Here is a 40,829-nt window from a genome sequence, read left to right on the forward strand (position 1 = left end):
GCATGTCATCGACGTCAATGTGGTCACGCGCGAGGGCGACCGCGACCATATTCGCGTCCAGCCGCATACCTTCGTCAGCGCGACGCTTGCGACCCGCAAGGACCCTGAGCTGGCCGAGCGCATTCCGCCATTCAATCCGCTGAACATGTTCGCCGACAACAACGATGACGACGGCGGCACCAACATTGCGGAGACCGGCACCCCGCTTCCGGCCGATTCCATTTATGGCGCGAAACTGGAAAGCGAAGTCAGCATTTCGCTGGCCCCCTTCCCGTCCTCCAGCGCGGATATCGATCTGGACCGGACCCCGTCCGAGACCGAGGTCGAGCTTGCCGTTCGCGAAACCGCGCGCACGCTTTCCATTGACGCTGTCGAAATGGCGGCAAAGTCGCTTGTCGATCCGGGGCGCTTCGATTTCAATCTTGCCCTTCAGCCGGACCTGGAACGCTACGCCGTGCGTATCACGCCGGAAAACGTATCCTTCGTTTCCAAGCAGGACGAGGAGATCCGCTTTGCCGGCATGGACGAGAGCATCGTTCCCGTGACGAAGGATCAGGATCTGGTCGACGTCATGATGGACTACGATGCGACCGAGTACGAAGCCGTTGCCATTTCGGCCGCCTTCTCGAACCTGTTCGGCATAACCGATCTGACAGAAGGTCAAAGGTTGCGGATCGCCTACGCCCCGTCACCGGACGATCTGGAGCGGATGCGTCCTGAACGCGTGAGCCTTTACGAAAACACCGAACACCGGGCCACTGTCGCCCGCTCGGACAGCGGCGCTTATATCGAAGCGAAGGAACCAAGCACTTTCCTTGCAGATGCCTTCGAAGAAGCCGACCGCGTTTCCTATGGCGGCCCGACGCCCGCCATCTACGACAGCCTTTATCAAACCGCGCTTGAACAGGACATGCCGGAAGAGATCATCAATGATCTCGTGCGCATGTTCTCCTTCGATGTCGATTTCAACGCGCGCGTCCAGCCGGGTGATGCTCTTGAGCTGTTCTTCACCGACGGCGACGACAACACCCCGCCGAAGATCCTGTATGCCGCACTCAACACCGGCAACACCACGCGGGAGTTCTACCGGTTCCGCACGCCTGACGATGGCGTGACCGATTTCTACGACGAGACCGGCCAGAGCGCTAAGAAGTTTCTTATCCGCAAGCCGCTCAACGGCGGCAAGTTCCGGTCCGGCTTCGGCATGCGCCGTCACCCGATTCACGGCTATACCAAGATGCACCGCGGTGTGGATTGGTCCGCATCTCGCGGAACGCCGATCATGGCGGCCGGCAATGGTACGATCGTGAAGGCAGGCTGGAGTTCCGGCTATGGCCGTCGTATCGAGCTGCAGCACACCAACGGTTATACCACCACGTATAACCACATGAGCGGCTTCGGCAGCGGCATCCGTGAAGGGGTCAAGGTCAGCCAGGGCCAGATCATCGGATACGTCGGCTCCACCGGCCTGTCGACCGGACCGCACCTGCACTACGAAGTGCTGGTGAACGGCCGCTACATGGATCCTATGCGGATCAAGCTGCCCAAGGGCCGGACGCTGGATGGTGAAATGCGCACCGTGTTCGAAGCCGAACGCTATCGCGTCGACACCTTGCTGGACCGCGTCCGCAAGCCGTCCCGGATCGCGGCCGTCAACTGACGGGCAAGGTAACCTCTCGGCCCGGGTGCTTCGGCACCACGGCCGAAGGTGGCGATGTCAGATCTCCTGAAGAGCACCCATTAACGCAACGAGCAAAGCCGGCACGGAACCGTCCTCTGGCCACCGTTCAGTCACGAGTGGTGGTCGGAAGCAGAACAAGGTCTAACCGACCAGCCTGCTGCCGCCTGACAGATCCCCCTCAGCCGCCGCCGATTAAGGCGGCAGCCTATCAACCTGCCGCTTGATCCACGTCGGAAGTCGCCGCCTTTGGTGCCTGCCCATGACGCAGGGCCATAAAGATGGCGGGGATCACCAGAACCGTCAGGATCGTCGACGACGCCAGGCCGAACAGCAACGAGATCGCCAGCCCCTGGAAGATCGGATCGCTCAGGATCACCGCAGCGCCGATCATGGCGGCAAGCGCCGTCAACAGGATCGGCTTGAAGCGGATTGCTCCAGCTTCCAGCAAAACGTCCAGCAGCGGCTTGTCCGGTGTGCGCGAATGCTGGATGAAATCGACCAGCAGAATGGAATTGCGCACGATGATGCCGGCAAGCGCAATGAAGCCGATCATCGATGTTGCCGTGAACGGCGCCGCAAACAGCCAGTGCCCCAGCATGATGCCGATCAGCGTGAGCGGAATAGGCGTCAGGATGACGAGGGGCAGCTTGAAGGAACCGAATTGCGCGACCACCAGGAAGTAGATGCCCAGGATGGCCACCATGAAGGCGCCTCCCATGTCGCGGAAAGTGACCCAGGTGACCTCCCATTCGCCATCCCAGAGCAGGGTCGGCCGGGTTTCATCCTCAGGCTGTCCGTGAAGGGCGATCACCGGCGCGCCGTCTGGGCCCCAGTCCATATCGCGGAGCCGCTGACCAACCGCCATCATTCCATAGACGGGTGCCTCGAACGCACCGGCCAGTTCGCCGGTCACCATTTCGACCGCACGCCCGTTGTGACGGAAGACGGGATAGGTCGTCTTTTCCCGGCGAACCGTTACCACATCGCCAAGTTCGATCACGCCTCGGCCACCGGGCAGGGCGTTGGCCGGCACCGGCGTTGAAAGAACAGCCTCTCCCATCACCATATCGCCCTTGGCAAGATGGATCCGGATCGGAATAGGATAACGCGCGCGTCCCCGGTGCGAATAGCCAACGTCTGTGCCGCCATAAAGGCGCCGGATCGTATCAAACACATCGCCCTGTTCGACCCGGTGATATTCCAGCCGGTCTTGATCGATGGCGATGCGCACCCGGTCGGCCTGTGCACCGAAGCTATCATCGACATCGACGATGAACGGCACATCCTCGAAAGCCTGGCGAACCTTGCGCGCTACATCCCGTCTGCTATCGGCATCCGGACCGTAGATCTCTGCAAGCAGTGTCGCCAGAACCGGCGGCCCGGGCGGTGGCTCCACCACTTTCAGGACGGTACCATCAGGAAGATCGAGGCCTTCAAGAATTGAACGAATATCCAACGCGATCTCATGGCTGGTCCGGTCCCGCTCGCCCTTTTCGCTGAGATTGATCTGAACGTCGCCCTGCTCGGGCAACGCGCGCAGATAATAATGGCGCACCAGCCCGTTGAAATTGAAAGGTGATGCAGTTCCGGCATAGGTCTGGAACGACAGGATTTCCGGAACGTCCTCCAGACGGGCAACGATCTCCTGCAGAACCCTGTCGGTGTCTTCGACCGAAGCCCCTTCAGGCAGATCGGCAAGCACCTGCAGCTCCGCCTTGTTGTCGAACGGAAGCAGCTTCACGGTGACATCGGTAGTGTAGAACAGCGCCAGGGAACCGATGGTGCAGATCCCGACGAGCAGCAGAAAGATCCAGGACCGCAGGCGCGATCCGATCAGCGGCCTGGCTGCCAGGACGTAAAGCCGTCCGAGAGCACCGCCATGCGCTGCTGGAATGTGGGAATGCCCGCCGCCCCGCCCGGCAAATTTCATCATCAGCCAGGGCGTCAGCATCACCGCGACAAAGAAGGAAAACAGCATCGCCGCCGAGGCGTTGGCCGGGATCGGCGCCATATAGGGGCCCATCAGGCCTGAAACGAACAGCATCGGCAGAAGCGCGACGATCACCGTCAGCGTTGCGATGATGGTCGGATTGCCGACTTCCGCCACAGCCTCCACAGCCGCTTGCGTGCGGCTGCGGCCGTCGGCCATGCCCCAGTGCCGGGCGATGTTCTCGATCACCACAATGGCGTCGTCCACCAGGATGCCGATGGAAAAGATCAGGGCAAACAGGCTGACCCGGTTGATGGTGTAGCCCATCAGATAGGCCGCAAAGAGCGTGAGCAGGATCGTGGTCGGTATCACCACCAGCGTGACCAGCGCTTCACGCCAGCCGATGGCAAGCGCGATGAGGACAACGATGGAGACTGTTGCAAGAGCAAGGTGAAACAGCAGTTCGTTGGCCTTTTCGTTGGCTGTCTCGCCGTAATTCCGGGTGATCTCCATGTCCACGTCTTCGGGAAACAGATCTCCGCGGATCGCTTCCAGCCGGGAGACGATTTCATCGGAAATCACCACCGCATTTGTGCCCGGGCGCTTGGCGATGGCCAGCGACACGGCCGGGGCCAGGCTCAGCTTACCGCCCTCTTTCAGGATGTTGGCAACCCTGTGCTCCGCCGCGTGGGTGGCGAGATCAATGCGGGCGACATCGCGCACATAAACAGGCCGGGCATCGCGGGCTGTCAGGAACAGATTGCCGATCTCTTCGGCCGATTGCAGCGTCTCGCCGGCCACAAGCACGCGCTGCTCGCCGGCTTCGCGCACATAGCCTGTCCGGAAGGACTTGTTCGCGCCTTCGATCTTGGCAGCCAGTTGCTGCAGCGTGATGCCATAGAGAGACAGCTTCTCAGGATCCGGCTCCACCTGGATGGCTTCCGGCTGCTCGCCGACAATGAACGTCAGGCCGATGTCAGGCAGCTTGGCGATTTCGGTCTGAAGTTCCCGCGCAATCCGGGTCAAACCGTTCGCAGTCCATAGATCCGCAGCTTCCGGAGTGGGGGTCAGCGTGACGACGACAATGGCGACATCATCGATACCCCGGCCGACAATCAGCGGCTCGGGAATACCAACGGGAATGCGGTCCATGTTGGCGCGGATCTTTTCGTGCACCCGCAAGATGGCTGCATCCGCATCGGTCCCGACGAGAAACCGGGCCATCACCAGCACACGGTCGTCCTGTGTCTGGGAATAGATATGCTCGACACCGTCGATTGCCTTGACGATTGTCTCCAGCGGCTCCGTCACCAGTTTGACCGCATCTTCCGCATTCAACCCGTTGGCCTCCACGTGAATGTCGACCATCGGCACGGAGATTTGCGGTTCTTCTTCGCGCGGCAGGGCAACGAGAGCAATCAGCCCCAGCGCAAGGGAGGCCATCAGAAACAGCGGCGTAAGCGGAGACCCGATGAAAGAGCGGGTCAGCCATCCGGCAAGTCCAAGCTTCATGGAACCACCACCCGGTCGCCTGCGCGCAGCCCGGTCAGGATCTCGACCAGAAGCGTATCGCCGTGAAGAACTTGGGCGCCGGGAACCACTGCGACATCCTGCGCTCCGCTGTCTCCGGCAACCTGCACATAATCGACACCGTGCCGGATCGAAAGGGCCGCCTCCGGCACGGCAATGACCTCCCGCTCGCCAACGGGAACATGAACAAGCGTGCGTTCGTTGACGAAATAATTTCCCAGCCCCTCGACCTCGACATCCGCCGTCACGCGGCCTTCGGAGATTTCAGGGTAGACCTTGACGATGGTTCCGAAGGTTTGCTGGTTCCCTCCAGCCTTCTGCGTCGGGCCCAGGCCGCGCCCGCCCAGCAGAACTTTCGCACCTGAGGTGATTTGGGCGGCATGACGCTCGGGAATGGACAGGCGCAGGAAGTAGCGGCCACTCGCTATTGTGGCAACTTCTTCTCCCGACAGAATAACCGACCCTTCCGTGACCGGTACCGTCAGAACGCGTCCGGCATTCGGCGCCAGTATGTTCCCTTCACTCGCGCGCTGGCGGACAACCGCCATGTCCGCCTCCGCCGCCACGGTCTGGTTGGTGACTACATCGAATTGCGTGCGCACCTGATCAAGCCGGCTCTGCGCCGCACTGCCCCGCGCAACCAGTTGCTCGACGCGTTCAAGCTCGGTGCGGGCATTTTGAAGCTGGGAGCGCAGAACCTCGATCCGGGCCTCGGCGGCCTCCAGTTCGAGCGCGATCTTTTCGTCGACGACCACAGCAACGACCTGATCTGCCGTTACCATGTCACCCTCGCGCACGGAAATGGTCTTGATGGTTCCGCCAATCCGGGCGCGGGCGGGCACGACCGTTCGGCTTTTGACCTGGGCAAACACCGCCTTGGTTTCCGGCACGGTGACCGGTTCGGCCAGAAATTCGCCGGCACGAGCCACCGACGCGGCACTGGATGCTGCCGCCAGTGTCAGCAGCAAGAAAAGGGAGATACCGCGTCTCATTCTGTGCTCCACCTTACGAGAAGGCCACTCCCGCCTTCACTCCAAGCTTCTTGAAGATGATCGCCGCCGGGCAAAAGCCGGTGACGGATGCCTGCATCAGGTTCAAGCCGACAAAGGCGTTGAGAAGGTACCAGTAGGGCGAAACGTAAAATCCCAGCGCCAGGGACAAGAGTACCATAGCACCCGCGAACATCATTACCGCACGGTCGACTGTCATTTGAGCCTCCTAAACCGGATTGGCCACCCTCGGGCTTTCGCCGAGGCACGGCATTTGTTTCACATTTATGAATATATGGATAGCACACCTTTTCCCGGAGACATTTGACAAAACGCAAATGCCGGAAGCCGCCGAGGGTGTGGACCCATAAACGAAGACGAAATGAAAAACCCGCGGAAGTTTCCTTCCGCGGGTTTTCTGTTCACGCGTCGCGACTGGCGCCGATTAAGCGGCCGCGCTTTCCGATCCTTCCACCTGGAACATCAGGCGGTCCGATCCGGCCGAGACTTCGATCGTCTGGCCGTCGAGGATTTCGCCGGCGAGCAGTTTCTCGGCGAGCGGATCCTGAACCTCCTTCTGGATCACCCGCTTCAGCGGCCGGGCGCCATAGGCAGGGTCGTAACCCTTCTGGGCCAGCCAGCCGAGCGCGCCGTCGTCCAGCTTCAGCGTGATCTTGCGATCGCTGAGGAGAGCCCGCAGGCGCTCCAGCTGGATCTTGACGATATCGGCCATCTGGGACCGCTGCAGGCGGTGGAACAGCACGATCTCGTCGAGACGGTTCAGGAACTCGGGCCGGAAATGGCCCCTCACGGCGCTCATGACCTCGTCGCGAACCGCATCCGTATCCTGACCTTCCGCCTGGTTGACCAGATATTCGGCCCCCAGGTTCGAGGTCATGATGATCAAGGTGTTGCGGAAGTCGACAGTCCGGCCCTGACCATCGGTCAGGCGGCCATCGTCCAGAACCTGCAACAGCACGTTGAACACGTCGCTATGCGCTTTTTCGATCTCGTCGAACAGCACGACCTGATACGGCCGCCGCCGGACGGCTTCCGTCAACGCCCCGCCTTCCTCATAGCCGACATAGCCCGGAGGTGCGCCGATCAGCCGGGAAACGGAGTGTTTCTCCATATATTCCGACATGTCGATCCGCACCATTGCGCTGTCGTCGTCGAAGAGAAACGACGCAAGTGCCTTGGTCAACTCGGTCTTGCCGACACCGGTCGGTCCCAGGAACATGAACGAGCCGATCGGCCGGTTCGGATCCTGCAGACCGGCACGCGCCCGGCGCACCGCAGTGGAAACCGCATGAATGGCTTCTGCCTGGCCAATGACCCGGTTCGCCAGCATGTCCTCCATCTGAAGCAGCTTTTCGCGCTCGCCTTCCAGCATCTTGTCGACCGGAATTCCGGTCCACTTCGAAACAACCTGGGCAATGTGAGCCGGCGTTACGGCTTCATCGACCATGGCATCGGCATCTTCGGAAGCTTCCGCTTCCGCGAGTTTGCGCTCCAGCTCCGGAACCACGCCATAGGCGAGCTCACCGGCCTTGGCCAGATCGCCGCGCCGCTGCGCGATTTCCAGATCGATACGGGCCTGTTCGAGCTGTTCCTTGATCTTCTGTTCAAGGTGCAGCTTTTCCTTTTCGCCCTGCCAGCGGTTGCTGAGTGCCTGCGACTTCTCTTCCAGATCCGACAGTTCTTTCTCGAGCCTGGACAGACGGTCCTTCGACGCGTCGTCGCTTTCGGCCTTCAGGGCCTCGCGCTCGATCTTGAGCTGGATGATCCGGCGATCCAGTTCGTCCAGTTCTTCCGGCTTGCTGTCGACCTGTATCCGCAGCCGGCTGGCGGCTTCGTCCACAAGGTCGATTGCCTTGTCCGGCAGGAACCTGTCGGTGATGTACCTGTTCGAGAGAGACGCTGCCGAGACGATGGCACTGTCAGTGATGCGGACCCCGTGATGGAGCTCGTATTTCTCCTTGATGCCACGCAGGATCGATACAGTGTCTTCGACCGTCGGCTCGCTCACGAACACCGGCTGGAACCGGCGGGCCAGAGCGGCATCCTTTTCGACGTGCTTGCGGTACTCGTCGAGCGTGGTTGCGCCGACACAGTGCAGCTCGCCGCGCGCCAGCGCAGGCTTCAGCAGATTGGAGGCATCCATGGCCCCGTCCGCCTTGCCGGCTCCCACCAGCGTGTGCATTTCGTCGATGAACAGGATCACCTTGCCCGCGGCCGCCTGGACCTCGGACAGAACACCCTTGAGGCGCTCCTCGAACTCACCCCGGTATTTCGCACCGGCAATCAGCGAGCCCATATCAAGCGCCAGAAGCTGCTTGTCCTTGAGCGATTCCGGCACGTCGCCGTTGACGATCCGCAAAGCGAGACCTTCGGCGATCGCGGTTTTACCGACGCCGGGTTCACCGATCAGAACCGGATTGTTCTTGGTACGGCGCGACAGCACCTGAATGGTCCGGCGGATTTCCTCGTCACGGCCGATCACCGGGTCGAGCTTGCCTTCCCGGGCGACCTGGGTCAGATCCCGCGCAAATTTCTTCAGCGCGTCATACTGGTTTTCAGCAGTCGCGGTATCGGCCGTCCGGCCCTGACGAAGCTGGTTGATGGCCTCGTTCAGTGCATTGGGGGTGATGCCGTGCCGCTTCATCAGCTTGCCGGTTTCACCGTCGGTGTCCATGGCAAGCGCAAGCAGAAGCCGCTCGACGGTGACGAAACTGTCTCCCGCCTTGTCGGCAATCTTCTCAGCCTGTTCGAACAGCCGGGCGGTTGCCTGGCCCATGTAGAGCTGTCCGGAACCGCCGGACACTTTCGGCATCTTGTCCAGAAGGCCTTCAAGATCGCCCTTCAGCGCCTTGGCGTTGCCGCCGGCACGGTCGATCAGGCCGCTGGCCATGCCTTCCTGATCATCCAGAAGCACTTTCAGGATGTGCTCAGGTGCGAATTGCTGATGGCCCCGCCCCAAGGCAAAGGTCTGAGCGGACTGGACAAAACCGCGCGCACGCTCAGTGTATTTTTCAAAGTTCATAAGCTACCTCCTACCCGTCCGCACCACCCGAAGCGTGGGGAACGATCTGGAATACGGACCCCTGATACGGGCATCCGCGCAGCCTGTTTCCGTGCTGCTCCTCTTATATAGTGTTGCATATTCACCACAAAAGCCCCTGCGGCATCTTATTCTGCGTTGCTAACACAGATCGCAAAAAGCCAAACAAAAACGGCGCCCATCATGGACGCCGTCTTATCTGTTTCAGCTTATTCGAGGCTGACGCTTTACCGGATCATTCTCCGGCAGGTGCCTCGACAGGAGCTTCTTCAGCCGCCTTGGCACGGCGCGGGCGTGCAACCCGGCGGCGTGGCTTCGGCTGTTCCTCTTCGTCGGAACCACCGGCAGCTTCTGAGCTTTCCGTGGCTTCGCTAGCGGCTTGACCGGCCTCCGGCTGATCACCGGAAGCCCGGCGCGGCGTGCGTGCACGAGGAGTCCGGGCGCGGCGGCGCGGCTTTTCATCCGCTTCGTCGTCACCGGCTTCGGCCTTTTCCGCCTTCTTGGAAGCGCCGTTGACCTTGCCTTCCTGATCGATGACAGGCATGTCGTCGATAAAGGGCTGCGGGCTGTCGGCATCCATCAGGTCGCCGTCCGAAGAGGACACGTCCTGGGAAGGTCGTTCTGCGCCATTGGAATGGCCAGAGCCGTTCTGTGCCGCGGCTTCGAAACCGTCTTCGGTTTCGTTGCGGGAAGAGGCATGCGCCATCGGCTGCTGTTGCGGCTGCGCAGCAGCCACAATGCGCAGATAATGCTCCGCATGCTGGTTGTAATTCTCGGACATAACCCGGTCGCCAGATGCCTGGGCATCGCGTGCAAGCTGCTGGTACTTCTCTGCAATATGCATCGCAGTACCGCGGATTTTCACATCAGGACCGTTGGATTCGTAAGTCCGGGTTAACGGATTAGGGCCCTTGCGGCCCCGTCCGCGCATACGCTTATTGCTTTGATTTCCTGGTCTCATCCTGCCGTTTTCTCTTGCGGAACGGCGGTCAGCTTCACGCTGACCCAACATCGGAATTGCCTAAAACCGACACGAAATACCTGCCGAAACCAACAATGCTGGTTAGCGGCTGTCATTGAAAACATACGCAGCGCGCTAATGGCCGCTGGCCAACGCGATTGTCTTTTTCTTCGACAGTCCGAAACACCGGATAGTCCGATATACAACGGTTTCCAAAACGCTGAAGTGGCGCCGGTTCCCTGCTGCCGGATGCGCATGCCCCGCTAAACGCTGATAACATCTCCGGTCTCGGCAAAAGGAACGTACCCGTTTCCGTTACGATTTCCAAGTGCTTTTTCGGCTTTTGATCAAATCCGCGAAATTAAGGTCTGCGGGCCGCCACAACGCGGTCATTGCCGGAAAGATCTTTAATGATTTCAATCTCTACAAAGCCATGATGACGCAGCTGTTTTTTTAGATCCGCCCCTTGATCGAAACCGATTTCAAGCGCGATCCGTCCTCCCGGGCGAAGCAGTTTTTCCGCATCCGTGAGAATACGGACATAAGCCGTCAGGCCGTCTTCACCGCCATCAAGGGCAAGCTTAGGGTCATGCTGAATCACTTCGCGCGACAGCTCCGCAAGCACGGCAGTGCGGATATAGGGCGGGTTGCTGACCACCCAGTCGAAACCACCCTCAGGCCTGAGAGCGGACGTATAGTCGGCCCGCACAGTCAGAAGCCGGTCGCCAACGCCATGAAGAGCCGCATTGCTGGCAGCGCACTCCAGCGCCTGTTCCGAAAGATCCACCGCGATCATCCGGCTTCGGGGAAGCTCGGCCAGCAAGGTGACGGCGATGGCGCCCGTACCCGTGCCGATATCGCACATGACCGGCGCCTCATCCGCAGTGCATCTTTCCAGCACGGCATCAATCAGGGTTTCGGTGTCCGGACGGGGTTCCAGCGTGGCCGGGTTCAACAGAAACCGGCGGCCGTAGAACTCCCGCTCCCCGAGTATCCGGCCGACAGGCATGCCTTCCAGGCGTTTCTGAGCATAGGCTTCGGCAAGCCCGGCCGCTTCGGGCGCGGCTTCCTCGTGTTCGCGAAAGACAAGATCCGACAGGGGCAGGCCGAGTGCCGCACTGACCAGCAGCCTGGCATCCAGGTCCGGCGTCGGCAATCCGGCCAACCGGAACCGGTCACGCACGGACCGGTAAAGCTGGCCGATGGTCACCCTCAGGCCTCTTCTGTTGCCAGAAGGCTGGCCTGGTGATCTAGGATCAACGGTTCGATGACTTCGCCGAGCGCTTCGCCGGACAGGATCTGTTCCAGCTTGTAGAGCGTCAGACCGATACGGTGGTCGGTCACGCGGCCCTGCGGATAGTTGTAGGTGCGGATGCGCTCCGACCTGTCGCCGGAACCGACCTGCAGCCGGCGTGCTTCGGTCCGTTCGCTCGCTGCCCGCTCACGCTCCTCGTCGTAGATGCGAGCGCGCAGGAGCTGCATGGCCCGCGCCTTGTTCTTGTGCTGCGAGCGCTCATCCTGAACCGCAACGACGATACCTGTCGGCAGATGCGTGATGCGCACCGCGGAATCGGTGGTGTTGACGTGCTGACCACCCGCTCCGGACGCCCGATAGGTGTCGATCCTCAGGTCGCTTTCCTGAACGTCGATATCGACATCCTCGGCCTGCGGCAGCACGGCGACCGTGGCCGCGGATGTGTGAATACGGCCGCCCGATTCGGTCGCGGGAACGCGTTGCACCCGGTGAACACCGGACTCGAATTTCAATTTGGCAAAGACGTTTTCGCCCGAAACGGATGCGATCACTTCCTTGTAGCCGCCAACTTCGCCTTCGCTGGCGGACAGGATTTCAACCTTCCAGCCCTGCAACTCGGCATAGCGCTGATACATGCGGAAGAGATCACCGGCAAAGAGAGCTGCCTCGTCGCCTCCGGTCCCGGCCCGCACTTCCAGAATGGCATCGTTGGAATCTGCCTCGTCTTTCGGCAGCAGCCCGATGCGCACATCCTGGGCCAGTTCCTCGACGCGCTCTTCCAGTTCGTCGCGCTCCATTTCGGCAAGCTCGCGCATTTCCGCGTCGGAAGACGGATCCTGCAGCAGCGCCTTCGCGCCGGCCAGATCCTGTTCCGCCTTGATCAACGCGCGGATCTTGCCGACAAGCGGTTCCAGTCCGGCGTATTCCCGCGACAGCTTGACGTAAGCGCCCGGATCCGGATTGGCGGACATCATGTGTTCGAGTTCCGCGAACCGGTCCAGCAGGGTATCGAGTTTGTGACGCGCCAGCATAAGCGCTGATTCTCCAGAAATAATCGCTTTTACGGTGAGTTACGCCCGTTAGCGCTAAAGGGCAACATCGGTTTCGGCGGCGAACCGCTTCAACACGTCCCGGATGTTGCTGTCATCGTGACCCGGCTCCAGCCGCGGCAGCAACCGGGCCGACAGGCGGCCGGCGTCGAGGGTCCGCAGCATGGCCTTTACCGGACCCAGAGATGCGGGCGACATCGACAGGTCCCGGAAGCCGAGACCGATCAGCGCCATGCCTTCCAGCGGCCGGCCAGCCAGTTCCCCGCACAAGGTCACGGGCACATGAGCCTTATTTGCGGCATCGACGATGGATTTCAAGGCCCGCAGGAAGCCGACCCCCAATGTGTCGAACCGGTCGGCGACACGTGTATTGCCCCGGTCAACCGCACAGAAAAACTGGAACAGGTCGTTGGAACCGACCGACACGAAGTCGACCTGGGCCATCAGTTCCTCGAGCTGGAACAGCAGCGAGGGCACTTCCACCATCACACCCAGACGGATGTTTTCCGGCGTGGCGTGGCCATGGCGGCGCAGGTGCTTGACTTCCTTGTCCACCAGAGACTTGGCCTGCAGGAACTCATCGACCACCGCCACCATCGGGAACATCAGCTTCAGATCCCGTCCGGCAGCCGCATGCAGCAGCGCCCGGATCTGGGTTCTGAGCAGGCCCGGCCGGTCGAGCCCCAGGCGCAGCGCGCGCCAGCCCATGGCCGGGTTTTCCTCCTGGATCGAACGCAGATACGGCAACACCTTGTCACCGCCGATATCCAGCGAGCGGAAGGTGACCGGACGCCCCCTGGCCGCATCCAGCACCTGGCTGTACTGCGACTGCTGTTCGCGCATGCGCGGGAACGAGGACGCCACCATGAACTGCAGTTCGGTGCGGAACAGACCGACCCCGGCCGCGCCGGCCTCGTCCAGATGCGGCAGGTCGACCAGAAGGCCGGCGTTCATCTGCAGCGAGATGTCGATACCGTCCCGGGTGACGGACGGTTTGTTGCGCAAGCGCCGGTACTGGGCTTGCCGCCGCGCCCGGAAGCGGACTTTTTCCGCATAGGCGTTTTCCAGATCGACCGCCGGGCGCAGATGCACTTCGCCGGTATCGCCGTCGACAATGATCGCGTCGCCGCCATCGGCCAGGCTGACGATATCCTCAACGAGACCGACCGTCGGAATGCCGAGCGCGCGGGCAACGATGGTCACGTGGCTGGTCGGCCCGCCTTCTTCCAGAACCAGGCCGCGAATGCGGTCCCGGCCGTAGTCCAGCAGTTCTGCCGCCCCCATGTTGCGGCCGACGACAATCGCGTCCTGAGGCAGTTCATCGAGCCCGGGACCGTGCTCGCGGCCCATGAGTTCGCGGATCAGCCGGTGGGCAAGGTCGTCAAGGTCGTGCAGCCGCTCGCGCAGGTAAGGATCGGTCTGGCGCAGCATGCGGGCGCGCGTGTCGCTCTGCACCTTCTCGACGGCCGCTTCGGCGGTCAGGCCGTTGCGGATCGCTTCTTCGATCTTCCGGATCCAGCCGCGGTCGTAAGCGAACATGCGGTAGGCTTCCAGCACCTCGCGATGTTCGCCAATGGCTGCAATTTCGCCGCTCGCCAGGAGATCGTCGATGGAAAGCCGCAACCGGTTGATGGCCGCATCCAGACGGCTTTTTTCCCGGTCCGTGTCTTCCGCAATCAGGTTGGTGACGACGACACGCGGTTCGTGCAGAACCACATGGCCAAGACCAACGCCTTCGGCAAGACCGACCCCGGTTGAGGTGATCGGCCGGGACAGGTCCAGGCCGGTGGCCTTCTGGGAAATGGCTTCCAGCTCACCGGCGGCCACCATTTCGGCAATCACCATGGCGGTCGTCTGCAACGCTTCGACTTCGTCTTCCAGGTAGGTCCGGTGAGACTTGTTCTGGACGACAAGAACGCCGAGCGTGCGGCCCGCCCTCAGGATCGGCACACCGAGGAAGGAGTTATAGGCCTCTTCGCCTGTTTCCGGCAGATAGGCAAAGCCCGGGTGGGCGCTGGCGTTGGGCAGGTTGAGCGGCCGGGCTTCGGCCGCGATCAGGCCGACAAGACCCTGGCCGACGCGCAGCGAGGCGTTGTGAACCGCTTCGCTCTTCAGACCCTCGGTCGCATAGAGCTCAAGAACGCCGTCGGCGCGCAGGATATAAACGGAACAGACTTCGGCGACCACGTTCGAGGCGATCAACACCACGATCTTGTCGAGTCGCTCCTGCGCCGTGATCGGCTCCGCCATGACTTCGCGAAGCCTGCGGAGCAGAAGGCGCGGTCCGGCTAGGTTGCTGCGCATTGCGCCCCCGTTGATCCCGCTTTAAACAGGCCCCTTGCTTTAAGGGGCCTGCCTTCCGGATGAACTATCCGTCCAACCCGTATAGCGAATGCAGAGTCCGCACCGCAAGTTCCGCATATGCTGAATCAATAAGCACGGAGATCTTGATCTCGGAAGTGGTGATGGCGCGGATGTTGATACCCTTGGAGGCAAGGCCCCGGAAACACTGGGCCGCGATGCCTGCATGCGAGCGCATGCCGATGCCGATGACGGAGACTTTCACCACGTCCCGGGCACCTTCAAGGTTCTGGAAACCGATGACGCCGCGATTGTCTTCCAGCACCTTGTTGGCCCGTTCGAAGTCGCCTTCGGGAACGGTGAAGGTGATGTCGGTGGTCTTGCCATCGGGCGAAATGTTCTGGACGATCATGTCGACGTTGATGTTGGCGTCCGCCAGCGGACCGAACACGGATTCGGCGACACCCGGCTTGTCGGCAACGTCACGGAGAGAGATCTGGGCTTCGTCCTTGGCATAGGCAATGCCGGTGACAACCTGCTGTTCCACGAGTTCTTCCTCGTCGCAAATAAGAGTTCCAATCGGAAGGCCGTTCTCGCCGACCTGGGGCGCGTCCGGATCGTCAAAGCTGGAGCGCACGAAAGTTCTGACGCCATGGATCATGGCCATTTCCACCGAGCGCACCTGAAGAACCTTTGCGCCGAGCGAAGCCATTTCGAGCATTTCCTCGAAAGACACCCGGTCAAGCCGCTGCGCCTTGGGCACGATGCGCGGGTCGGTCGTGTAGACGCCATCGACATCGGTATAGATATCACAGCGGTCGGCCTTGATGGCAGCGGCAATGGCGACGGCACTGGTGTCGGACCCGCCACGGCCCAGCGTCGCGATCCGGTTGTCCGGCGCCACGCCCTGGAAACCGGCAAGCACGGCCACCTGGCCCTGCTCGAGCCGTTCGCTCAGGAAGCTGCCGTCGATGTCGCGGATACGGGCCGCGCCATGGTTCTCGTCGGTCTTGATCGGCACCTGCCACCCCTGCCACGACCGGGCGTTGACGCCCATGTCCTGCAGCACGATGGCCAGAAGGCCGGACGTCACCTGTTCGCCGGAAGCGACAACGGCATCATATTCGCGGGCATCGTGGAGCGGTGATGCCTCACGGCAAAACTCCACCAGCTTGTTGGTCTGCCCGGCCATGGCCGAAACTACCACCGCGACCTGATGGCCGGCGTCCACTTCCCGTTTGACATGGCGGGCGACGTTCCGGATGCGATCGAGATCGGCAACCGAAGTCCCGCCAAATTTTAAAACCAGTCGGGCCATACCACTCGTATTCTTTATAGTCGTGTCTGGAAGCGCCTGCTGCGCCTCTGGGATCGGCGCACATGCATACAGGCTGCGTTCCTTTGCTGCAACTGGGTCTCTTGACAAATAGTCCCAGACCTTGGAACGACTTCGAACCATTGAATGATCAGGCGAAGCGCGACACCGCTTCACGCTCTTGAAAGGACCGTCCGATGACTGGCAGGGCTCAGGAAACCAAAAGCACGATCGACAGCGAGGAAGTCGCGCGCTTTTCCGCCATGGCAGAAGAATGGTGGGACCCGACGGGCAAATTCAAACCATTGCACAAGTTCAGTCCGGTACGGCTGGAATACATCAAGGATCATGTCAGCCGGCATTTCGGCCGCGATCCGAAGGCGTCCGATGCGTTCAAGGGGCTGCGCTTCGTCGACATCGGCTGCGGCGGCGGCCTCCTGAGCGAACCGATGGCAAGGCTGGGTGCCGACGTCGTCGGGGCGGATCCCTCTGAAACCAACATCAAGATCGCCCGCCTTCACATGAAGACCTCCGGCCTTGAGATCGACTACCGGGCCGAAACGGCGGAAGCCCTGGCAGCGGCGGGCGAGACCTTCGACGTCGTGTTCAGCATGGAAGTGATCGAGCATGTGGCCGACGTGCCGCTGTTTCTGGAAGCCACCGCGCAAATGGTCCGTCCGGGCGGTCTGATGTTCGTTGCGACCATCAACCGCACACTGAAAGCCTATGCGCTTGCGATCGTCGGCGCCGAGTATGTTCTGCGCTGGTTGCCCAAGGGCACGCATTCCTATGAAAAGCTGGTCCGCCCCTCTGAAATCGAAGGTCCGCTCCAGTCTGCCGGACTGACCATGATCGACCGCTGTGGCGTCACCTACAATCCGCTGACCGACACCTGGGCCAGATCGCGGGATATGGACGTCAACTACATGATGCTGGCGGAACGGGCGAAAGAAAACTGATGAGCGACCCGATCCTGTTCATTCCGGGCCTCCTGTGCACCGAAGCCCTCTATGCACCGCAGATCGTTGCCTTTGCCGACCGGCCAATCATGGTGGCGAACCACCGCGAACATGACAGCATCACTGCCATTGCCGCCAGCATCCTGGAAAAGGCGCCCGAGCGATTTTCCCTGATCACCCTGTCGATGGGCGGTTACATCGCCATGGAAATCATGCGCGAAGCCCCCGAGCGGGTCGCCAGGCTCGCCCTTCTGGACACCAACGCCCGGGCAGACACACCTGAACAGTCCGAGCGCCGACAGTTCCTGATCGACCTGACCCGCAAGAAGGGCTTTTCCAAGGTTCCTCATCTGCTTTACCCAGGCTTCGTTCATGAAAACCGCGAGGACGACGAGGAGCTGAAGGCAATCGTCGTCGAGATGGCCCAGGACACTGGCCCGGAAGCGTTCATCCGCCAGCAGACCGCCCTGATCCAGCGTATCGACGCCCGGCCCCGGCTTGGCGAGATAGCGTGCCCGACACTGGTTCTGGTAGGTGAAGGCGACCGTCTGACACCGGTTGAAATCTCACAAGAGATCCATAGCCACATTCCCCGGAGCGAACTGGCCGTGATCGAAGGCTGCGGCCACCTGTCCACGCTGGAAGCTCCTGAAAAGGTAACGGCGGTCCTGCGCGATTTTCTCAATCGCTCCTGAAGCAGCGAAACGCCGGGACCTGCCTGTGGCACCATCCCCCCCTTACGCCAAGAATCGGCAGGCGATTTGATCCGTGTCAAAGCTTGGCCTTGATGCGAAGGTACAGTAACGTCACCTTTGGAGCGGGGCCCTGCACGAGTTGCGAAACCGTTTGCAGGTCAGGGGACGGCAAGCCGGCGGAAACCGTTGTGGCCAGCCGCAGCATGTCATACGAACAACCGGAGGATCTTTCATGCCGACGAAAAGCAATACGGGTGCCTTCGATCTCAGCGCCATGATGGCCGAATGGCCGAAACTACCTGAATGGCCAGCACCGACCGAGTGGCCAATGCCCAGCTTTTCCAATTGGGCATTCGCCGAACGGGAAGACCGGATCGAAGCCAAGGCAATCGCAAGTTTCCAGAAAATGGGACAGACCATGTGGTCCCATGCCGAAAAGGCATTTGACGATCACATGAATTTCGTCAGCCACCGGCTGCACGAAGATTTCGAATGCGCCAAATCCCTCAGTCAGTGCGCCGCGCCGGAAGAAACGATGGCGACGCTCCAGGAATTCTATTCCAGGATGGCGAGCGAATACCAAACCCATTTCGAAAAGCAGGCAGCGCTGTTCCGCGACAGCTTTTCCGAAAACGCAGCCGCCGTTGAGGAACTCAACGAGACTGCGATGGAAAGCGTCAACGAATTGAGCCGTGCAGCGGAAGAAAGCCTCAACGAAGTGAAGGCGGCAGGGACAAAGCCGAAAACGTCCCCACGGACGACGACCAAAGTGAAGTCCTGACGCTGACTTCGCAGCAGGCTTCAGCCTGAAGCCCGTCCCCGGCACCTGCCCGGTGGGCTGGCTTCAGGCGCCTCTGGCCTCGGTTGAACGATCATGGTTCCACCGGACGTCGTTGCGACGCTTTCGCGGTCCGGCAACGGCGCCGTGAAAGAGGCCTTTGTTCGTCAGCCTTCGCGTACCTGAGAGAACAGGGACGATAGCACGTCCTTGTCGTAAGGCTTGCCGATCCTCAACGCGTCCGTGAGTTCCTCCGGTGCATCGACGTCTTCGCCATAACCGGATGCGAAGACGAACGGCACCGCCATCTCCTTGAGACGGCGAGCCACGTCATAGCTCGTGTCCGACCCGAGATTGACATCAAGAAGTGCAAACTGGAACGGAGATGTCCGGCCTTCGATCTCCGTGAAGGCGGCTTCGACTGTTGCCACGACGCTGATTTCATCAGCACCCAGGCTCCGGAAGATATCCTCCGCATCCATGGCGATGATCAGATTGTCCTCAACGATGAGTATCGATTGCGGAACATCGATCGGGTGAATGTTTTTCGCACTTTTCTTGACGGTCGAGGCAATGTCTGAACGGCCCGGGATCACATGGTTCGCCGGGATCTTGAAAGACGCGGTCACGCCTTCAACTGGATAGTCGATTTCGGCCTCGCCCTTCAGTTCGAAGGGAACGGTGCGTTCGATGATGGTGGAGCCGAAACCGCGGCGCTCCGGCGTCTTGACCGGCGGTCCACCCACGTCTTTCCAGGACACCTGCAGGGCCCCTCCGTCATCGACTTCCAGATCGATCTCAACACTGCCGTGCTGATCCGATATTGCCCCGTATTTCGCGGAATTGGTGATCATCTCGTGCATGACGAGCGCCATGGCGGAGAAGGCAGGCGGCGTCAGCAACACTTGCGGGCCGGTCACGATCACCCGGTCCTTCTTGTCGAGCAGATAGCTTTCCGCTTCCGTATTGATCAGTTCCCGGAAGGAGGCCGGCGACCAGTTATGCCGCGTGATCTGGTCATGCGCACGTGCCAGCGACTGAACCCGGCTGTCGAGTTTCTTCACGAAGTCCGCCGTCGAATCGGTGCCGGAATTCGTTTGCGAAATAAGTCCCCGCACAAGACCGAGAATATTGCGAACGCGGTGATTGAGTTCAGCAATCAGCAGTTCCTGCTTTTCGTTGGCCACCTTCCGTTGGCGCCCGGCTTCATCGGTCATCCGAAGCACGACCTCAAGCAGCATGATCCGCAGTTGCGATGCCACCCTCAGGTCGGAGGAATTCCAGTCTTCGCTCTGTCCATGAATCGTCTGCTGCCAGGTCTCGAAGCTCTTGCGCGGTGTCAGGCGCGCACCATTCGGGCCCAGGGTTACAGGTTTTTCCGGATTGCCCGCCCAATTGACCTTCCGGACGAGCTCCTCGCGGAAAAACAGGATGTAGTCGCGTGGCGAACGGGAAATCGGGATCGCCAGAACACCGGCGACCGACGCACCGCCACCATTCCAGCCTTCGATGATCGACGCGATGCTGTTGGTCGCAAACACCTCGTTTCCCGGAAAGGCGTTCAGGACGTCGCACACTCTGCGCACGTCATTGTCTTCGGGCGTCAGCCCGGAGTGCAGCATGGTGTCTTCCTGAATGACACAGAAACCGTCTGCCTGCAGAATATCGCCGAAAGCCTCCGCGGAGGACCTCAGGAGTTCCGGCGAAGACACCTCGGTGGACAAGGCCCGGGAGACTTCCGTGGTCAGTTCGGCGACGCGCGCGTCCTTCGACTTTTCTTCCGCCGCAAACCGGCTCTGCAAGACCAGGGACAGCATCTGGCCGAACAGGAGCGCGCAGTTGCGGTAACGCATGCTCGGCACGAGAGCAGTATTGTGATGGCAGGCGATCAGACCCCACAATTCACCATTGACGATCACAGAGATCGACATGGACGCGCCCACACCCATGTTGCGCAGATATTCCAGATGGATGGGAGACACCGAGCGCAAGCGGCTGCCGGAGAGGTCTATCGGCACACCGGTTTCCGACCGCCGGTGCTCGACCACCACGACGCCGTCGTCGGCCACGTCCGCGATCAGCCGTATCGGATTCTCCAAGTATAGGGCACGAGCCTGCCGCGGTATATCCGTTGCCGGATAGCGCAGGTTGAGAAACGGTGCCATGCCGTATTTCTTCGCTTCGGCAACGACTTCGCCGCTGCCATCCGTCGCAAACTTGTAAAGCATGACGCGGTCGAATCCGGTCACCATCTTGATGAAGCGAACCGCCTGTGAATAGATCGCCTCGACCTGGGGAAGGTCGGCCATCCGGTCGATGGCGTTCCGCACATTGGCGGTATCGTTGCTCTCGCCTTCGAGTGTCCCGGCAGGCTCGAACTCCATCACGATGTTGGATTCAAGCGCATGAATCGAAACGTCGAAAGGACAGTCCGTTCCCTCCAGCTTCAGATTGTAGACAACCTCCACGCCGCGGCGCGGATGGATGAACTGCAGGCGATTGCGGATCGCATGAATGCTCTCGGCCGGAATGAGGTCGAGCGCCCGCTTGCCGAGCATATCCTCTGGCGAAAAGGGCACATACTGTGAAACATTTCTGGATACGTGCGAAATAATCCAGTCCGGGGTCGTCGCGATCAGGAAACCGAAGGACTGGACCTTGCCAAGCAGATGAATCGGCTCACGGTCACAGTTTGTGAGATCAACTTGTTCCAAACACTCGCATCCTGTTGTTGTCCTGTTCGAGCAGCGCCTTGAGATAGCTGTCGAACACCTGTCGCGCAGAAATAACGGCCCGTTCGATCGCGGACCCTGAACAATCCTGCTCTGTCAACCATCCCAAAAAGGTCTTCCAGTGGCTGTGCCCGGTGCCGTGACGCAGAAACGCCGTCGGCAAGGACGCGTCCTATTTGCCAAGCAAGGAGCACAGATAGGCGGCACCCAGCCGGGACCCTTCGAGGACGTAACAAATACCTGCCACGGAGGACTCGTCATTTAAAAAAGACATATCTCGCGTCGCTGGGATGGGCAGCTTCAGGTCACTCAGATCGCGCCTCAGCGCATCTGTCCGCAATCGCTCCCGGGAGTCGGGCACGGTCGCAAAATCGCGGGAAAACAGCAGCCATCCCTCGACAGCCGGCAGGATCTCTGCGTGCATCGACAGAAACCTCGCGTAGCCCGAAGGACTTTCGACCGGTTGCTCAGAGACCGCATCGTCGAGACGGCGGTGGAGAGGCCCTGTGGCCTCCCGTAAAGCTTGGAGGAGTTGCAAAACGTAACCGGAGAGCAGATAACTACGCTCTGAGGCGGCTACAGGCGTCTTCAACAACGCTTTGAAGCAGGGTCACGTTCGAGGGTTTCAGCACCACGCGGGAACCGTCATAACGCCCCTTCAGATCGACACGGTCCGTATTCGCCGTGTGAAAGATGAGAGGAACGTTCTTCTTGTGAAGCGCATCAGCAAGCGGGTAAACCGCACCGTCAGCAAGGTCGACGTCCAGAACGGCCAGTTGCGGATCCTCGCTGAGGACACAAGTGCTTGCTTCGGCGACCGTCGCGAACGGACCGACCACCACAAGCCCCATTCCCGAAAGGGCATCTTCCAGCATCCAGGCGATAAGAGGCTCGTCCTCGGCCACTATAACCTTTATGCAATCGGAATTGTTCAGCAAGGACAATGACATACTGGGGCCTCGGCACAGATCAGGTCTGTTTTTCTAGTTTGTTCTTCGAAATGTCAACGCCTGAAGTCTATCTCGGTTCCCTTATAAGCAAAAGATTTTCATAAAAAGCAACACTTTAACGGGTGTTAACATTACCTGATAGATTAATAAAACTCAGTGACCATCTACTCAATCTGCAATTCTTGCTATGTCAAGCTGAAGTATTCGCGTCAGCGCATATAGAAATCTTCCGATATCGCATACATCACAGAAACGGTCGGCTGACCGGCGTAACATTGCTCCAGCCGGCGATTTTGCACAGACCGTCGATGTCCAGCACTTCGCAGCGGCTGTCCATCCAGCGGATCAGCCCGCCTTGCGCCAGCTTACGCAGAGTCTTGTTCGTGTGAACCAGCGACAGGCCGAGCGTGTCGGCCACATGGGTCTGCGTGAGCGGAAGCGCCTTGTCAGCCTTGGCGAGGTTATGGAGCTTGTCGAGACGCTGCTGCAGATAGGCCAGAAGATAGGCCGCGCGTTCCGAGGCCGAACGCCGCCCGATGCTCAGAAGATGTTCGTCCAGAATGCGCTCCTCGCGCGCCGACATCCAGGTGATGTCGAACGCGAGCGAGCCGAACCGCTCCCAGATCTCCCCAAGCCGGTTCCGGTCGAACACACAGACCGTCAGTGGCGTCAGCGCTTCGACCGTGTGCTGCATTTCGCCGAGCAATGATCCCTGCAAGCCGAGCAGATCTCCCGGCAGGGCATAGTTCAGGATCTGGCGCCGTCCGTCTTCCAGCACCTTTGACCGGAAGGCCCATCCGGACAGGATCGTGTAGAGATGCGTCGAGCGCGTCCCCTCCATCAACAGGGTCGCCCCCTGGTTGACGGTCAATTCACCCATCTTGAAACTGCTGATGAACGCCAGTTCCTCCGAGGTGAATTCCCGGAAGTGGCTGTTCGAACGCAAAGGGCAGTTGCTGCAGGCTACCTTTCCGCTCTTCGCAGCAATTTGCATTTCCATATGAGTGCCCCCGATCGGTCTCCTGAACGGCGAAACCGGCTCAGGGACAGAAATGTCTTCTGTTGCCGGCCCGCGCCCTGTTCGGCAAGTCCGGAAGTTCAACGAGCCGGCGTCTACCGGCTCAGTTCTTGTCTTCCGGAAGACTTGGCAGCGGCACGACCGCAATACCTTCTTCCATCAATTCCTGCGCATCTGCCGGTGTCGTTTGTCCGTAGATACTGCGTTGTTCCGCTTCACCATAATGGATCTTGCGCGCCTCGTCCGCAAATCCCGAACCGACGTTTTCAGACGTCTCCAGAATGTGGCTCCGGATAAGCCGTAACGCCTCCAGAACTTCCTTCTGGCGCAAGTCGTTGGGAATGAGCGCGGCAGATTGGGCACCGGCATCGGACACTGGCACTTGCCCGGAAGCAGATACGGTGGCGGACGGCGCTTCGGCCGCAGGAAGCTGTTCCGGTGGCCGGTTGTCCTTCTTTCTAGATGTCGCAACCGCCGGTGCCATCAATGCCTTGCGAACCTCTGCGCTGCCGCAGGCCGGACAGGTCACGAGCCTGCGGGCGCACTGGCCCTCGAAATCCTCGGAATTGCGGAACCAGCCTTCAAAGCTATGCGCTGCCTCACAGACGAGCGTGTATCTGATCACGCGGGCATCTCCCCGGCGGGTTCTCTCAGCGTGCAGGAAAAGCCGCGTTCGTTCGCAATCGCGGGAATGCGTTGACGGGCCTTGGCGACAGCTTCCGTGTCGATTTCCGCGAGCACGTAACCCGGCTCGTCGTGATCGAGTTCTGCGATCACCGATCCCCACGGATCAACGATCAGGCTGTGGCCGTAGGTTTCCCTGCCGTCTTCGTGGGTACCGCCCTGGGCAGCGGAAATCACGAACGCACCGTTTTCAATTGCGCGGGCGCGTTGAAGCACGTGCCAGTGCGCCTCGCCCGTCTGCCGGGTGAAAGCCGCCGGCGCGGTCAGAACCTGCGCCCCCACACGGGCCTGGGTACGGAAAATCGCCGGGAAACGGATATCGTAGCAGACGGCCATGCCGACCTTCGCAAACGGCAGATCGGCGATCACCGTCTGCGTTCCCGGTTCATAGGTTGCCGACTCACGCCAGCTTTCGCCATTCGGCAGATCGACATCGAACATGTGGATCTTGTCATAGACTGCGAGAATATTGCCATCCGGCTCGATCAGAAAGGCACGGTTGGCGATCTTGCCGTTGCCGGCAAGCACGGCCAGCGATCCGAGATGCAGATAGATCCCCAGGTCGGCAGCAAGCGCGCGCGCTCTTTTCAGGAACAGGTCGTCTTCGGCATCGGAGATCCGTTCCTGCAATTCCTGCCGGCTGCGCACCAGAACGTTGGACATTTCGGGTGTTTGAACAAACTGCGCGCCATCCTTCGTCGCCGCCCGGATCAGGCTTTCCGCAGCATCCGCGTTGTCCGAAATTGTCTTGCCGCTGCGCAGCTGAATGCATGCTGCCGTGAATGAAGTCATCCCACCCCTGTCTCCGTCCTGGTAGGTAAGGTTATGCGGTCAGTAAATCAGGACGCAAGCAGGGCGTCCAGTTTGCCCGCACGTTCCAGATCGTGCAGATCGTCGCAACCGCCCACGTGTGTCTTGCCGACAAAGACCTGCGGAAACGTGGAATGTCCGTTGGCTTTCTGCACCATTTCCTTGCGCAGGCCCGGATCGAACGTGGCATCGTGTTCCGTGTAGGCAACGCCTTTTTTGTCCAGCAGCCGCTTGGCCGCCGTACAGAAGCCGCAGAGCTGGCGCGTATAGATCACCACTTCAGCCATCAGATCTTTTCCTTATTTTTGGCAGCCGCACGCATTTCCGCACCGCCGCACACCAAATCCGGGCGTTATATGCGGGTGCGCAGAAAAAACTCAAGAGGACGCGTATCGAGATCAGGTCGCCTTGCCTGTCCGCGAAGCAGGGTCGACCTGCGCGAATGTGAGCACATCGACAGAAGCTGCGCCTGAAGAAAGCAGGCATTTGCAACAGGCGGACACCGTGGAGCCGGTCGTCAGCACATCATCGATCAACACAACGTGACGCCCCTGAACCAGATCAGCCCGAGCGCTGTCGACCTTGAAGGCGGACCGGACATTCCTGTGGCGGTCCCTGGCCGACAGACCAACCTGCCTGCGGGTTCGTTTCTGCCGTCTGAGCACCTGCGGCTCGAACTGTCCGCCACATTCGCGGGCGACTTCCCTTGCCAGATCTGCCGCCTGGTTGAACCGGCGGGACAGCAACCGCAACCAGTGAAGCGGCACCGGCACCACCAGGCTGTCCTTGCTGAGAAGCTCGCTGCCGGAGCGAACCATCCAGCGCGCCATCGGACGGGCCAGGTCGCGCCTGCCGGAAAATTTCAGCGCATGAACCATCTGCCGGGCGGGACCGTCATAAAAGGCAACCGCCCGCAACCTGTTGAACACCGGCGGCGCAGTTATCGCCTGCGGGCTCCAGGCGCCCTCACCGACATCATAGGCGAACGGAATACCGAGCCGCTCACACCAGGGCTTTTCCAGAAATGGCACCTGCGACCAGCACTGCGCGCACAGCCCGGTCTGCTCGGACACCCGCGCATCGCAACTGAAGCAGCGTTGCGGCAGCACGAAATCGAGCGCAAACCGTGCCGCGATTTCCGGAAAACCGGCTATGTTCATCGCAAGATGTCGCAAAACCGCTCCCGCTTTACGCCTGCAAAAAATGCACCTTCACTCCAGCGGCCACCTTGGCATCGAAACCGCAATCGATACCAGCCCAAACAGACGACACCTGCTCCGATCGCGCCGGAAGACTGATGTACAGGCAGCCAGCGCGACCTTGCACCTTTGACCTTGGCGGGCGGATACCATATGTGACCGCGATACTCAGACGACAGCCGGGATTGCCGTGACCGCACAACCAGATCTCTTCGACCGCCCCTTTTTTCGCGCCTGCCGCCTGCGGGCGCTGAAGGCTGCCAAACCGGGTGCGGATTTTCTGCTGAAAACCGTCAGCGAAGATCTGCAGGACCGCCTGATGCTGGTCAACCGACAGTTCCCGGTTGCCGTCGATCTCGGTGGTCACCGGGCGCACGTGGGTGAGGCAATCCGGCGGTCCAGCAAGGCTGATCTTGTCCTGAGGGCTGATCTCTTTGTCGCCGACCCCGGCCTTCCCGCGCCAGACCTCGTCTTCGACGACGCCCTGATCCCCTTTGGCGACCAGACGGTGGACCTGTTCGTCTCCGCGCTCAACCTGCAATTCGTCAACGATCTGCCCGGCACGCTCGTGCAGATCCGCCGCGCTCTCAAGCCGGACGGCCTGTTTCTGGCCACCTTGCCGGGCGCTGGCACCTTGAGCGAACTGCGCGACAGCCTCACGCGGGCCGAACTGGAAATCAAGGGCGGCGCAGCCGCGCGCGTTCTGCCCTTTGCCGACACGCGTGACCTGGGCAGCCTGCTTCAGAGAGCGGGCTTTGCCCTGCCGGTCACCGATCTGGACAACCTGACTGTGCGCTACGACAGCATGTTCGCGCTCCTGGCGGATCTCAGGTCCATGGGCGCACCGTCCGTCTTGAAAGACCGCAGCAGACTGCCGCTTTCCCGTCAGGTTCTCTTGCGGGCAGCCCAGCTTTATGCCGAAAACCATGCCGATGCGGACGGACGGATCCGGGCGACATTTTCGCTGGTGACCCTGTCGGGATGGGCGCCGCATGAAAGCCAGCAAAAACCGCTGCGGCCAGGCTCCGCCAGGACACGGCTGGCCGACGCCCTCGGCGTCGAGGAACGCAAAATCGAAGATTAGGGCGTGGACCCGTAAAGCACGGCTCAGGTGGAGCCGAGCACGCCTTGCAGGGTGGTCGAAATCTTACCGAAGATATCGTCGCGCATGGTGGTGCCGATAGCAGTCATCGTGATCAGGATAATGATGCTGATGAAGCCGACGATCAGACCATATTCGATCATGGTAGCGCCGCGCTCGTCGCGCACGAACTCTTTCCGCCGGAAAAAAGCCGGTGAAATGCGGTCTGCAATGGTTTGAAATCGAAACGGCATGCGACCCCCGAAGAACTGAACAAACGGCCTTAAACAGCGTCCTGCAGATGCGGTATCAGAGGTTCGTCCGCGGCCGGCATCGGATAGTCCCTCAACCTGGCAGCGCGCACCCATTTCAACGCCTGGTTTTCCTTGCCGTGTGGCGTTCCATTCCACCTGCGGCAAATGAACAATGGCATGAGTAGGTGAAAATCCTGGTAAGAGTGGCTGGCGAAGGTCAAGGGCGCCAGACACGCTTCGTTAACCTCTATGCCGAGCTCTTCGTTCAGCTCCCGGATCAGCGTTTCTTCAGGACGCTCGCCTTCCTCGACCTTTCCGCCGGGGAATTCCCACAATCCGGCCATGGATTTTCCTTCGGGCCGCTGCGCCAGAAGGATGCGGCCATCCACATCCACAAGGGCACAGGCGGCAACGAGCACGATCTTGGTCATTGGCAGGTGTCCAATCCTGAAACGCTGGTTTAAGGCGCGGTTAAGCACGTTGGCGGGCAGCACCGTCAGAACTGCGAAGGATGGTCAGCTCCGGTAGTCGCCGTTGATGGCGACATATTCCTTGGTGAGGTCGCAGGTCCAGACCGAAGCCTGGCCGCTGCCCAGCCCAAGGTCCACGCGGATGACAATGTCTTCCTGCTCCATCACCGCAGAGGCGGCCGCTTCGCTGTAGTCGGGATCGCGCTCGCCGTCGACCGCCACCCGCACATCGCCGAACCAGATGGCCAGCTTGTCGCGATCAGCCGGCTCGCCGGCCTTGCCGACGGCCATGACGACGCGGCCCCAGTTGGCGTCTTCGCCGGCGATTGCCGTCTTGACCAGCGGCGAATTGGCAATCGACAGTGCAATCCGCTTGGCGGACGCATCGCTTTCAGCGCCTTCCACCCGCACTTCGACGAATTTGCGTGCGCCTTCGCCGTCGCGGACGATCTGGTGGGACAGGTCCAGCATGACGTCCCCGAGGGCAGCCCGCAGGACATCGACACGCGGGTCTTCGAGGGAGGCAACACTCTCCACGCCCTTTTTCGCGGCCGCACCGGTCGCAAACAGGAGCACCGTATCGGAGGTGGACGTGTCGCTGTCGACGGTGACCGCATTGAAGCTGCCATCAACCTCGCCACTGATCAGTGCCTGCAGAACGTCCGCAGCGATCGGCGCGTCGGTGTAGATGAAGGACAGCATGGTCGCCATGTCCGGAGCAATCATGCCGGCACCCTTGGCGATGCCGTTGATGGTCACGGTGACGCCATCCAGTTCGACGCTTGCCGTGGAGACCTTGGGATAGGTATCCGTGGTCATGATGGCCTTGGCGGCGTCCAGCCAGCTTGCGCTGCCCTGATTGGCCTTCAGCTCGTCGATGACGTCGGAAAACTTGTCCGCTGGCAGCGGCTCGCCGATCACGCCGGTCGATGCCAGGAAAATCTCGCCTTCGCTGCATCCGAGCGCCTTGGAAACGATTTCCGCGGACAGCTCGACCGCCGCCTTGCCCTTCTTGCCGGTGAAGGCGTTTGCGTTGCCGGAATTGACCAGTAGCGCGCGTGCCTTGCCGCCGCCGACGCGTGCCTTGCACCAGTCAACCGGCGCGGACGAGCAATTGGAGCGGGTGAAGACACCGGCCACCGCCGTTCCTTCCGAGACCGTCGCCAGCAGAACGTCGGTCCGGCCCTTGTACTTGATCCCGGCGGAGGCGGTCGCGAACTGGACGCCTTCGATCTCCGGCATCTCGGGATAGGACTTGGGCGCAAGGGGAGATACGGTGGTCGACATCGTGGCGGTCCCGGTCAGATGATACAAAGCTCAGGACCAACCAGCGCTCAGTCGAGATCGTTTGACCGCCCGCAAATTGATCCGTTCAAATGGCTGCGAGCACCTTGTCCGCGCTCGCCTGAACACACGATGCTCTTGCCGTAAGCATGTGGCAAACGCAAGCCTTTTCAAGCCATTTCGGGCGTGGTGCACAAGCACTGCAAAAAAGCCCGGCAGCCTAGCTGCCGGGCTCATCATTCATTTCAGGCAAAGCGTGCCTTATTCGGTTTTTGCCGCACCGTCTTCGGTCGCAGCGCCTTCCTCTTCAGCAGCAGCACCGCCCTCTTCGGTCTTGGCAAGGCTCTCGTCGACAATCTCGACGGCAACCTGGTCCTTGAGCTCGGCCATGCGGGCGTCATAACGCTCGCGCATCAACTGTTGGCGCAGACCGTTGGCAACTTCCTCAAACGCCGGCTTTTCCTGGCGGCGCTTGTCTTCGAGCTTGATCACGTGCCAGCCGAACTGGGTTTCCACCGGCTCCTTGGTGTAGGTGCCAGGCTCCAGCGCGAAGGCAGCAGCTTCGAACGGCGGAACCATCTGGCCCTTGGCGAAGTACCCGAGGCTGCCGCCGTTCGGACCGGACGGGCCAGTGGATTTTTCGCGGGCCAGTTCGGCAAAATCCGCTCCGCCGTCCAGTTCGGCGATGATGGCTTCTGCCTCAGCCTTGTCCTTCACCAGGATGTGACGGGCGTTGATTTCTTCCGCACCTTCAAAATCGGCGAATTCCTTGTCGTAGGCTGCCTGCACTTCTTCGTCGGTCACTTCGCCGTCGATTTTCTGGGCGAGGTAAGCGTTGCGAAGGGCGCGCAGCTTCAGGAAGTCGAGCTGACGCTGGAAGTCCGGATCCTTGTCCAGGCCTTCCTCACGGGCGGCATGCGCCATCAGTTCCATGTCGACCATGACGTCCAGAAGAAGCTTGCGCCATTGTGCCGGCGGGAACCGCTGCAATTCCTTGCCCAGGTCCTGCGCGGCAAAGGCGAGATCGGCTTCGGTGATTTCCGTGTCGCCAACTTTCGCGACCACATCGTCCGGCTCTGCGGCGGACAGGACGGTGGATCCGAGCGACAGCGCCAGGAGAGAAACGGCAAGCGCCTGAGCCGGCCTGCGCATCGAAATTCGGAACATGAGTAGTCCTTTACCTATCGGAACAGTAATCTTTCTTACCCCTGTATTGCAGGAGCGAGGGTACATTGCGCATTCCTGCGGCGTTGACAAGCATTCAGCCCCCTCTTATCTGTCGGGCGTCCTGGCCGTAGCGCCGGGAAGGCATCTTTTCGGCCGCGTTTGCCGGCCAGCGCTCTGCGCCAGGCGGCAACGTGGACAGCAATTGAGACGATTTCATGGGCAGGCGCCTCTTTGCCAGTTGGCGCCGCCTTGTAGGGAAGGACCGCCACATGGCTGGCCTTGGCGCTTTAGCACGTAAGATTTTCGGTTCGGCGAACGACCGTAAAGTGAAGGCATTTCGGGCAAGGGTCGATCAGATCAACGCCCTGGAGCCGGAAATCCAGGCTCTTTCGGACGAGGCTCTCAGGGCCAGAACCGACGAGTTCCGAAACCAGCTGAAAAACGGCGCAAGCGTCGACGATCTTCTGGTTCCCGCCTTCGCCACTGTTCGCGAAGCGGCCCGCAGGGCGCTCGGCCAGCGTCATTATGACGTTCAGTTGATCGGCGGCATGGTGCTCAATTCCGGTCAGATCGCCGAAATGCGCACCGGTGAGGGCAAGACCCTCGTCGCCACCGCGCCGGTCTATCTGAACGCCTTGACCGGAAACGGCGTTCACGTCGTCACCGTCAACGACTACCTGGCACAGCGCGACAGCGACTGGATGGGCCAGGTCTACAGATTTCTGGGCCTCAGCGTCGGCTGTATTACCCACGGCCTGAGCGACGAGGAACGTCGGGCGGCCTATGCTGCCGACGTCACCTACGGCACCAACAACGAATTCGGCTTCGATTATCTCCGCGACAACATGAAGCATGACCGCCAGTCCATGGTTCAGCGCGGACATGCCTATGCCATCGTCGACGAAGTGGATTCGATCCTGATCGATGAAGCGCGTACGCCTCTGATCATTTCCGGTCCGCTGGAAGACCGCTCCGAATTCTACAATTCTGTCGATGCCTTCATTCCGCATCTGACCGAAGAAGACTACGAACTCGACGAAAAGCAGCGGTCGACCTCCTTCACCGAAGCCGGCAACGAAAAACTGGAAAAGCTGCTCGGCGAAGCCGGTCTATTGAAAGGCGAGTCGCTTTACGACGTCGAGAACGTCGCCGTCGTGCACCACCTGCAGCAGGCGCTGAAGGCGCACAAGCTGTTCCAGCGCGACAAGGACTACATCGTCCGCAACGACGAAGTGGTCATCATCGATGAGTTCACCGGCCGCATGATGCCGGGCCGCCGTTTCTCGGAAGGCCTGCACCAGGCGCTGGAAGCCCGCGAGAAAGTGCGCATCCAGCCGGAAAACCAGACGCTGGCGTCCATCACGTTCCAGAATTACTTCCGCATGTACGGCAAGCTGGCCGGCATGACCGGCACAGCGTCGACGGAAGCCGACGAATTCGCCGACATCTACAAGCTGGAAGTTGTCGAGATCCCGACCAACGTCGCCGTCAAGCGTATCGATGACGATGACGAGGTCTACCGGACCGTTCAGGAAAAATTCCAGGCCATCGTCAAGCTGATCGACGACTGCAAGCAGCGTGCGCAGCCGATCCTGGTCGGCACCACGTCCATCGAGAAGTCCGAGTATCTCGCCGAGATGCTCAAGAAGCACGGCTACAAGCAGATCGATCTCAGCGATCCGGCGGCCTTTGCCGCCGCTCAGAAGAGTGAAGGCGGCAAGACCAAGGTCTTCGCGGTTCTGAATGCGCGCTACCACGAACAGGAAGCCTTCATCGTCGCACAGGCCGGTCTGCCGGGCGCCGTCACCATCGCCACCAACATGGCAGGCCGCGGTACCGACATTCAGCTCGGCGGCAACGCCGACATGCAGATCGCCATGGAACTGGGCGACATGCCGGAAGGTGAAGAACGCACCGCACGCGAAACGCAGATCCGCGCCGAAGTCGAAGACATGAAGCAGAAGGCGCTGGCCGCCGGCGGTCTTTACGTCATCGGCACGGAGCGTCACGAAAGCCGCCGCATCGACAACCAGTTGCGTGGCCGCTCCGGCCGTCAGGGCGACCCCGGCCATTCCAAGTTCTTCCTGTCGCTGCAGGACGACCTGATGCGCATCTTCGGGTCCGAGCGCATGGACTCCATGCTGCAGAAGCTCGGCCTGGAAGAAGGCGAAGCCATTATCCACCCGTGGATCAACAAGGCACTTGAAAAGGCGCAGCAGAAGGTCGAGGCGCGCAACTTCGACATTCGTAAGAACCTGCTGAAATTCGATGACGTGATGAACGACCAGCGCAAGGTGGTCTTCGATCAGCGTATCGAACTGATGGACAGCGAGGCGATCCAGGACGCGGTTGCCGAGATGCGCCACGATGTGATCGACGATCTCGTTTCCGGGCACATCCCCGAGCGCGCCTATCCCGAACAGTGGGATACGGAAGGTCTGCAGGAAGAAACGCGCAAGTATCTCAACCTGGATCTGCCGATCAAGGATTGGGCGGCCGAGGAAGGCATCGCCGACGAAGAGGTCAAGGACCGTCTGCGCAAGGCAGCAGATGCCGCAATGGCCCAGAAGGTCGCCAAATACAGCCCGGACATCATGCGCCAGGTGGAAAAGGCCGTGCTGCTGCAGACGCTCGACAATCTGTGGCGCGAGCACCTGGCCAATCTCGATCACCTGCGCTCCGTTGTCGGTTTCCGCGGCTACGCCCAGCGCGATCCGCTGCAGGAATACAAGACCGAGGCTTTCACGCTGTTTGAGTCCATGCTCACCCAGCTTCGCCAGATAACCACCGCGCAGTTGATGCGGGTCGAACTGGTGACGGAGCAGCCACCGCAGATGCCTGCCGAGCCGGAAATGCACCCGCACCACATCAACCCCACCACCGGGGAAGACGAGATGGCACTGGCTGACGCCCAGACGCCGGTGCCCCCGGCGCAGCGCGATCCGAACAACCCGTCGACTTGGGGCAAGGTTGGCCGCAACGAGGCCTGCCCTTGCGGCTCCGGCAAGAAGTTCAAGCATTGCCACGGCGTGCTTGCCTGACGGCAATCGAAGCAATTGACCATGACGAAGGCCAGCCTGTTCAAAGGGCTGGCCTTTTTCGTGAAATTCCGGCAGGTTGCCGCCGACTTCAACCGGCGAACGAATGTTCATGCACACCACAGCGGCTAACACAGTCTACGTCACCCGGCGGGAAAGCGCCCGCCCGCAGGCACCGCTGCTGAGTGTCATCGTACCAGTTTACAACGAAGAAGAGGTCATACTCCACTTCCTGCAGGCAACCCGGCCGGTGCTCGATCGGACCGGCCTTCGTTACGAATATGTCTTCATCGACGACGGTAGCCGCGACAGGACGGCCGATCTCCTTTCCGAACAGCTCGCCAACGGCTTGCCTGGACGGCTTCTGGGCCTCTCCCGCAATTTCGGCAAGGAAGCAGCCCTTTCGGCCGGGCTGGAGGCCGCGAAGGGAGACATCGGCATCATCATCGACGCCGACCTGCAGGATCCGCCGGAGCTCATCCTGCAGATGCTGGACGGATGGCGCGCGGGCTATGACGTCGTCTATGGTCTGAGGGTCGACCGCTCTTCCGACACGCTCATGAAGCGGTCCACGGCAGGCATGTTCTACCGCCTGTTCAACCGGCTGGCCAATATCGACATGCCGGCCAATGCCGGCGACTTCCGCCTGATCGACCGCTGCGTCATTGACGCTCTGCTACGTCTTCCCGAACGCAACCGGTTCATGAAGGGGCTGTTCGCCTGGGTCGGCTTTCCGGCCATGGCGCTGCCCTATGAGCGTCCGGCACGCCTCGCCGGCACGGGTAAGTTCAATTACTGGAAGCTCTGGAACTTTGCACTCGACGGCCTGACAGGCTTCACCACTCTGCCGCTGCGGGTCTGGTTCTATGGCGGCGCGCTGATCTCTGTTGGCGCCTTTGCCTATGCGCTCTACCTGACCTTGCGCGTTCTTATCGAAGGTATCGACCTTCCGGGTTATGCCTCGCTTATGGTCGCGATCCTGTTCTTTTCAGGCGTGCAACTGCTGTCGATCGGGATGATTGGGGAATATGTCGCAAGGCTTTTCAACGAAGCAAAACAGCGGCCGGTGTTCATCGTTCAGGATGTGATCGAAGGCAGCCCTGCGCCCCAACCCGTCAAACAACCCGCCAGTCAACCAAACGACGCCGCCAATGGTGCCTGAGGCCCGTCACGGCAAGCTGAAGACGGAGACCGCCGCTGCCGGAAAGTTTGCGGTCATCGGCGTGCTGGCGACACTTACCCATGCCACGGTGGCCGGCAGCCTGCTGCAATCAGGATTGCTATCGCCCTATCCAGCCAATATCTGCGGCTTCCTGGTGGCCTTCTGCGTTTCCTTTACCGGTCACTATTTCTGGAGTTTTTCGCATTTGCGCCGCGAGGGAACCGCGATCAGAAGCATGGTCCGCTTCCTGGTGATCGCCGTCTGCGGCTTTCTGCTGAACACCACCGTTCTGGCTCTGTGGCTGACACTGACCCCCTGGCCGGATCTCATCGGCCTCCTGTTTTCCATCGCGATCGTGCCTGCCCTTTCCTTCGCCGGTGCCCGGCTCTGGGCCTTCTCGCACCACCCAGCCGGAACCTGACCCCTGATGCGCCTGATCGATACCACGCCTGCACGGACCGCCGTCTATTATGCTGCGGGTCTCTGCCTGCTCTATACCCTGGTGCCGGCCCTGACCTTTCCCAATCCGCCGCTTGATGTGGTGGAAGGCTTTGCCTGGGGCCGTGAACTTCAGCTCGGCTACACCAAGCATCCGCCGATGCAGGCCTGGCTTCTGGAGCTGACCTATCGCCTCACCGGGGGCACGAGCGGTGGCTATTGGCTGAGTGCGGTATCGGTCGCCCTCGGCTATCTGTTCATCTGGCGGCTCGCTCGCCGCCTCGGTCTTTCCGGCCAGCAGGCGTTCTGGTCTCTCGTACTGACCAGCGTCACCTTCTACTTCACGCTGCCGCTGCCTGAATTCAACCCGAACATCCTGCAGATCCCGGTCTGGGCCGGCATGATGCTGCTGTTTCACCGGGTATTGGACAAAGGCCGGCTGCTCGACTGGGTCCTGCTTGGTGCTCTGGCCGCCTTCGGTCTCTACACGAAATATTTCGTGCTTCTCCTGATCGGTGCGATCGGACTTTACGCCCTGGTCTTCGCCGATGCCCGGCGGCATGTCCTGCGCCCTGGTCCCTGGGTCGCGATTGCCGTCTGTCTCGGCCTGCTGCTCCCGCACACCGCATGGCTTCTGGAAACGGATTTTCTGACGCTGCGCTATGCCGCCAGCCGCAGCAACCCGTCGACCGGCTTCACCGACCACCTGTTCAATCCGCTGAACTTCCTGGCCGCGCAAATCGGCAATCACGCCGGGCTGTTCCTGGTCATCCTGGCCGGCCTGGGCTGGCGTGGCTTGAAAAGGGTGCGACAGCGCAGGCACGAAACGGTCAAGGCCCTCCCCGTTCCCTCGGACCGCTTTTTGCTCTGGTTTGCCATCCTGCCGCTTGCCGTCGTGCTACTGGCGTCGGCCGTCACGGGCAACGAGTTCGAGCACATGTGGGGCACGCCTATGTTCGTTCTGTCCGGCATCCTTGCCGTAAGGTTTGTGGCACTGCCGGACGTCTGGCCCTTCCCCGCCCGTGCCCTCGCCGCGGCCATCGCGATCCAGGCGATTTTCCTCGGTGTCCTCTTCGGACAGGCGATGCTGGAGCCCTACTGGAAACACAAGCAGACCCGGATCCACTATCCCGGCAAGGCCATCGCACAAGACATGGCCCGTGTCTGGAAAGACCGCATGGGCACCGATCTTGCCTATGTCGCCGGCGACATGTGGTCGGCGGCAAATGTCACCACGCAAGCGCCTGTCCGCCCCTCGATGTTCTATCTCCATGATCTGACCCTCAGCCCGTGGATCGACCCGAAGGACGTTCAGGACAAAGGCTTGATGATCGTCTGGCGCGGCGACCGGGAAACGCCGCTTGAGGAAATCCGGCGCTACTATCCGGACGCCGTTCGTGAGGGATCGCAGACATTCGCTTACCAGACCTCCAGCAGCATCCCCGATGTCACGGTCAACTGGTTCATCGTTCCGCCCGGCAAGGTGAATTTCAAACCGGCGCATTAAACGCGCAACGCCGTCACAAGCCGTCTGGAAACCGGACGAAAACACCACTAACTTGGCGCCATGATCAGTATGGCGGAAATTGACGGCGTCGAAGACTGGTTGATCGACCAGTCTCTTGGTTCGCCCGATCTGGGGTCCATGTTCGGCCAGATGTGCGAGCGCCTGCGCGTCTGCGAGGTGCCGGTGGACCGCGCGATGATCGGCTGGTCGACCCTGCACCCATTGATCGAGGCAGAGACTGCGATCTGGGAAAACGGCTCCGAAATCTACCGCGAACAGATTGCCCACAACGCCGAGGAATCCGACGAGTGGCTGCAAAGCCCTGTCCGCGCAGTGCTGGTCAATCAGGAGCCGGTCCTGCGGCGCCGGCTCGCGAATGCAAATTCTGCGCTTGAATTCCCGCTCCTCGTGCGTCTGAAGGAAAGCGGGTACACCGACTACATCGTGATCACCACGGAATTCGACCTGCCGACCATCAAGGACCCTATCTCCGCCTCCGGCATCGTGATCAGCTGGGCAACGCGGGAAACGGAGGGCTTTTCGGACGAGGCCCTGACCGCGATCCGCTACATTCAAAAACGCTTTGCCCTGGCTGCCCGCGCCACCATCCAGGGTCAGATCAACCAGACAATCGCCGAAACCTATCTCGGCAAGATCGCCGGCAACAAGGTGCTGAGCGGCCAGATCCGTCATGGCGACGGGCAGACCGTCGATGCGGTGATCTATTTCAGCGACATGCGCAACTCGACCGCCATTGCCGAACTGCTGGGTCCGGATGCCTACCTGTCGTTCCTGAACACCTATTTCGACGCAACAGCCGGCGCGATCCTGGCAAGGGGCGGCGAAGTGCTCGACTTTATCGGCGATGCCGTTCTGGGCGTTTTTCCCATCGGACCGCAAAGTCTGGACAAGGCCGTCGCGCAGGCGCTATCGGCTGCCGACGAAAGCCGGATCCGTCTGAAGAAGATCAACGCAGATCCGGGGCTGCCGCATGTTCTGAAGGCGGGCATAGCCCTGTCCGTCGGGTCTGTCATGTTCGGCAACATCGGTGTTCCGCACCGGCTCACCTTCTCGGTGATCGGCCAGACCGTGCACGCTGCCGCCCGGATCGAAAGCCTCACCAAGACCGTCGGAGCCGACGTGTTGATGACCGAAGACGTCGCCCGATTCGCCTGCGAAAGATCGAAACCGGCCGGCTCGTTCGACCTCAACGGCTTCACCGATCCCCAACCCCTGTTTACCCTGGACCCGCTTTCCTGAGACGTCCCCTCCTGCGGCTATTTTTCCATTCCCTCGACAAGCAAAGACCGACATGACCGATTTACGTCCCGACGCCCCTTCCCATCTGCCCTTCAGAGACCAGGCCGCCACCGGCCCAGACGAAGGGGCGCCGGTCGTGCTGCTTCATGGTTTCGGCGGCGACCGGCAGACCTGGCTCAACATCCAGGCCGCGCTGGCCTCCAGGAAACGCTCCATTGCGTTCGATCTGCCGGGGCACGGCGAGGCCCTCGACTGGCCGCGGGTCGGCAACGCGGGCGTTTCCGCAAAAGCGGTCGGCCAGTCTCTGGAGGCGCTTGGGCTGACGAAGGTTCACCTCGTCGGTCATTCCATGGGCGGTGCGGTCGCCGCGCTGATTGCCCTGCGCAATCCGGATCTGGTCGCCAGCCTTACCCTGCTCGCACCGGGCGGGTTCGGTTCTGAGATCAACCACCGCCTGCTGCGCCGCTATGCGGCCGCAACGGATGCTGAAACAATGGAAACCCTGCTGGAACAATTCTTCGGCTGGGAGTTCAAATTGCCGAAGTTCCTTGCCAGAACGGCAGCCGAAAGCCGGGCACGCCCGGGAGCGGCGGCAACACTGGAGGCAATCGCGGACGAGATCATCGACGGCAGCGTGCAAAAGACCCTGCCGCGCGACGAGCTGGCAGAGCTGCCCATGCCGATCAAGGTTCTCTGGGGCACACAGGACCGCGTCCTGCCGACGCGCCAGGCCCACAAGCTGCCGGGCGTCGTTGCCACGCACATCTTCGAGCGAACCGGCCACATGTTGCATCTGGAACTGCCCAAGGAAGTGACGCGGCTCATCCTCCAGAATGCTGGATGCTGAGCCCACCTTCATTTGGCTTCCAGAAATTTTCGCCCTGATCTGGTCCCCCGGCGCGGTTTGGGATAGGTAGCAGGCCGAAACCCGGCCAGCCTGTCGCCGGGCCAGTTTGAACCGAGCCCGGAGCGCGCATGTCAGCCGAATTGTCCTCAGCCAACGATGTCATCGTCACGGCGGTGTCGGGCTATGAGCCGAAACACATGGTTGCCTGGTACAACTCCCTGAAGGCAACCGGATATCGCGGCCGCACGGTCGCCGTGGCCTATGACGTAAGTGAAGGCCTTGTGGACTACATGAAGCACATGGGCTCGCTCGTGATCACCTTCAATCATGATCCCGGCAGGAAGCGCTATTCCTATTCGCAGCTTCAGGAAGAAATCGCCGATCATTCCGATGGCGGCAAGCTCTACACCGACCGACGCTGGACCTGGAACAAGCGCATCCTGCGTTTCAAGGACAAGATCTACGACCGGCGTTTCTTCCACGCCAGCCATCTGGTGAAACAGCATCTCGATGCGCTTGGTGAGCCTGTGCGCTTCGTCGCCTTTTCAGATGCCCGGGACGTTGTGTTCCAGTCAGATCCGTTCGCCTGGATGGAAGACAATCTTGCTCCGGGCAAGGATCTGCTGATCGGCGAGGAAAGTATCACCCATGAAGACCCCTGGAACCGCCGGAACGTCCTGAAAACCTATGGCCGTCACGCCTATGACCGCGTGGCCAAGGTTCCCGTATGCTGCGCCGGCTATTTCGCGGGCCGCTATGAGGCCATGATGGATTTCATGCTGGCCGTCTATTATTTCGACCAGACGAAACGCAGCGGCGACCAGGCCGCCTTCAACCAGCTCCTGACCTTTTGCGGCTGGAAGGAAAAGGCCGAAAAGGTGAACTGGCAGGTTCCCTGGCTGCTGCATGCTGTCAGTGCGAACGTCGGTCCGGACGCACCGGGGTTCTGCATGCCGAGGGAAACTGCACCGGTGTTCGAGGACGGGCTGGTCAAAACCTTCGACAGGCAGCCCTATGCGATCGTCCACCAGTACGACCGCAATAAGGACATGACCGCTCATTTCCTGGAGAAATTCGGCAAGGTCGAATAACCGCGTGCACCGACTGCGGGCATTCGAAGCACTTTGCCCGAATGCCTGCCGGCCTCACTCACTTCAAGAGAACCTTTTGCTCAGGCTTCCGGCAGCAGATCGTCGCGCCAGGGTTCGCCGATCACCCGGCGGGCCATCATGTGCGAGCGCGGCGAGTTGATGCTGTCGACGGCAATCAGCCGGCCGTCCTGCAGATAGGCTACATAGAACTTGTTGTCCTCGGTCGAGCCGACGACGCGGACATCGTCGTAGCCTTCCGACAGACCGGCGATCTGCAGCTTGATCTCATACTGATCGGACCAGAACCACGGCAGCGGATCGTAGTCGACCTCCTGCCCCAGAAGAGCCTGGGCGACCGCCTTGGCCTGATCAATGGCATTCTGGACGCTTTCCATGCGCACCGAGCGCTGGTAGCGATTGGAATAAAAGCGCGTGCAGTCGCCAGCGGCATAAATGTCCGGGTCGCTGGTCTGGCCGCAGCCATCCACCAGGATCCCGTTGTCGACCTCCAGGCCCGCCTCGGCGGCAAGGTGGTCGTTGGGCTCGGCACCGACGGCAACCAGCACCAGCCCGGCCGGAACCGTCTCACCTGTCGACAGCCTGACGCCGGTGACGCTGTCACCGCCCTCGATGGCCTCGATGCCCGTGTTGAGACGCAGATCGACCCCGCGGGCCTTGTGCAGGCTGCAGAAGTAGTCGGAGACGGGCTGGCTGACCACGCGTTTCATCGGACGGTCCTGCGCCTCGATGACCGTGACCGACTTGCCGAGGGTCTTGGCGACAGCAGCAACTTCCAGGCCGATGTAGCCTGCACCGATGATGGCAACCTGACCGGTCTTCTCAAGAACCTCCCGGATCGTGTTGACATCGGCAATCGAGCGCAAGGTGACCACGCCCTTCTTGTCGGCCCCGTCCAGCTTCAGCAGCCGGGCATTGGTGCCCGTTGCCAGAACCAGCTTGCCATAGGGCAGCGTGTCTCCGTTGGCCAGGGTCAGCCGCTTGGCACCCCGGTCGATGGCAACGACCCTGGTATTGGGAATATGGTCGATGTTGTTGGTCGTGAAGAAAGCTGGCGGGCGCAACCACAGACCTTCTGCGCCGATCTCGCCGGCCAGATACCTCTTGGAAAGGGGCGGGCGCTGATACGGAGGATGCGGTTCGTCGCCGATCAGCCGCAGCGGGCCTTCAAATCCACCCTGGCGCAGGGATTGGGCGACCTGGGCTCCGGCTTGTCCTGCTCCGATGATGACGATGTCTTCCTGCATTCAGCTTCGCCCTCTTTGCGCTTGGCCGGTCTGGCGGAGTGCATGCCGACCGTTTGTTTGTGTGCATG

Annotated in this window: 34 protein-coding genes (1 of these 34 running past the window's edge); 12 read left to right on the plus strand and 22 right to left on the minus strand. The window is 60.8% G+C overall.

What is annotated here, in order from left to right:
- Nucleotides 1-1,660, plus strand: partial view of a M23 family metallopeptidase gene (locus tag SIAM614_RS04305; RefSeq protein ID WP_040439115.1) — the 3' portion only. The gene continues 314 nt to the left of window position 1, outside the view; only the last 1,660 of its 1,974 coding nucleotides appear in the window; its start codon lies off the left edge, out of view; it ends in the stop codon at nt 1,658-1,660.
- Nucleotides 1,661-1,889: 229 nt separating this feature from the next.
- On the opposite strand, the gene SIAM614_RS04310 is transcribed toward SIAM614_RS04305, so the two are convergent.
- The 9 genes from SIAM614_RS04310 to SIAM614_RS04350 all read right to left on the minus strand — a co-directional run bounded on the left by SIAM614_RS04310 (nt 1,890) and on the right by SIAM614_RS04350 (nt 16,075).
- Nucleotides 1,890-5,123 (minus strand): efflux RND transporter permease subunit, encoded by a 3,234-nt coding sequence (locus SIAM614_RS04310; protein ID WP_006932373.1) that lies wholly within the window; start codon nt 5,121-5,123, stop codon nt 1,890-1,892.
- Entirely contained in the window at nt 5,120-6,133 is a 1,014-nt protein-coding gene (locus SIAM614_RS04315; RefSeq protein WP_006932374.1) for an efflux RND transporter periplasmic adaptor subunit, read from the minus strand. Before SIAM614_RS04315 ends, SIAM614_RS04310 begins: the two co-directional genes overlap by 4 nt.
- 13 nt (nt 6,134-6,146) lie before the next feature.
- Nucleotides 6,147-6,350 carry a YgaP family membrane protein gene (locus SIAM614_RS04320; protein ID WP_006932375.1) on the minus strand — a complete coding sequence of 68 codons (204 nt, stop codon included), beginning with the start codon at nt 6,348-6,350 and terminating at the stop codon, nt 6,147-6,149.
- Between the two features lie 225 nt (nt 6,351-6,575).
- Nucleotides 6,576-9,173 carry an ATP-dependent chaperone ClpB gene (clpB, locus tag SIAM614_RS04325; protein WP_006932376.1) on the minus strand — a complete coding sequence of 866 codons (2,598 nt, stop codon included), beginning with the start codon at nt 9,171-9,173 and terminating at the stop codon, nt 6,576-6,578.
- Nucleotides 9,174-9,426: 253 nt separating this feature from the next.
- On the minus strand, nt 9,427-10,152 hold the full coding sequence (locus SIAM614_RS04330) for a DUF4167 domain-containing protein (RefSeq protein ID WP_081455179.1): 726 nt from the start codon (nt 10,150-10,152) through the stop codon (nt 9,427-9,429).
- 361 nt (nt 10,153-10,513) lie between these two features.
- Complete coding sequence (gene prmC / locus SIAM614_RS04335; protein ID WP_006932381.1) at nt 10,514-11,362, minus strand: peptide chain release factor N(5)-glutamine methyltransferase; 849 nt, start codon at nt 11,360-11,362, stop codon at nt 10,514-10,516.
- Between the two features lie 2 nt (nt 11,363-11,364).
- Nucleotides 11,365-12,438 carry a peptide chain release factor 1 gene (prfA, locus tag SIAM614_RS04340; protein ID WP_006932382.1) on the minus strand — a complete coding sequence of 358 codons (1,074 nt, stop codon included), beginning with the start codon at nt 12,436-12,438 and terminating at the stop codon, nt 11,365-11,367.
- A 54-nt stretch (nt 12,439-12,492) separates the two neighbouring features.
- On the minus strand, nt 12,493-14,760 hold the full coding sequence (ptsP, locus tag SIAM614_RS04345) for a phosphoenolpyruvate--protein phosphotransferase (RefSeq protein WP_006932383.1): 2,268 nt from the start codon (nt 14,758-14,760) through the stop codon (nt 12,493-12,495).
- Between the two features lie 64 nt (nt 14,761-14,824).
- The gene (locus tag SIAM614_RS04350) at nt 14,825-16,075 is read right to left on the minus strand and encodes an aspartate kinase (RefSeq protein ID WP_006932384.1); all 1,251 of its coding nucleotides are present in this window, start codon (nt 16,073-16,075) and stop codon (nt 14,825-14,827) included.
- 194 nt (nt 16,076-16,269) lie between these two features.
- Between SIAM614_RS04350 and ubiG the strand changes: the two genes are divergently transcribed.
- From ubiG to SIAM614_RS04365, 3 genes are all read left to right on the plus strand, one after another.
- Nucleotides 16,270-17,031 carry a bifunctional 2-polyprenyl-6-hydroxyphenol methylase/3-demethylubiquinol 3-O-methyltransferase UbiG gene (ubiG, locus tag SIAM614_RS04355; protein WP_006932385.1) on the plus strand — a complete coding sequence of 254 codons (762 nt, stop codon included), beginning with the start codon at nt 16,270-16,272 and terminating at the stop codon, nt 17,029-17,031.
- Nucleotides 17,031-17,726 (plus strand): alpha/beta fold hydrolase, encoded by a 696-nt coding sequence (locus tag SIAM614_RS04360; protein ID WP_006932386.1) that lies wholly within the window; start codon nt 17,031-17,033, stop codon nt 17,724-17,726. Before ubiG ends, SIAM614_RS04360 begins: the two co-directional genes overlap by 1 nt.
- Nucleotides 17,727-17,958: 232 nt before the next feature.
- On the plus strand, nt 17,959-18,507 hold the full coding sequence (locus tag SIAM614_RS04365) for a hypothetical protein (RefSeq protein WP_006932388.1): 549 nt from the start codon (nt 17,959-17,961) through the stop codon (nt 18,505-18,507).
- Between the two features lie 164 nt (nt 18,508-18,671).
- Here the strand turns inward: SIAM614_RS04365 and SIAM614_RS04370 are convergent, their stop codons facing one another.
- From SIAM614_RS04370 to SIAM614_RS04410, 8 genes are all read right to left on the minus strand, one after another.
- Entirely contained in the window at nt 18,672-21,218 is a 2,547-nt protein-coding gene (locus SIAM614_RS04370; protein WP_006932389.1) for an HWE histidine kinase domain-containing protein, read from the minus strand.
- The gene (locus SIAM614_RS04375; RefSeq protein WP_040439123.1) at nt 21,205-21,399 is read right to left on the minus strand and encodes a heme oxygenase-like domain-containing protein; all 195 of its coding nucleotides are present in this window, start codon (nt 21,397-21,399) and stop codon (nt 21,205-21,207) included. The genes SIAM614_RS04370 and SIAM614_RS04375 overlap by 14 nt, the downstream gene beginning before the upstream one ends.
- Before the next feature lie 397 nt (nt 21,400-21,796).
- Entirely contained in the window at nt 21,797-22,186 is a 390-nt protein-coding gene (locus SIAM614_RS04385; protein WP_006932391.1) for a response regulator, read from the minus strand.
- 244 nt (nt 22,187-22,430) lie between these two features.
- On the minus strand, nt 22,431-23,186 hold the full coding sequence (locus SIAM614_RS04390) for a Crp/Fnr family transcriptional regulator (RefSeq protein WP_006932392.1): 756 nt from the start codon (nt 23,184-23,186) through the stop codon (nt 22,431-22,433).
- Nucleotides 23,187-23,307: 121 nt separating this feature from the next.
- Nucleotides 23,308-23,829 carry a DUF1178 family protein gene (locus SIAM614_RS04395; RefSeq protein WP_006932396.1) on the minus strand — a complete coding sequence of 174 codons (522 nt, stop codon included), beginning with the start codon at nt 23,827-23,829 and terminating at the stop codon, nt 23,308-23,310.
- Nucleotides 23,826-24,680: a carbon-nitrogen hydrolase family protein gene (locus SIAM614_RS04400; protein ID WP_006932399.1), complete on the minus strand. Its 855-nt coding sequence runs from the start codon at nt 24,678-24,680 to the stop codon at nt 23,826-23,828. The genes SIAM614_RS04395 and SIAM614_RS04400 overlap by 4 nt, the downstream gene beginning before the upstream one ends.
- A gap of 47 nt (nt 24,681-24,727) precedes the next feature.
- On the minus strand, nt 24,728-24,985 hold the full coding sequence (gene grxC / locus SIAM614_RS04405) for a glutaredoxin 3 (protein WP_006932400.1): 258 nt from the start codon (nt 24,983-24,985) through the stop codon (nt 24,728-24,730).
- Between the two features lie 111 nt (nt 24,986-25,096).
- A complete protein-coding gene (locus tag SIAM614_RS04410) occupies nt 25,097-25,873 on the minus strand; it encodes a ComF family protein (protein ID WP_208983889.1) in 777 nt (258 codons plus the stop codon).
- Nucleotides 25,874-26,081: 208 nt separating this feature from the next.
- Between SIAM614_RS04410 and SIAM614_RS04415 the strand changes: the two genes are divergently transcribed.
- Nucleotides 26,082-26,981 carry a methyltransferase domain-containing protein gene (locus SIAM614_RS04415; RefSeq protein ID WP_208983896.1) on the plus strand — a complete coding sequence of 300 codons (900 nt, stop codon included), beginning with the start codon at nt 26,082-26,084 and terminating at the stop codon, nt 26,979-26,981.
- A 23-nt stretch (nt 26,982-27,004) separates the two neighbouring features.
- Here the strand turns inward: SIAM614_RS04415 and SIAM614_RS04420 are convergent, their stop codons facing one another.
- The 4 genes from SIAM614_RS04420 to SIAM614_RS04435 all read right to left on the minus strand — a co-directional run bounded on the left by SIAM614_RS04420 (nt 27,005) and on the right by SIAM614_RS04435 (nt 30,153).
- Nucleotides 27,005-27,232 (minus strand): Flp family type IVb pilin, encoded by a 228-nt coding sequence (locus tag SIAM614_RS04420; protein ID WP_006932416.1) that lies wholly within the window; start codon nt 27,230-27,232, stop codon nt 27,005-27,007.
- A gap of 29 nt (nt 27,233-27,261) precedes the next feature.
- Complete coding sequence (gene mutT / locus SIAM614_RS04425) at nt 27,262-27,663, minus strand: 8-oxo-dGTP diphosphatase MutT (RefSeq protein WP_006932418.1); 402 nt, start codon at nt 27,661-27,663, stop codon at nt 27,262-27,264.
- A gap of 84 nt (nt 27,664-27,747) precedes the next feature.
- A complete protein-coding gene (gene argJ, locus SIAM614_RS04430; RefSeq protein ID WP_006932420.1) occupies nt 27,748-28,989 on the minus strand; it encodes a bifunctional glutamate N-acetyltransferase/amino-acid acetyltransferase ArgJ in 1,242 nt (413 codons plus the stop codon).
- Between the two features lie 258 nt (nt 28,990-29,247).
- A complete protein-coding gene (locus SIAM614_RS04435) occupies nt 29,248-30,153 on the minus strand; it encodes a peptidylprolyl isomerase (protein ID WP_198137250.1) in 906 nt (301 codons plus the stop codon).
- A 269-nt stretch (nt 30,154-30,422) separates the two neighbouring features.
- Between SIAM614_RS04435 and secA the strand changes: the two genes are divergently transcribed.
- The 7 genes from secA to SIAM614_RS04470 all read left to right on the plus strand — a co-directional run bounded on the left by secA (nt 30,423) and on the right by SIAM614_RS04470 (nt 39,496).
- Entirely contained in the window at nt 30,423-33,194 is a 2,772-nt protein-coding gene (gene secA, locus SIAM614_RS04440) for a preprotein translocase subunit SecA (RefSeq protein WP_006932422.1), read from the plus strand.
- A 109-nt stretch (nt 33,195-33,303) separates the two neighbouring features.
- Nucleotides 33,304-34,353: a glycosyltransferase family 2 protein gene (locus SIAM614_RS04445; RefSeq protein WP_157139669.1), complete on the plus strand. Its 1,050-nt coding sequence runs from the start codon at nt 33,304-33,306 to the stop codon at nt 34,351-34,353.
- Nucleotides 34,343-34,774, plus strand: coding sequence for a GtrA family protein (locus tag SIAM614_RS04450; RefSeq protein WP_006932427.1), 432 nt, complete (start codon nt 34,343-34,345; stop codon nt 34,772-34,774). The genes SIAM614_RS04445 and SIAM614_RS04450 overlap by 11 nt, the downstream gene beginning before the upstream one ends.
- Before the next feature lie 6 nt (nt 34,775-34,780).
- Nucleotides 34,781-36,298, plus strand: a complete 1,518-nt coding sequence (locus SIAM614_RS04455) for a glycosyltransferase family 39 protein (protein ID WP_006932428.1) — start codon at nt 34,781-34,783, stop codon at nt 36,296-36,298.
- Nucleotides 36,299-36,367: 69 nt separating this feature from the next.
- Nucleotides 36,368-37,558, plus strand: a complete 1,191-nt coding sequence (locus SIAM614_RS04460; protein WP_198137251.1) for an adenylate/guanylate cyclase domain-containing protein — start codon at nt 36,368-36,370, stop codon at nt 37,556-37,558.
- 52 nt (nt 37,559-37,610) lie between these two features.
- Entirely contained in the window at nt 37,611-38,405 is a 795-nt protein-coding gene (locus SIAM614_RS04465; protein WP_006932430.1) for an alpha/beta fold hydrolase, read from the plus strand.
- A gap of 128 nt (nt 38,406-38,533) precedes the next feature.
- Nucleotides 38,534-39,496 (plus strand): hypothetical protein, encoded by a 963-nt coding sequence (locus tag SIAM614_RS04470; RefSeq protein WP_006932431.1) that lies wholly within the window; start codon nt 38,534-38,536, stop codon nt 39,494-39,496.
- A gap of 80 nt (nt 39,497-39,576) precedes the next feature.
- Here SIAM614_RS04470 and SIAM614_RS04475 read toward each other — a convergent pair whose 3' ends face one another.
- Nucleotides 39,577-40,761 (minus strand): NAD(P)/FAD-dependent oxidoreductase, encoded by a 1,185-nt coding sequence (locus tag SIAM614_RS04475; RefSeq protein ID WP_006932440.1) that lies wholly within the window; start codon nt 40,759-40,761, stop codon nt 39,577-39,579.
- Nucleotides 40,762-40,829 lie beyond the last annotated feature (68 nt).

The sequence above is a fragment of the Roseibium aggregatum IAM 12614 genome (genome assembly GCF_000168975.1).
Classification (GTDB): Bacteria; Pseudomonadota; Alphaproteobacteria; order Rhizobiales; family Stappiaceae; genus Roseibium; species Roseibium aggregatum.

Coding starts and splice junctions, on each gene's coding strand:
- SIAM614_RS04390 (WP_006932392.1), bottom strand. CDS start 23,186: ATGGAAATGCAAATTGCTGCGAAGAGCGGAAAGGTAGCCTGCAGCAAC.
- SIAM614_RS04460 (WP_198137251.1), top strand. CDS start 36,368: ATGGCGGAAATTGACGGCGTCGAAGACTGGTTGATCGACCAGTCTCTT.
- SIAM614_RS04445 (WP_157139669.1), top strand. CDS start 33,304: ATGCACACCACAGCGGCTAACACAGTCTACGTCACCCGGCGGGAAAGC.
- SIAM614_RS04475 (WP_006932440.1), bottom strand. CDS start 40,761: ATGCAGGAAGACATCGTCATCATCGGAGCAGGACAAGCCGGAGCCCAG.
- SIAM614_RS04450 (WP_006932427.1), top strand. CDS start 34,343: ATGGTGCCTGAGGCCCGTCACGGCAAGCTGAAGACGGAGACCGCCGCT.
- SIAM614_RS04310 (WP_006932373.1), bottom strand. CDS start 5,123: ATGAAGCTTGGACTTGCCGGATGGCTGACCCGCTCTTTCATCGGGTCT.
- SIAM614_RS04435 (WP_198137250.1), bottom strand. CDS start 30,153: ATGTTCCGAATTTCGATGCGCAGGCCGGCTCAGGCGCTTGCCGTTTCT.
- SIAM614_RS04365 (WP_006932388.1), top strand. CDS start 17,959: ATGCCGACGAAAAGCAATACGGGTGCCTTCGATCTCAGCGCCATGATG.
- secA (WP_006932422.1), top strand. CDS start 30,423: ATGGCTGGCCTTGGCGCTTTAGCACGTAAGATTTTCGGTTCGGCGAAC.
- clpB (WP_006932376.1), bottom strand. CDS start 9,173: ATGAACTTTGAAAAATACACTGAGCGTGCGCGCGGTTTTGTCCAGTCC.
- SIAM614_RS04360 (WP_006932386.1), top strand. CDS start 17,031: ATGAGCGACCCGATCCTGTTCATTCCGGGCCTCCTGTGCACCGAAGCC.
- grxC (WP_006932400.1), bottom strand. CDS start 24,985: ATGGCTGAAGTGGTGATCTATACGCGCCAGCTCTGCGGCTTCTGTACG.
- SIAM614_RS04455 (WP_006932428.1), top strand. CDS start 34,781: ATGCGCCTGATCGATACCACGCCTGCACGGACCGCCGTCTATTATGCT.
- prfA (WP_006932382.1), bottom strand. CDS start 12,438: ATGCTGGCGCGTCACAAACTCGATACCCTGCTGGACCGGTTCGCGGAA.
- SIAM614_RS04350 (WP_006932384.1), bottom strand. CDS start 16,075: ATGGCCCGACTGGTTTTAAAATTTGGCGGGACTTCGGTTGCCGATCTC.
- ptsP (WP_006932383.1), bottom strand. CDS start 14,760: ATGCGCAGCAACCTAGCCGGACCGCGCCTTCTGCTCCGCAGGCTTCGC.
- SIAM614_RS04315 (WP_006932374.1), bottom strand. CDS start 6,133: ATGAGACGCGGTATCTCCCTTTTCTTGCTGCTGACACTGGCGGCAGCA.
- mutT (WP_006932418.1), bottom strand. CDS start 27,663: ATGACCAAGATCGTGCTCGTTGCCGCCTGTGCCCTTGTGGATGTGGAT.
- argJ (WP_006932420.1), bottom strand. CDS start 28,989: ATGTCGACCACCGTATCTCCCCTTGCGCCCAAGTCCTATCCCGAGATG.
- SIAM614_RS04330 (WP_081455179.1), bottom strand. CDS start 10,152: ATGAGACCAGGAAATCAAAGCAATAAGCGTATGCGCGGACGGGGCCGC.
- SIAM614_RS04385 (WP_006932391.1), bottom strand. CDS start 22,186: ATGTCATTGTCCTTGCTGAACAATTCCGATTGCATAAAGGTTATAGTG.
- SIAM614_RS04420 (WP_006932416.1), bottom strand. CDS start 27,232: ATGCCGTTTCGATTTCAAACCATTGCAGACCGCATTTCACCGGCTTTT.
- SIAM614_RS04465 (WP_006932430.1), top strand. CDS start 37,611: ATGACCGATTTACGTCCCGACGCCCCTTCCCATCTGCCCTTCAGAGAC.
- SIAM614_RS04320 (WP_006932375.1), bottom strand. CDS start 6,350: ATGACAGTCGACCGTGCGGTAATGATGTTCGCGGGTGCTATGGTACTC.
- ubiG (WP_006932385.1), top strand. CDS start 16,270: ATGACTGGCAGGGCTCAGGAAACCAAAAGCACGATCGACAGCGAGGAA.
- SIAM614_RS04400 (WP_006932399.1), bottom strand. CDS start 24,680: ATGACTTCATTCACGGCAGCATGCATTCAGCTGCGCAGCGGCAAGACA.
- SIAM614_RS04470 (WP_006932431.1), top strand. CDS start 38,534: ATGTCAGCCGAATTGTCCTCAGCCAACGATGTCATCGTCACGGCGGTG.